This window comes from Proteus genomosp. 4 str. ATCC 51469 (assembly GCF_003144375.1).
Classification (GTDB): Bacteria; Pseudomonadota; Gammaproteobacteria; order Enterobacterales; family Enterobacteriaceae; genus Proteus.
Genome location: NZ_PENV01000021.1, coordinates 1 through 57671, shown reverse-complemented (window position 1 = coordinate 57671; position 57671 = coordinate 1). Strand labels below are relative to the sequence as shown.

Sequence of the window (57671 nt, the reverse complement as noted above, 5' to 3'; positions counted from 1 at the left end):
AATTTATCCGTCATTGGCTTCCGGAGCTAGCCAATGTGCCTAGTCGGTATATTCACACACCTCATGAGTGGGCAGCAAAAACCAATAATCCTCTTGATTACCCATTACCCATAGTTGATCACGCCAAAGCACGAATAAGAGCGATTGAGTCTTATGAAGAGGCAAAAAAAGGGTAAGATAGTAAAACTTTATTTATTGATAATTGGCTCAATCTTGTGAAAACACCCCAAATTTCTGTCATCGTTCCTATGTTTAATGAAGCGTCTCGTATTACGAGATTATTGGATAGTGTGATCACTCAAACTTTCACCGATATTGAAGTCATTATTATTAATGATGGTTCGACAGATAATAGTGCTGAAATCGCAACGTCTTATTGTCAAAAAGATGCACGTGTAAAGATTCATCATCAAACTAATCAGGGATTATCTAGCGCAAGAAACACAGGTTTAAAATATGCCCAAGGCGAATGGATAGTTTTTTTTGATAGTGATGATTTTATCAAGCCTGAATTACTTGCACATTGGTATCAACTAGCCGTTACGCAACACGTTGATGTGTTAATTGGCAATGGCGAACGATTCAATCCAAGTGATCTTAAAAAGCACCAAAGACCAATCCATCAACGACAACCTTATCAAAAAGTCATCAAAGGCAGTGAGTGGATCATTTATGCCGTCACTCAACATCAATGGCCACATTTCGTTTGGTTGCAATTAATCCGGCATGACTTAATAAAAAAATACCAACTTCGATTTATTGAGGGGCTTTATCATGAAGATATTCTGTGGACAACACAATTAGCACTTGCTGCAGAGAGAATAGGTTTTGATAACCAACCTCTCTATTATTACTGTGCTAATCCTGACTCTATTACACGTAAACCCGATCCACAAAAAGAAGCCAAACGAACACAAAGTTATTTGCAGATAATCTTACAACTATTAAAAGAAGCCGATAAACAATCTGATCAGTTATTAGCAAAAGCACTCCGCCAACAGGCCATTCGTGAGTTAGGCAGTTTTTTTATTCTTTTTCGTAAATGTTGTGATGCAAAAAATCAAAAAATAATCGCAAAACAATTTTCTAGTTGCGCTTTATTTTCCTCTCTCAATAAAGGAGTAACTGATTGGCATCAACGCTGGTTTATTTTTCGTGTTAACTGCATTTTATTTATCACATCTTTAAAATAAATAAGCATAAAAAAAACAGCGCCTAATTAAGCGCTGTTTTTAATTTTTAACTCGTGAAGTACTAACCAGTATTACGCATACCTGCCGCAATACCAGCGATTGTAACCATTAGCGCTTGTTCAATTCGAGGATCAGACTCGCTATGAGTACGAGAGCGCTGCAATAATTCAGCCTGAAGTACGTTTAATGGATCGGTATACACATTACGTAGTGCAATAGATTCTGCAACCCATGGTAAATCAGCCATTAAGTGCTCATCTTTTGAAATTGCCAAGACACTCTTTATATCATCGGAAAGTTGTTGGCGTAATTTCGCTCCTAATGGCCATAAACGCTCCTCAACTAAACGTTGATCATAATATTCTGCTAACCATAAATCCGCTTTGGCATACACCATTTCCAACATAGCAATACGTGTATTGAAGAACGGCCAGTTTTCACACATATCGTCTAATACCGCTTGTTTTCCGCTATCAATTTCATGCTGTAATGCAGCACCAGCACCTAGCCAAGCAGGTAACATTAAGCGATTTTGTGTCCATGCGAAGATCCACGGGATAGCACGCAAAGTTTCAACACCACCCGTTGGGCGACGTTTGGCAGGACGTGAACCAAGAGGTAATTTTCCTAATTCCCCTTCAGGGGTTGCCGCCCTAAAGTAAGGCACAAAATCTTCTTGTCCTCGAACATAGTCACGATACATTGCACAAGAAACGTCAGACAATGAATCCATCACTTCAATCCAAGGAGCTTTAGGCTCTGGAGGTGGCAATAAATTTGCTTCTAAAATCGCACCAGCATAGTGAGCAAGGCTACTGATTGTCACTTGTGGCAAACCAAACTTAAAGCGGATCATTTCACCTTGCTCAGTTACACGTAGGCCACCTTTCAGGCTTCCCGGTGGTTGAGAAAGTAATGCCGCATGAGCTGGCGCACCGCCACGACCAATAGTACCGCCCCGTCCATGGAATAACGTTAATGTCACGCCTGATTTTTCACAGAGTTTGATCAACGAATCTTGAGCTCGATATTGTGCCCATGACGCAGCCATCACACCGGCATCTTTTGCAGAGTCTGAATAGCCAATCATCACCATTTGCTTGTCATCAATTAAATCGCGATACCATGGAATATCAAACAAACGCGTCATCACGCTTTCAGCGTTATTTAAGTCTTCAAGTGTTTCAAATAACGGCGCAACAGGTAAGCGAATATCCGCACCCGCTTCTTTTAATAAAAGTTTTACTGCTAATACATCAGAAGGCACTTTTGCCATTGAGATGACATAAGAAGCGATAGAATCTTTTGGTGATTGTGCAATAACACGGCAAGTCTCAAAGACTTCTTGTGTTGGGGCGCTAGGTTGCCAATTTGTAGGAATAAGAGGACGCTTAGAGTTTAATTCTTCCAGTAAGAATGTTTGTTTTTGCTCTTCCGACCAAGCTGCATAATCCCCCAACTCTAAATATTGTGTTAATTCAGAGAGCGCTTCTGTGTGATTGGTACTTTCTTGACGAATATCCAGTTTAACCAGTTGTAAGCCAAAACAACGGATACGACGTAATGTATCTAATAGTTGCCCATTAGCAATAATACGCATACCGCACTGAGTCAGCGATTGATAACACGCATATAGCGGTTCCCAAAGCTCTGCATTATCAATTAATAACCCTTCAGGTGGCAGAGATTGTTGGCCTTTAATGCGTTGTTCTAAATAATCGCGGGTTACTTGTAAGCGAGTACGTAACTGTTTAGCAATTTCACGATAAGGCTCTGCAACTTCAGCACCACCCGCCAATTCACGTAGTTCAGGTGTACTTTCTGTCATCGAAAGTTCTGAAACAAGGACTTGGATATCATTTAAGAATAAATCAGCGGCTTTCCAACGGCTTAATAGTAAAGCGTGGCGTGTGATCTCAGCTGTCACATTTGGGTTACCATCACGATCTCCCCCCATCCATGATGTAAAACGAATAGGTGAGGCTTCTACAGGTAAGTTGTAGTCTATCGATTCTTTAAGTTGTTCATTAAATTCACGTAGGAAAGCGGGAACCCCTTCCCATAAGCTATTTTCAACAACAGCAAAACCCCATTTTGCTTCATCAATTGGCGTTGGACGAATTTTTCTAATTTCATCTGTGTGCCATGATTGAGCAACTAACTGGCGTAAGCGACGCATAATATTCGTGCGTTCATAATCGGCTAAATCATCATGATCGAGTTGAGATAAACAAGTATTAACTTCAACCAGCTTATGGATCAGTGTACGACGTGCAATTTCGGTTGGATGCGCCGTTAATACCAGCTCAATAGAGATTTGTTCTACGGCTTCTTTTAATTGTGCATCCGTAAAATTCTTATCTTTCAGTCGAGAGATTAATTTTGCCAATGCCACCGGATTACTCGCAGCTTCACCATGAGGTGAAATGCTATGGTATTGTTCGGCTACATTCGTCAGGTTCAAGAATTGATTGAATGCTCTAGCAACAGGTAATAATTCATCATTAGAGAGATTCTGTAACGTGAGTAGCAGCTTTTGTCGCTGCACTTCATTACCTGCTCGTGATGATTTAGATAGTTTTCGAATAGATTCAACCTTATCTAAAATTTCTTCACCAAGTGCTTCTTTTATCGTATCTCCAAGTAGCTTGCCAAGCATACTGACATTGCTACGCATAGCAGAATATTGTTGATTCATGAGACTCCTGACCTTGTCTTTGTGGCGGTAACAACATGCATCTTCCTATCAGAAAAGTCATGTCCTCCCAGTTGTGTAATTAACTTTCATTTCTAATGTGACTTTATTTTGATTTTTGTGATAAGCCACACTGCTTTTTTTACTTAGCCTACTATTCATATCAGAAAATAATCGTTTTGGGGGATTTTTCTGAAATTTAATTACGACTTTAGTCTTATAAGAATGGCTAATATTCGTGTTGTTTTAGCTCAATTTTGCCAAGAATAAGGACATTTTTTCGTTTCTTATCTACTAAGAAGAGTTTTTTACTAGAAAGGAGGGAATATGTGAAAATTTATCTGGCGAAAAATTTAGATGATTTTTTTTAATATTGATAATTTGTCTGGTCTATTTTTACTTTTTAGCCTACTTCTCTGATGTGTTATAACCAATAGCGCTATCTCATACCTTATTTTTCTTATCTTTTTTTACTCACTCTGTCAGATTAAGATTTTTATTATCAAATAGGTTTAACGCTTTATTTTATTTTTTCTTTACATTTATTATCACTCAAACAAACCCAATTTTGTTTAAAAAAATCAAATTCAACATCCATAACATTAAAAATGCTCAAATCGCACTATTACTATTTTGGTTATCAGACAGGGGAAGCCAATGAAAAATGAATTAATTAATGCACTTTCTATTATTAAATCTAAAAAATGGGTCGATTTAACACACAGTTTTGATAAAGATTCGCCTCATTTTTTTATGTTTGATCCCGCGCAGTTTAAAACCCTTTTTGATTATCAAGATGGCTTTTTTGCGCAGCAATTTACATTTCCAGGTCAATACGGTACGCATATTGATGCACCTTGCCATTTTGTTCCTAATACTCGCTATCTGCATGAATTAGAACTGAAAGAATTGGTACTCCCATTGATTGTTATTGACCAATCAGAGCGTGCAAAATTGGACGCTAATTTCTCATTTTCAAAAAATGATATTCTTGAATTTGAAAAACAGCACGGTGAAATTGAAGCGGGTACTTTTGTCGCATTACGTACTGATTGGAGCAAGCGCTGGCCTTCACAAGAGGCGATGGATAACAAAGATGCTGAAGGAAAAAATCAAATTCCGGGTTGGGGGATTGATGCTCTCAAATTCTTATTTGAAGAACGAAAAATAAAAGCCATTGGTCATGAAACATTTGATACAGATCCAGCAAAAGAATTCCATAAAAACAATGCGTTATTAGGTGAGTATTACGTATTGGAACAGGATACTTATCAAATTGAATTAATGACTAATTTAGATCAACTTCCCACTCGTGGGGCTGTTATTTTTAACATTGTAGCCAAACCCAATAATGCTAGTGGTTTCCCTGTACGTTCTTTTGCTATTTTGCCTTAAAAACGAATAAAGCGCTGAAAATTCAGCGCTTTAAATTAAGAATAACGAATTGTTCTTTCAGTAAATTAAATTGTCTGTTGTAAAACACGTGGTAAATCGAATTGTACTCTTAATAACGTTCAAATACGTTGTAACTGTACTTCAACTTCCACTCAAGACGCTTAAATTTCACATCATGAGCTACTGACAATAGTTCTCTTTAGCTTGATGGTTCACCTCCGTCATTTCATTTCTTAGTGGGACAATCTGTCTTACTACTTTTGACATCAATCGCTCCTTTGTGACTAGAGATACTTCAAGTATAGCCAAAGAATTTAAAAAAATTGAGTGATATGACACAAAAATGACAAAAGGTTATCAGCATAAACTAACCTGCTGATAACCTTTATAAAAAAGAAATAATTAAATTATAGTAATTGAGAGAGGCGGTTTAAATCTGATTGAATTGCGCCAGCGGTCACATCTCTTCCTGCTCCCGGCCCTCTTATGATCAGTGGATTATCACGATACCAACGACTTTCAATCGCAAACAAATTATCTCCGGGTAACAATGAGGCCAGTGGATGATCTTTTCTCACTGCTTCCACACCCACTTTAGCTTTTCCATTGGCATCAAAACGCGCGATATACCGCAATACCATATCCATTTCATTTGCTGCTGCTAATCGCTGTGCCATCTGCTCATTGATCAACGCACTGTTATCAAAGAATTCTTCTAAAGAACCTGTCTCAGCTTGTACTGGCACTAAAGATTCAACTCGTACTTGCTCTGGCTCGATGTCATAACCTGCTTCACGAGCAAGAATAACCAACTTACGCATGACATCTTGTCCTGATAAATCAATTCGCGGATCTGGCTCTGTTAACCCTTGTTGCCATGCTTGTTCTACCAATTCACTAAACGGCACAGAGCCATCAAATTGTAAGAATAACCACGATAATGTACCTGAGAAAATACCACTAATTGATAAAATGGAATCGCCACTTTCACGTAAATCGCGCACTGTATGATTAATCGGTAAACCGGCACCTACAGTGGCATTATATAACCAGTGACGGCCAGTTTTAGAGAAAGCATCTCGTGTGGTGCGATAGCGCAAACTTGATGCAGAGCCTGCAATTTTATTAGCGCTAATAACATGAAAACCATAGCTAGCAAAATCTTCATAAGATGCAGCAAGGGACTCATTCGCCGTAATATCAACAACCACTAAATCATCATAAGGGTGTGCTCTCATCCAAAGATAAAGTGAGTCTTCAGTATGTTCTGTGGCTTCTTCATCAAAAAAAGCCAAGGCACGACTAGGATCAATGCCTTGATAATCAAGTAAACTACGACGACTATCAACGACACCCGCAAGAATAAATTCAAAATCACTGCGTGCGGATAACGGCTCTTGTTCACGAGCAAAAAGCTCTAACCAACGAGAACCAATATTTCCTTTACCAAACAGCACTAAGCCAATTTGTTTTTCAGCTCTAAATAATGTTTGGTGTAAACCTTGTAATAGATGCTCAGTATAATTGCGCAATACAGCGACTAAACTGATGTTATCTTCAGCATGCCAAATAAATTCAACTGGTTGATCTTTAAGTTGCTGATAAAAACGATGGCAATGCAGTGGATTTTTACACACACCTGCACCAACTAACGCCACTAAAGAGAACCCTTCACGTAAATGTAATTTACCCGGCAAAACTGCGTCTTGTAATACATCTAAAGCACTGTTAGCCACTTCACTGGTATAACAAAGTTGTAAAAGTTGGCTGTCTTTATCCACGCCAGTTGCTAAAGGACGAATTTGCGCACGCTTAAGTAATTCATCAACTTCTTTTGCTACTTGCTCAAAGTTTTGATGGGATGAGAGTTGTAGCTCAATTAAACAAACATCGTCGTGGCTTGTGACTATCTTTGCACCAGTTCCTGATGCTAAGACACGTTCTATGCGTGTAGAACCCTGCTCTGGTTGATAACTACAACGAAGTTGCAAATCAATGTTACTACCTGATACGGGTTGCAATGTACGTGTATGTAAAACTGGGGCGGCTAAACGCGCCAATTCACTGGCTTCATCTAAACGTAATAGAGGTAATAAGCAGGCATCTTTAACTTTACGTGGGTCAGCGCTATATACCCCCGCAACATCACTCCAAATTGTCACTTTTCCGACATCAGCTAACGCACCGACTTGCGTCGCTGAATAGTCACTGCCATTACGCCCCAATAAAACCGTTTCACCTTGTTGGTTACGACTAATAAAACCAGTGACTACAAAACGGCTTTCAGGATGCTTGGCTAATAGTGATTGCAATAATGGCCGAGATAACGTTTCGTTCACTTGAGGCTGTGCGGCTCTTTCAGCACACAAAAATTCACGGGCGTCTAACCAAACACTCGGTAAACCTTGTTCAGTCAGTAATTTTGCCATTAATTTCGCAGACCAAATTTCACCATGACCGACAACTTCGGCATAAGTCGCATCTGTAATAGGTTTATCAAGCAAATAACTCAAACGTTCGAGATCAGCAATAAAGGCTTGAGAGAGAAGTTCCGCATTCTCTTTTGAAAGAAGTCCTTCAATTAATGATAATTGGTAACGTCGTAATGTTTGCTGAACCTGATGCGCTGAAATGCGATCACTTTGACTCAGCTTGAGCCAGCTAATTAGCTGATTAGTTGTTGATCCTGCTGCTGAAACCACCATAAGATCATTAGGTTGGCTATAGTTTGTCATGATATTCACGACACGTTGATAACATTTTATGTCTGCAAGACTGCTACCACCGAATTTATGTAACTGGCGGCAAATCGGTTCCGCCTGTTGTTTAATTGCCACTACGCTCATGATCCATGGTTACCTTTTAGTTGCTGCATCAAACGCACTTTGCAAATCGTTAATTAAATCCTGACTATCTTCAATACCTACAGAGATCCGAAGCAATGAGGGAGTGATCCCCGCTATTTTTTTCGCCTCATCTGACATACCTGCATGTGTCATCGTGGCAGGGTGACAAATTAAGGTTTCTACCCCACCTAAAGATTCTGCCAGTGTAAAGAGTGTTAATTGAGATAAAAAGAGTTTAATCACCGCCAATCCCCCTTTTAACTCAAAACTTAACATCGCACCGAAACCTTGCTGCTGTTTTTTTGCTATTTGATGGCCTGCATGATTTTCCAGTGCGGGGTAATATATTTTCTCGACTAAAGATTGTGTCTGTAAAAATGCCACTAATGCCTGTGCATTTTCTTGTTGAAGTCGAATTCGTGGCACGAGGGTTCTTATACCTCGTAATAATAAATAGCTATCAAACGCACCAGATGTCACACCGATATTATTTGCCCACCAGCTTAACTCCTCAAGCAATTTCTGACTCTGACAGATAACAACACCTGCCACAATATCAGAATGCCCATTAAGATATTTTGTACAGGAATGCACAACGATATCTGCGCCTAATGTTAGCGGCTTTTGCAAAACAGGGCTCATAAAGGTGTTATCCGCCACCACTAAAGCCCCTTGTTGATGAGCCAATTCACTGATCTTTCGAATATCCGTTATTCTCAGTAATGGGTTGCTAGGTGTCTCAATAAAAACAATTTTAGGCTTGTGAGCCAAAGCTTGCTGTAATGCAACATCATCATTTTGATCAACAAAAATGACACGATAAGCTCCACGTTCTTGTTGACTATTAAACAGACGATAACTCCCCCCATAACAGTCATGAGGTGCAACAATGACATCACCTGGTTTAAGAAAAACTGTGCAAATTAAATGAATAGCTGACATTCCACTACTTGTGACAACTGCGCCTACGCCACCTTCTAGTTCTGCTAATGCTTTTTGCACCATATCGCGTGTTGGATTACCTCGGCGAGAATAATCATGGTCACGAGGTTGATTAAATTCTAAAAAATTATAGGTACTAGAAAGATAGATAGGCGGTACTACACAACCAAATTGTGAGTCTTCATTTAGCCCATTATGGATAGCAATTGTTGCTGTTTTCTTCGTCATACAGGCACCTTGTCACAGCGATAAGAGGGAAAGTCGACAACAGCATATCTAATTAGACACCAAGACGTCAATACATCTAGACATCTAAACTCCTTTACGGATAGATTAAGTAATGAAATAATAGCCAAATTAAGGATATCACCAGTGACTATTACTTTTTCTCTCACCTTCAGTCAGAACAGTCGGTGGTTTTAGAAAAGTCATGATAAACTGGTATCGCCCATCAGAATGTGGGTTAACCCTATTCTGACTTCAACTAAATGATATTAATAAAGGTAATCCATGGCTGAATGGAACGGTGAATATATCAGCCCTTACGCTGAGCATGGCAAAAAGAGTGAGCAAGTTAAGAAAATCACAGTTTCAATTCCGTTGAAAGTGTTGAAAATTTTAACCGATGAACGCACTCGCCGTCAGGTTAATAACCTAAAACATGCAACCAATAGTGAATTATTGTGTGAAGCATTTTTGCACGCATTTACCGGACAGCCTCTCCCAAATGATGAAGACTTACGTAAAGAACGTAACGATGAAATCCCTGAAGAGGCAAAAGAAATAATGCGCCAGCGCGGGGTTGATCCCGATACTTGGGAGTATTAATCAGCGTCGATTTATTGACTAATTGCTTGATTAACACGAACAAAAAAGCCCAAAGCAAAAACTTTGGGCTTTTTTTCAATTCCAAACTGTCCGCAAGATATTAGGCTTTGCTGATATCTTGTGACAACAAATATCTTATTTGCTGCCTGGGATTTTGAAACGTTTGTTGAACAGATCAACACGACCACCGGTTGCAACATCACGTTGTTTACCAGTATAGAATGGGTGGCATTTATCACAAACGTCCAGATTCAGGTTGTGACCTGCTGTGGAGTTGATTTTCATAACGTTACCGCAAGAACAAGATGCAGTAATTTCTTCGTATTTAGGATGGATATCTTTTTGCATGGAAAACCTCTACTAAGGCCGTGTCGCCATTCAGCCCACAGCCGAACACCACACGTCGTGTTGATTGAAATTAAGTGTCTGGTAATTTATCTACCAAAGGGGGCGGATCATACAGAATATCCACTAAACGCGCAATGAAATCTGCACACTTTTTGTGATATTCTTAGCGTTACCTTTTCGCTAAAACACTCGGAAACCCTGATATGACTATAGTTCAGGTAATTTTACCTGTACCACTGTTCTCCTCCTTTGATTATCTGTTACCAGAAGAGATCAATGCGCCTGTTATTGGCAGTCGGGTGATTGTTCCTTTTGGGAATAAACGCCGTTCTCTTGGTATTGTCAAAGGACTCAGCGCACACAGTGAGTTTCCTATCGAAAAGCTAAAACCTATTGAGGAAATTCTCGACACTGAAACACTGTTCCCAGGTGTTCTGTGGGATATGTTAAATTGGGCTTCCGCATATTATCACTACCCTTTAGGGGAAGTATTATTTCATGCCATGCCTATTTTATTACGACAAGGCAAACCCGCTGAATTTACTCCGTTATGGCAATGGTATGCCACAGAAGAGGGAGCTAATCTCGACCTTAACAGTTTAAAAGGGGCGAAAAAACAGCAACAAGCCTTAGCCGCACTTCGTCGTACACCTTTATATCGCCATCAGCTTGATGAATTCGATATCACCACTGCAACACTCAATAACCTAAAAAAGAAAGAGTTTGCAGACTTACGCCCAATACAACCCGCCCCCATACATTGGCACAATGACTTTTCAGTGCAAGGTGAACGCTTTAAATTAAATACGGAACAAGCTATAGCGGTTGGTGCCATTACAGCTCAAGCTGATCAATTCTCACCTTGGTTGTTATTAGGGATCACCGGTTCAGGCAAAACAGAAGTTTACTTAAGTGTATTAGAAAAAATTCTCGCACAAGGTAAACAAGCTTTAGTTCTAGTACCTGAAATTGGCTTAACGCCTCAAACTATTCGTCGTTTTAAAGCACGTTTTAATGCCCCTGTAGATGTTTTGCATTCTGGATTAAATGATACAGAACGCTTAGCCGTTTGGTTACGAGCCAAACGTGGTGATAATGCGATTATTATTGGCACGCGTTCAGCACTTCTTACCCCTTTTCAACATCTTGGTATTATTATTATCGATGAGGAGCACGACAGCTCTTATAAACAACAAGATGGCTGGCGTTACCATGCACGGGATTTAGCGGTATTCCGTGCGAAACAAGAAAATATTCCTATCGTGATGGGAACAGCAACGCCATCAATTGAAACCAGTTTTAATGTTGAACAGAAAAAATATCAGCAATTAACACTCACCCAACGAGCAGGCAATGCGAAGCCCGCAACCGAACACTTAATTGATTTAAAAGGGCAACCACTCACAACAGGGCTGTCTCCTATTCTTATTAAAGCGATAAAAGAGCATCTAAATGCAGGAAACCAAGCCATGCTCTTTTTAAATCGTCGTGGATTTTCACCCGCATTGTTATGCCATGAGTGTGGATGGATAGCAGAATGCCCTCGCTGTGATCACTATTACACGCTACATCAAAAGCATGGCATGTTGCGTTGCCATCAATGTGATAGTCAACGACGAATTCCAGCGCAATGCCCACAATGCGGTTCAACGAATTTAATGCCTGTAGGGTTGGGAACAGAGCAACTTGAACAAGGGATTGGTGAGTTATTTCCTGATACGCCTGTAACACGAATTGATAAAGATACCACCAGCCGTAAAGGGGCTTTAGAGCAACAACTTGATGATATTTACCAAGGTGGCTCTCGCATTCTTATTGGTACACAAATGCTAGCCAAAGGGCATCATTTTCCCGATGTGACTTTAGTGGCTTTACTGGATGTTGATGGCGCTCTGTTCTCCAGTGATTTCCGTGCGGCCGAACGTTTTGCCCAGCTTTATACACAAGTATCAGGCCGTGCAGGCCGAGCAGGTAAGCAAGGCGCGGTATATTTACAAACTCACCAACCTGACCACCCTCTTTTATTAACGCTATTAGAGAAAGGCTATGATGCTTTTACCAAAGAAGCCTTACAAGAGCGACAAGCCACCTTCTTACCGCCTTATTCCAGCCATATAATGATCCGTTCAGAAGATCATAATAACCAACGTGCACCTCAATTTTTACGGCAACTCAAACAGTTTTTTGAACAACATCCAATGCGAGATCCCCATTTATGGGTTATGGGGCCGGTTCCTGCTATTCAAGCTAAACGTGGAGGGAACTATCGTTGGCAATTATTGCTACAACATCCTTCGCGGGGTTATTTACAAAAACTAATGTCCGTCACTTATCCTCAAATTGTGGCTTTACCTGAGAGTAAGAAAGTGAAATGGAATATTGATGTTGACCCAACAGATTGTTAATCGTCTTTTTATGTCTATTTGAATATATTTCAGTCAAATTTATGTTGAGAATAAAATTCTGATTAAATACTAGTTACAGTCCAAGACTATTTATCAATTTTGCGAACTAACTCATAAAAACGATTGGTATCACACTTTTTATGCAAACTAGGTAACAGTATCTATTTAAAAAGCGGGTAGAATAACAATTTAGAATATTTCTCGAATTAAAACCGTCGATAAAATCTTTTTTTGAGCACCGGCGGTTTTTTTGCAAATAAAAAAGCAATCGTTTAACTAAACCATCCAAAAGGGAGGTATGGGGTTTGCAACAGAATAATAAAGATAATACGCAAGCAACAATGAAAGATGTTGCCCTTGCAGCCGGCGTGTCCACAGCAACCGTGTCACGTACTTTAATGAATCCGGAAAAAGTATCCTCACAAACCCGTCAGAAAGTTGAACAGGCTGTTCTTGACGTGGGCTATTACCCACATAACCTGTCAAAAAATCTTAAGCGCAATGAGTCAAAAACGATCCTTGTGATCGTCCCTAACATCAGTGATCCTTTTTTTACTGATGTTGTGTGTGGCATTGAAGAAACTGCGGCACAACATGGTTATCTCGTTCTTATTGGTGATTGTAAACATCAGCAAAAACACGAAAATGCATTTATTAACCTCATTATCACCAAACAAATTGATGGTATGTTACTGCTTGGTTCACACATTCCTTTTGATGTTTCCAAAGAAGAGCAGAAAAACCTACCTCCAATGATCATGGCAAATGAGTTTGCACCTGAACTTGAGCTACCTACTGTTCATATTGATAATCTCACTGCCTCTTTTAGAGCAACACACTATTTACAGCAAATGGGTCATAAGCGTATTGCTTGTATTACAGGCCCAGAAGATATGCCTTTATGTCGTTATCGCTTACAAGGTTATATTCAAGCTATGCGTAGAACAGGTGTTCCTTTACGTGAAGACTATATTATTCGTGGTGATTTTACCCATGAAAGCGGTGCAGAAAGTCTGAAAAAACTGATTTCTTTACCTGAACCACCGACTGCCGTGTTCTGTCATAGTGATATTATGGCGATTGGCGTTATGTGGCAGGCGAAAAAATTAGGGTTAGAACTCCCAAAAGATCTCTCTGTTATTGGTTTTGATAATCTTGATATCACACGTTACAGCGAACCCGCACTAACAACGATGGAACAACCCCGTTATGAAATTGGACGTCAATCTATGTTGTTATTGCTTGATCAATTACAAGGTAGACCTGTCGCACCGGGTTCTCGTTTATTAGATTGTGAGTTAATTATAAGAGATAGTGTCTGTCAGCTTAAAAGCTAGGCAAAACACACTATGTTAAGTAACATATCGTTCGTGATACCTATTCCTTTAATTATCAGCGAATCGAACTGTGGCACAACGAGACTATGTGGGACGAGGGCAGACATCTGCTCGTCGTAAAAAAACAACGAAAAGTAAAAGTAAAAAGGCTGCTAAAGGGCTGCCTTTAACAACACTTATCGCGGCAATCGCAATTGTGGCGCTGTTTATCGGCGGCCTCTATTTTATTACGCATAATAAAAAAGAAGTCGTAGAAACAGCACCAGCAATCACTGGGCAACATCCAGCAAATAGTTTACCGCCTAAACCGCAAGAGCGTTGGCAGTACATTAAAGAACTGGAAAATCGCCAGGTGGGTACACCTTTATTGCCCGAATCTCCCTCTTCAGGTAGCCAGATTAATCCGAAAGCAACACTTTCACCTGAACAGCTGAGATTTTTACAACAAATTGAAGCAGATAAACGTCAACCTGCAGTTCAGTTACCCGAAGTCCCTTACAATGGGGAAGTTCCGCGCTCGCAAGTGATAGTAACACCACCAGCAACACCCCAGCCTTCTGTTGTTCAACAACCAACACAGACTCAACCAGAGCAAGCACCTGCACCGGCTGTTGTTACACCGCCTAAACCTGCTGTTACTGAAGCAAACTTTTTAGTGCAATGTGGCTCATTTAAAAATACAGAGCAAGCCGAATCAGTAAGAGCTACTCTGGCTTTTTCTGGTGTTGAAAGCCGAGTAACAAAAGGCAATGATGGCTGGATACGCGTATTATCAGGCCCTTACAGTAAAGAACAAGCCAATTCAGTAAGTAGACAAGCCGCCGGTGCTGGCGTATCCGGTTGTATTCTTCGCTCTTCTGGGGGTTGAAAAATAAATTTTCTCCCCCACCTATAATTCTAATTCACATAACGGGCAGTGCTGTATTTCAAATATAAGCACTTCCCGTCTCATTTTTATTGATTAAACCAGGGGCTGACTCATGACTACAATCGTAAGTGTTCGCCGTAAGGGCCAAGTTGTAATCGGTGGTGATGGACAGGCGACGATGGGTAATACCGTCATGAAAGGCAATGTTCGCAAAGTACGCCGTCTTTATAACGACAAAGTCATTGCGGGATTTGCTGGCGGCACTGCTGATGCTTTTACTCTTTTTGAACTGTTTGAACGCAAATTAGAACTTCACCAAGGGCATTTAACCAAAGCTGCGGTAGAGCTAGCAAAAGATTGGCGTACAGACAGAATGCTGCGCAAATTAGAAGCACTACTTGCTGTTGCAGATGAAAACACATCACTTATCATCACAGGTAATGGTGATGTTGTTCAACCAGAAAACGATTTAATTGCAATCGGTTCTGGTGGCCCTTATGCACAAGCAGCGGCAAGAGCCATGCTAGAAAATACTGAGCTTTCTGCACGCGAGATCGCTGAAAAAGCGCTGAGCATCGCTGGAGATATCTGTATTTACACTAACCATAATGTCAACTTTGAAGAACTCTCTTCAAAAGAGTAAGGATTTGAGAGCATGTCTGAAATGACTCCTCGCGAAATAGCCAGCGAACTTGATAGATTTATTATTGGTCAAGATAAAGCGAAACGTGCTGTGGCAATTGCCCTACGTAACCGCTGGCGTCGCATGCAGCTCGACGAAGCGCTGCGCCATGAAGTAACACCTAAAAATATTCTGATGATTGGCCCTACTGGTGTGGGTAAAACTGAAATTGCACGTCGTTTAGCAAAATTAGCCAATGCACCTTTCATCAAAGTAGAAGCAACTAAATTCACAGAAGTGGGTTATGTAGGTAAAGAAGTTGATTCTATTATCCGTGACTTAACCGACTCTGCAGTCAAAATGGTGCGTAGCCAAGCGATTGATAAAAATCGTTTCCGTGCTGAGGAAATGGCTGAGGAACGCATTCTTGATGCGCTTATTCCACCTGCAAAAAATAACTGGGGTGTCACAGAGCAAACCTCTGAACCTTCAGCCGCTCGTCAATCTTTCCGTAAAAAATTACGTGAAGGTCAATTAGACGATAAAGAGATTGAAATTGAATTATCTGCAACACCAATGGGTGTTGAAATCATGGCTCCTCCAGGAATGGAAGAGATGACAAATCAATTACAATCTATGTTCCAAAATTTAGCTGGGCAAAAACAAAAAGCGCGTAAGATGAAAATCAAAGATGCGTTTAAGCTGATTGTTGAAGAAGAAGCCGCTAAATTAGTTAATCCTGAAGAGCTTAAACAACAAGCTATTGATGCGGTAGAACAACACGGTATTGTTTTTATTGATGAAGTAGACAAAATCTGTAAACGTGGCGGTCAAAGTTCTGGCCCTGACGTTTCTCGTGAAGGTGTACAACGTGACCTCTTACCACTGGTTGAAGGTTGTACAGTTTCAACAAAACACGGTATGGTAAAAACAGACCATATTCTGTTTATTGCGTCAGGTGCTTTCCAAGTTTCCAGTCCTTCTGATTTAATTCCTGAGTTGCAAGGACGTCTGCCAATTCGCGTTGAACTTCAAGCGCTGACAGCAGAAGATTTTGAGCGTATTCTTACAGAGCCTAATGCATCGTTAACAAAACAGTATGAAGCTTTAATGGCAACCGAAGGGGTTTCTATTAGCTTTACTGAAGACGGTATTCGCAAAATTGCTGAATCAGCGTGGCGTGTAAATGAAACGACCGAAAATATCGGTGCTCGTCGTTTACATACTGTTTTAGAACGCTTAATGGAAGAAATTTCCTACGATGCAAGCGAACGACAAGGTCAATCTATATTGATTGATGCAGAATATGTGAAACAGCATCTGGATGAGCTTGTAGCAGATGAAGATCTGAGTCGATTTATTTTATAATCAACTTGTGCGATCCTTATCAGCAATATTTACGTGGGAGGCTTGCCTCCCATTCTTATTTTTATAATAACAACGAACATGAGTATCGAATTTCAGCATGAGCTCTCTAAATTCCACTAGCCGGACTCAAGCCTGGCTTGAAAGTTTACGACCCAAAACACTGCCTTTAGGGTTAATTGCCATTGTGACTGGCTCCGCATTAGCGTATTGGATGGGGCATTTTGAGCTGCCTATTGCACTGCTTGCTATTTTGACAGCTGGCACATTACAAATTCTATCAAACCTTGCTAATGATTACGGTGATGCTGTAAAAGGTACCGATACAGAAGAGCGTTTAGGGCCACTTCGTGGAATGCAAAAAGGCGTAATAACGCCAGCTCAAATGAAAAAAGCCTTAATATTAAATGTCATCATCTCTTGTATTTCAGGTATTGCACTGATTATTGTTGCATGTAAAAAACCTGAAGATGCCATTGGCTTTTTAGTGATGGGATTACTCGCTATTGTCGCAGCCATTACCTATACCGTAGGCCGACGCCCTTATGGCTATATGGGATTAGGTGATATTTCTGTATTAATATTCTTTGGTTGGTTAAGTGTAATCGGAACTTATTACTTACAATCTAACACCTTCGATATTGTCACCCTACTTCCAGCCACGGCCTGTGGTTTACTGTCTGTCGCCGTTCTAAACATTAATAATATGCGCGATTTAGAAAGTGACATTCAAGCGGGCAAGAATACATTAGCCGTTCGCTTAGGCCCTGCTGGCTCACGAACTTACCATACGTGTGTCATTTTTCTCTCTATTGCTTGCTTAATTATCTTCACGCTTCTGTATATGCACCGCTGGACAGCATGGCTATTCTTACTCGCAACACCGATGCTTTTATTGCATATTAAACGTGTTAATGCCGATCATTCTGGTGAAGCAATGCGCCCTTTACTTGAACATATGGTAAAAGCAGCACTACTCACTAACGTACTCTTCTCTTTAGGTTTAGTTTTAGAATAATTTAGCTCGATTGTTGATTTGACTCACTGAATTTTCAGTGAGTCTTTTGCCAACTACCCCCGTTAAGGGATATACTGGCTTTTCCTGTGGCAACCTGACGTAATCTCCTATGAAATATGATACTTCTGAACTCTGTGATATCTATCAAGAAGATATCAATGTCGTAGAACCGCTTTTCTCAAACTTTGGTGGTCAAAGTGCCTTTAGTGGGCAAATCATCACCGTGAAATGTTTTGAAGATAATGGACTGCTTTATGACTTACTAGAAGAAAATGGCAAAGGCCGTATTCTTTTAGTTGATGGCGGTGGCTCTGTACGCAAAGCCTTAATTGATGCTGAATTGGCACAACTTGCCGTATCGAATGAATGGGAAGGCATTGTCGTTTATGGCGCAGTACGTCAAGTTGATATATTGTCAGAACTTGATTTAGGTATTCAAGCCATGGCTGCGATACCAGCAGGTTGCCCGAGTGAAGGTATTGGTGAAAGTGATATCCGCGTCAACTTTGGCGGTGTTACGTTCTTCTCTGGTGATTATCTTTATGCCGATAATACCGGGATCATCTTATCAGAAGAGCCTTTGGGCTTAGATGAAGATTTAATAGAAGAATAATTTTACTTTTATCAGCTTTCTTATGATTTAAGACACAAAAGCCACCGTCTGGTGGCTTTTGTTTTTAGGCTTTAGAGACAAAATAAAGACAATTACTGTACGTCTTCCATTTTGCCTAACAGCGCGCGTAAACGCTCTTGCCAGCTTGATTGCTCTTGTTTTAGCTCTTCGTTTTCACGAACAAGGGCTTCGCGTGATCCTTTCGCTTCTTGAACTTCTTGGTTCAGCGCATCATTTTTTTCTTTTAGCTCTTCAATTTCCATCTGTAATAACGTGATGGTATCAATAGCTTGTTGTACTTTTGATTCTAACTTTTCGAAAACTTCAAATGACATACTGTAATCCCCCATATAATCGATACTTCCGATTGTAAGTAGCCTATCAACAACTGTCTAGCATCTTCCGTGGAATTACATTCTTTTTTCAATTTATCAAAAACACTGGTCAGATCACATTACAAATGTCGATCAAGTCACTAATTAAGAGCGTTTTCACTCATTTTCTTGATGAGACACACAAATTTCAATTTCGCTTATTCTCGTTTACGCTCATTAACGATAAATTCACAGTTATCTTTTCAATTCGAAAAGAATACTAACAATAAATAACCTCTTTCAGGATAGAATATATGAGCCAGACGAAAACCTCTCTTATGGGTCAATGCATTTCTGAATTTATCGGAACTGCGTTGCTAGTCTTCTTCGGCCTTGGTTGTGTTGCTGCAGTACGTATTGCAGGAGCAGAGCTAGGACTATGGGAGATAAGTATTATCTGGGGGCTGGGTGTTGCCTTAGCCGTTTATCTTACCGCGGGCACATCTGGTGCTCACTTGAACCCGGCAGTTACCGTTGCGTTTTGGTTATTCGCTTGCTTTGAACGCAGAAAAGTTATCCCTTATATTATTGCACAAATGTTAGGTGGCTTCTTTGCCGCAGCCATTGTGTACTTTATGTACTACAGTGTTTTTCTCGACTACGAACAAGTTAATGGCATTGTCAGAGGCTCACAAGAAAGTCTCTTCACTGCCGGTGTATTCTCTACTTATCCCGCAGCTCAAATTTCCGTTGCACATGCCTTTGTTGTCGAAGTTATTATTGCCGTTATCCTTGTTGGCTTAATTTTAGCCTTAACTGATGATGGTAACGGTGTACCTAAAGGCCCATTAGCGCCTTTACTGATTGGTATCTTAATTGCCGTTATCGGTGGTGCATTTGGTCCACTAACAGGATTCGCCTTAAACCCTGCTCGTGACTTTGGTCCAAAACTGGTTGCGTACTTTGCTGGCTGGGGTGATATTGCACTGACTGGTGGACGTGATATTCCTTATTTCTTAGTTCCAATGATTGCTCCATTTATCGGTGGTATCTTGGGTGCATTGGCTTACCGTAAATTAATTGGCCGTCACTTACCTTGCGATACCTGCAAAATTGAAGACGATAAATAATACTTAGAGCAAGATTGTTGATTATCAGAACAGGTTACTAACATGACAACAGAAACAAATACATCGAATACCGAAAAAAAATACATTGTTGCACTTGATCAGGGTACAACCAGCTCACGTGCCGTAGTTATTGATCATGATGCAAATATCGTCAGTATTTCACAACGCGAATTCACTCAAATTTATCCTAAGCCAGGCTGGGTTGAACACGATCCAATGGAAATTTGGGCAACACAAAGTGCAACCCTAGTTGAAGTATTAGCAAAAGCAGATATTCCATCTGATCATGTAGCTGGTATTGGTATCACAAACCAACGTGAAACCACCATTGTATGGGATAAAGAAACGGGTAAACCTGTTTATAACGCCATTGTATGGCAATGCCGTCGTACTGCCGATTTCTGTACCCGCTTAAAAGATAAAGAAGGTGTTGAAGAATATATTCGTCAAAACACTGGTTTAATGGTTGACCCATATTTCTCTGGTACAAAATTAAAATGGATCCTCGACAACGTCGAAGGTGCTCGTGAAAAAGCAGAAAATGGCGAATTGTTATTCGGTACTGTCGATACTTGGTTAGTTTGGAAAATGACACAAGGTCGCGTTCACGTTACCGATTTCACTAACGCTTCACGTACCATGTTATTTAACATCCACTCTTTAGATTGGGATCAGAAAATCCTCGATCTGCTGGATATTCCTCGCAATATGTTACCAAAAGTTGTGCCATCTTCAGAAGTTTATGGCCAAACAAACATTGGTGGTAAAGGTGGTACACGTATTCCTATCGCGGGTATGGCGGGTGACCAACAAGCTGCGCTTTATGGTCAACTTTGCGTACAAAGTGGTATGGCGAAAAATACCTATGGTACAGGCTGTTTCTTACTGATGAATACAGGTACAGAAGCCGTTCGCTCTAATCATGGTTTGTTAACAACTATCTGCTGTGGCCCTCGTGGTGAAGTGAACTATGCCTTAGAAGGTGCTGTATTCGTTGGTGGTGCGTCCATTCAATGGTTACGTGATGAATTAAAACTCATTGATGAAGCAACCGATTCTGAATACTTCGCAACTAAGGTAAACGATACGAATGGTGTCTATGTTGTTCCTGCCTTTACCGGCTTAGGCGCACCATATTGGGATCCGTATGCCCGCGGTGCTATCTTTGGTTTAACCCGTGGTGCTAACCGTAATCATATTATTCGTGCAACCTTAGAATCTATCGCTTACCAAACACGTGATGTTTTAGATGCGATGCAAGCCGATTCAGGTGCGCGTTTACAATCATTGCGTGTTGATGGTGGTGCTGTTGCCAATAACTTCTTAATGCAATTCCAGTCCGATATTTTAGGCACTCGTGTTGAACGCCCTGTTGTCCGTGAAAGTACCGCGCTAGGTGCAGCATTCCTTGCGGGTCTTGCTATTGGCTTCTGGAGCGATTTAGAAGAAGTTAAAAATAAAGCGGCGATTGATAAAGAATTCCGCCCTGGTATTGAAACCACTGAGCGTAACTACCGTTATAACGGTTGGAAAAAAGCGGTTGCTCGTGCACAAGAGTGGGAAGATCGCGCTTAATTAATACAACGAGTTGAGAGAGAAGTAGCCTAGGCTACAAAACCAAAATGCCGAGAAATTCTATTCTCGGCATTTTTTATTTAATTGACTACACCAATAGTCTAAATAGTATGTTCTTCATGGCTAAAACGGTGAGCTAAAGGAAGCCAACAAAGCATAATAGCCACTGACATAGCAAACATAATCATACCTAAACTAAATTGATTATGTTGTGGTAATAAGGCTGAAAACCATGTTGCAACACCTGATCCCACATTTTGTAATCCACCCACCAGTGCCCCCGCAGAGCCAGCTAAATATGGAAATGGCTCCATTGCACCCGTTGTTGCTAATGGGAATAGCATACCTGCACCAAAGAAAAATAGTGCGGCAGGTACCAGAAGAGTCCAAATATTAATGATATTTAGCCAACCGGGGACCCACATTAAAATACCGGCTGATAAACAACAAAAAACAGAGTGCCACATCAGTTGTACAAAGGTTTTACCTTCACGACCAGCATACCAAGCCCCAAAGAACGCAGCAGGGATCGGTAAAATAAATAATATACTGATAGTAATACTATTTAAGCCTAATACTCCGCCCATTAAGACACCACTTGATGCCTCAAAAACTGCAATACCTGATAATGCACAAATTAGCATAATCAAAAATGCACTGAAGGTACTATTGGAAAGCAGTAAGTAAAATGATGACAGCATTTTACGTTTCTCAACTTGTACTGGCCGAGTTTCTGGCATCCAACGATACATACAGAAAAGAACACTACTTCCCAATAATAATAAGAAGATATAACACGCATGCCAGCCAAAGAAGTGAGCCACAACACCACCAATCATCGGCGCTAATAATGGGCTAACTAAAACCCCCATATTTAACAAGCTATTAGCGTAACGTAATGCCGTACCTGTATATAAATCACGAGGTTGAGTACGCGTCATGACACCTGCCACACCTGTTCCCATCCCTTGTAAGGTACTTGCAATAACCAGAGTGGTTAAATTTTGTGAAAAAATCGCTACCAGTGTTGATAAACAAAAAATCGTCATTCCGACTAAAATAACGGGACGACGCCCTATTTTGTCGGAGATAGGCCCATAAATGAGCTGTGAAAAACCATAAGAAAAAAGATAAGCGCCCATTACTTGCTGTACAGCACCTGTCGGCTCACCAAAGTAAACTGCCATATCCGCAATAACTGGAACATAGATGGTTTGCGTCATTTGCCCCACAGCAACCAGTGCAATTATCAATAATAATAGATTTGCATGCTCTAACTTTCTCATTTCTTTTCTTTGCTCAGGAATTTCAAATAAATAAATTAACGGACAGGCGTACACGCCAGAGAATTTATAAAAATAAACTCTGCAAAATATACACCTTTTAAGAATGAGACTAAGTTAACAAATTTGTAGAAATTTGCGAGATAGTCAGCAATTTTTGTACATCGCCTAATGTCAGAGAAAAACACCATAGTTGTCAATATAAATGTACATATTGTGTCATTCATTGACAAAAATTCAGATAAATAACATCACCACATCATCTTGATAAATAAAAAATCGCTTCCTATTTAGAATGAATAAGCGACATAAACGCATTTATCGTAAGGAGATAACCTCTATGGCAAATTGGGTGAATGGAAAAGTTATCCAAGTTAATCGCTGGACTGACACGTTAATAAGTCTTGTTGTAAATGCCCCTGTTGATAAATTTACAGCGGGGCAATTTGCAAAATTAGCATTAGATATTGATGGCGAACGAGTGCAACGTGCCTATTCTTATGTGAATGCGCCGAATGATCCTAACTTAGAATTTTATCTGGTGACTGTACCCGAAGGAAAATTGAGCCCTAAACTAAGTGCTCTAGAAATAGGGGATGAATTACTTGTCACCGAGCAAGCCAGTGGCTTTTTTGTATTAGAAGAAATTCCTAGTGCCAATACACTTTGGATGCTTTCTACAGGGACAGCCATAGGGCCTTTTTTATCGATTTTACAATTAGGCCAAGATCTGGATAGATTTGAAAATATCGTTCTTGTTCACGCGGTTCGATATGCTAATGACTTAAGTTATCTCCCATTAATGGAAAAACTTGTTGAGCGTTACCAAGGAAAATTACGTATTCAAACTATTGTTAGCCGTGAAAATCATATTAGCTCATTAACAGGTCGTATCCCTGCGTTAATTGAAAGTGGTGCCTTAGAAAAAACGGTGGGCTTAACCATTTCTCCAGAAGAGAGCCATATTATGTTATGTGGCAATCCACAAATGGTAAGAGATACCCAACAACTATTAAAAGAACAACGAGAAATGCGTAAACACTTACGCCGCAAACCAGGACATATTACCAGCGAACAATATTGGTAATATGAAAAGAAAAATAAGGGCAATTTTCTCTTTTTGCCCTTATCTGATTTATTTTAATAAAAAGGATTAACGCCAGCGACGATAATCTACTTGCTCAGTGTGTTTACCAAAGTAATTTTCACTTTGATTGCCAATAAAAACACCACAATCAAGCAACATAATCATCCCGATAAAGGAAGGTAAAAAACGCCCTATCGCCCACTGCCAAAAAGGTTCTAAACTACTTGTATCAGCCAGCCCCAACATCACAGCGAGTAAAAGTAATAAAAGCCATATTCCTCTTTTATTTCTATCATGGAGTCTTTTAGTGAAAATCGCACACAAGGGATACAGAATAAAGAAGATCAATATCCACGTTACAATGGCAGGTAATGGATAAATCATGTCATTGATAATAAAAAGGCCTAAAAAAAGAGCGAAACAAGCACCTAAACCTGCCCAGAAATCACGACGTCCAATTCGCCCTTTGAATGAAAATGCCCAATGTTGTAAGGTCATAAATTCTCAATAATTTACTTAATGTGTGAATTACACTGTCCATTTAGTATCAAATAATACAGACTAGCCAATAACAGCACTGACAAACGGAGGACAGATGATAAAAGAAAGTACACTTTCTACGTTATACCTGATAATCATAAGCATTGCTCTTTGTTTGCCAACTACTGTTTTTGCAACAGGGATATCTGTCGCACAAAAACAGCCCACTAAAGATGACATTGCCTATCTTAAACAGGATGCACCCGTTTTTGAGATAACTATTCCGGAGCTACGAGCAAAATTCAACCAACAAAATCCGTTGCTATCGCTTAATGAATATAAAATTATCACTAATCACGATATTGCTATTCCGCTTGTCAGAGCCGCAACTCGTATTACACCTTATATTTACTCTTCAGCGATATTAGAACGTGGCAGTGAAAAAATTAAAAGTCTGCAACTGACGCTTATCCATACATCAGACTCACCTGAATTAGAAAAAATGAACCGTGAGATCACCACACAATACATTGTGACTTTGATCGCTCAATTTGACCCTTCAATAACGCCTACACAAATTCAAGAAGTTCTCGATTTGTTTGTATTTAAAAACCAAACTCCGGCTTATGTAAGCCATAATGTTGGTGCGATTCGCTATATTATTGCGCATGAAGGTGAACAATTAACGACCTTTGCAATTGAACCGATTAAGCTTTCTTTAAACAGCAAGATCGTTTCAGCCATTCCGTGATAAAAAACAAAGCTATTCTATTCATTGTTCTCTATACTGTTGTGTATCAACAGAATTCATGTTTATTAGCAAACTAAATTTAAACCACTCGGTTGGAGGAAAAGTTATGCGCCATCCATTAGTCATGGGTAACTGGAAACTCAACGGCAGCATTCATATGGTTCATGAATTAATTGCTGCACTACGTAAAGAAGTTAGCGGTGTTGCAGGTTGTGATGTTGCTATCGCACCACCCGCAGTTTACCTATGCCAAGCACGCCATGAAATTGGTGGAAGCCGTATTGCATTAGGTGCTCAAGATACAGGTGTTAACCTATCTGGTGCTTTTACTGGTGAAACTTCAGCAGAAATGCTGAAAAACGTTGATGTTAAATACGTTATCATTGGTCACTCTGAGCGTCGTACTTATCATAAAGAATCTGACGAGTTTATCGCTCAAAAATTCGGCGTGTTAAAAGAGTTAGGTTTAACGCCTGTATTATGTATTGGCGAAACCGAAGCAGAAAACGAAGCGGGTAAAACACAAGAAGTCTGTGCTCGCCAAATCGATGCTGTTTTAAATGCACACGGTGCAGCTGCATTTAAAGATGCGGTTATTGCTTATGAACCAATCTGGGCTATCGGTACTGGCAAATCTGCAACTCCAGCACAAGCACAAGCTGTCCATAAATTTATTCGTGATCATATCGCGAAAAAAGATGCCGCTATCGCTGAACAAGTTATCATCCAATACGGTGGCTCTGTGAACGACAAAAATGCAGCTGAACTGTTTGGTCAACCAGACATTGATGGCGCATTAGTCGGTGGCGCTTCACTGAAAGCAGATGCATTTGCCGTCATCGTGAAAGCAGCAGCACAAGCTAAAGCGAAAAAATAATTTTTATCTTTCTGGCTTACGCCTTTAATGGATAAAAAATAAAGAAAATCACCTTGCTGAATATAAAACCAGAAGGTGATTTTTTTGTTTTTGCTTTATGACACATCAACGACGACTTATTTCATCAAATACACCACCTGTCGCAAAATGTATTTTCTGTGCTGATTGCCAATCACCAAAAACCTCATCAATCGTAAATAGTTCGAGTTTTGGGAAACTGTTTTGGTATTTTTCAGCGATCACTTTATCTCTAGGACGGTAATAGTTTTTTGCTGCAATCTCTTGTCCCTGTGGTGAGTAAAGATAATCTAAGTACGCGGTGGCAATTTCTCGTGTTCCTCGTTTATCGACAATTTTATCCACTACAGATACCGTAGGCTCTGCAAGAATAGAAACCGAAGGTGTAACAATTTCAAACTTATCAGCCCCTAATTCATTAATTGCTAATAATGCCTCGTTTTCCCATGCAATCAATACATCACCAATACCTCGCTCAACAAATGTATTGGTTGCGCCTCGCGCTCCTGAGTCTAACACTTCAACTTGCTGATAAAGTGCTTTCACAAATGCTTTTGCTTTTTCGTTATCTTGATGATTAGCTTTTAACCCATATCCCCAAGCAGCAAGATAGTTCCATCTTGCACCACCTGAAGTTTTAGGATTAGGTGTAATAATGGAAACACCTGGTTTTATCAGTGAATCCCAATCTGTTATCTGCTTAGGATTTCCTTTTCTCACCAGAAAAACAATCGTTGAAGTGTAAGGAGCAGAGTTATCGGGTAGTCGTGTTATCCATTGCTTATCAATACTTCCTCTTTGTGCGATCGCATCAATATCATAGGCAAGAGCTAATGTCACAACATCTGCCTCAATACCATTGATAACTGATGTCGCCTGCTTTCCTGATCCACCATGTGATTGGCGGATAGTGATCCTATCTCCCGTTTTCTGCTGCCAATACTGACTAAATGCTTGGTTATACTGTTGATAAAGTTCCCTTGTCGGATCATAAGAGACATTTAATAACTGAATATCTTTAGCCCATAAACTATTAGAAAAAAGTAATGCGACTAAAGTCGTTGATAATAAACCCCATTGTTTAAACATATCTCTCCATCCCCTATCGTTAAATATTTAACTAGGCTGACAGAAAGTTTTATAACGATGAAATAACAAAAAGCCGATTGATATACACAACAGGAATATAACTATCTATACAAGGGATGTTAGGCAGTATTGATGGAGAATAAGATTATTAAATGAAATGTTTTCACTCGAGAAGCTACTCTGACACGCAGACAACATGTATCAGAGTAGTTCACGAATAAGGATAGTACTCAGAAAGACTAGGGTATTATGATAACACTATTGATTAATAGAGTTTTTTCGCTGTTTCATACCAGTCAGCTTTAAAGACACGTTTCATATTCATGACCGCATCAATAATATCATGGTGAACCAGTTTTTCATTTTGAATACCAACACAACGACCGCCATAACCTTCTAATAGCAGTTGTACAGAATAAGCACCCATACGTGAGGCTAAAATACGATCGTAAGCAACAGGAGAGCCACCACGTTGAATATGACCTAACACTGTTGCACGTGTTTCATGTTTAGTTTCAGCTTCAATAAAACGAGCTAATTCATGTACATCACAAACGTGTTCTGTGATTGCGACGATTGCGTGGCGTTTACCACGTTCAATACCGGCTTTGATTTCCGCCAGCAGTTCATCGCGATCAAACGGTAATTCTGCCTCAGGCAGAACAACAAATTCACATCCACCTGCGATTGCCGCAGATAGAGTTAAGTCGCCACAATAACGGCCCATTACTTCTACGATAGAGATACGTTTGTGAGACGTTGAGGTATCACGTAAACGGTCAATTGCTTCAACCGCTGTTTCTAACGCTGTGAAATAACCAATGGTGTAGTCAGTACCTGCTACGTCATTATCGATTGTGCCTGGTAAACCGATGCAAGGAAAACCCGCTTCCGTTAATTTTTTCGCACCTAAATAAGAACCGTCACCACCAATAACAACTAAAGCATCAAGCTCATTTTGTTTCATGTTTTCAATGGCAACAGCACGCACATTGTCTTCACGGAATTCAGGGAAACGAGCAGAACCAAGGAATGTACCACCACGGTTGATCATATCTGACACGCTAAAACGGTCGAGTTTTTTCATGCGATTTTCATATAGCCCCATATAGCCATCAAAAATCCCATAGACCTCTAAACCTTCACTTAGTGCGGCACGAACAACACCACGGATCGCGGCATTCATTCCGGGTGCATCACCACCACTTGTTAAAACCCCAATTCTTTTGATCCCATTGACCATGATTACCTCTGATTCTTATTCGATGTAATTATTGCAAAATTGTTGGAATAACTTTTTATTTCAATATCGGCTTATCTGGTGTTATTTTCCGATATCGCAAATGCTGAATTGATTCAACAATACCATTGTACGCATATTTTTTACCAGTTCATCATTATCGTACATTTTTTTTCATAAACTTGATGCGCATTAAACTAATCAGACAGCCTGTTTAAAGTTTAGACTAGCTTATCTCAAATGTGTTTCACTAATAAGTTAACACTTTTTATACAGACACTTTACTGCCTTTTTGCATTCACCTCAAAAAAACGCTATTTATGCTAAAAAACAGCATCGGCATATTTTGATAAATATTCAGTTTTTCTCTGGTACAGCATTCTATCTAACGTTTATCTTTCGATTTCGTGATGACATCCATTCAAAGAAAAAAATTATCTAAGGTACATTTGTGACCTACAACAAAGTTCTCTGGGTGATTTACCGCTTTTCAACCTAGACTGATACAGTAGAACTCACACTTAATAGGAGGTTTTATGTTTGATTTAACGGGTAAAATCGCTTTGGTTTCAGGTGGCGCAAAAGGCATTGGCAAAGGTATCGTTATCGCATTAAAAAACAGTGGTGCGAAAGTGATTATTGCGGATATTGATGATGTAGCTGGTAATAAAACAAAAGATGAATTAGATGTAGGTTTTATGCATCTTGATGTCACTCAGCAATCTGCCTGTGAAAAAGTGGTTGATGATGTCGTAAAAGAGTATGGCAAACTTGATATTCTTTGTTCCAATACTGGCATTTTCCCTCAAGCAACTATTAAAGAGATGACCGAAGCTGATTGGGATAAAATGCATACAGTTAACCTTAAAGGTATGTTCTTTTTAGTGAAAGCAGCACTTCGTGTCATGGAAAAACAAAAACAAGGTCGTGTGATTATCACGTCATCCATTACGGGAGCAATCACAGGCTATCCTGGTTGGAGCCACTACGGCGCAAGTAAAGCAGGGCAACTTGGCTTTATGCGTAGTGCAGCATTAGAATATGCGCGTCATGGTATTACCATTAATGCTGTGATGCCGGGAAATATTCTTACTGAAGGCTTGCAAGCCCAAGGCGAAGCGTATTTAAATCAGATGAAGGCTTCTATCCCAACACATACTTTAGGTGAGCCAGAAGATATCGGCTACGCCGCCGCCTTCTTTGCCTCAAATGAAGCAAAATATATTACAGGCCAGACAATTATCGTCGATGGCGGGCAGATTTTACCTGAATCTCCAGAGGCGTTGTTGTAAAAATCTCATTAACCAAGGAAATAATTTGATTTCCTTGGTTTTCCTCACCCTAAAAAAAAACTATAATACCGAAAATAATATAGCCATAATTAATCAATAATTATTGATCCATAATTGATATCATGAAAAAACTCTTAAAAAACAACATTATTCAATGTTTAATTTTACTTATTTTTGTTTTATTACTACACATCTCTCTAGGCTATAAACTCCGTTTTTTTTATGTTCTTACTTTTACTGCATTTCTTTTATGCTTATCAGGGCATTTTAAAAAAATCTATTCTATTAGTATAATGTTGCTATCAATAATAGGTGCTATTTATACACCTATTGGCTTAAAGTATGGCTCTCCTAACATTAATTCTGTTATTTCATTTTTTTATACAAATACAAATGAAACTCTAGAATTTATTCATACCCTTTCACCAATAAATCTAATATTTAGTTTTTTAATTATTTTACTTGGCCTTCTCAGTCTAAAAGTGAGTATTGTTTTTAAAAATAAAACCTCTCTTTTCATTACTTTTATTTTTATAATAACGAGTATTAGTTGGCCCATAAAAGACCTGATAAATAATGGTACTTATAACTTTGAAACCAAATTACCAATACTCCGTTTTTTTAGTGATATAAAAAAACATTATGAAAGTGTAAATATAGAAAATAAGTGGATCAATACAGAGCTTAATAAGAAAGATAATTGGCAACCTATTAATAATACGCAATATAATAATTATATCTTAGTTATTGGAGAGAGTGTTAGACGAGACTTTATGCAAAGTTATGGTTTTTCTATAAAAAACACACCATTTCTAGAAAAAAGCCCTGTTATTCAATTTAATAATTATATTTCAGCAGCACCATCAACATTGTTTTCATTACCACCTTCATTAACATTAAAAAATAAGAATACTAATAATATTGAATTACAGAACAATATTATCACACTCGCAAAAAAAGCAGGATTAGATACATATTGGTTTTCAAATCAAGGCTCTATGATTGGTTCTGATTCAATTATTTCTACAATAGGAAAGAGAGCTGATACCTATCACTTCTTGAGTAAAGGTGATTATCATAATAATGGTTTAACTACTGATAATGATTTACTTCCCGATATTAAAAAAGCACTCATTAATAAAGGTGAGAAAAATAGGCTTATTGTTGTTCATCTAATAGGCTCTCACTCACAAGCTTGTGCTAGAACACAAGGTGAATATGATGAGTTTTTCCAATCAGTTGAATTATCTTGTTATGTTCAAAGCATCAAAAATACAGATAAATTATTAGAGAACATTGTAGACATATCAAATAGCACAGGAAAATCATGGTCCTTACTTTATTTTTCTGACCATGGATTATCTTATGAAAATAAAGGAGAAAGTTATGCCAAGCTTACCCATGATGATAAGTTTAAGCAAAACTTTGAGATCCCTTTATTTATCCTATCGAGCGATAGTAAAGAAAAAAATTATATTACAGAAAAAAGAAATGGGCGGTATTTTATGTCACTTTTTTCGGAGTGGACGGGGATCACTGACTCAAAAATCCCTAACCATTGCCATATGATTTCTAATGATATTTGTGATGATCAAGATACTGTTATTAATTTTCAAAAAGAGCATATTGACTATAATTTATTACCCGATGATAAGATAAACTATGCTCTTAGAGAGAAATAACAAACAAATGGACAAAAAAAAAGCCCCTCTCCAGAGGGGCTGCAAAAGACAGGGATGGTGTCTATGGCAAGGAAAAAACTTCGTTGTTGCTACTTACTCTCTAACTAGGTACTGCTGCACTACACTCTTACTTACTTCGTTACTGATTTTGTTGACCTTGTTGGTCAAAATCTGACATTTGCTGTTGGTAATTCTTTTCCAACTGCGCTTTCTGTTCTGGGGTTAATAACTGATACATCTGATTATGGACTTTCGCCATTTCAACATGGCGCTCAATTGCTTGTTTATCCATATCTTGCATTTGTGCTCTTACTGCTGCTTCATCAAATTGAGGTGCAGTAACTAATTTATGCATATTCTCATGACGTTGACGGTAGTTTCCGTTATATCTGTCTTGATGATGCTGGCGCATTAAATCGCGCATTTGGGTACGTTGTTGCTCAGTTAATGTGATTCCGTTAAACATATGAGATCCGCCATAATTGCGATCCATCATATGTCCACCGTTATTCATCATATGGCCACGTTGTCCGCGGTGACCTCTATAATCACGGTCGCCATGCATACCATAGCCATAACCGCAGTGATAATTACCATTATATTGTTGCTCAGTAGGCGGATTGGTATTTGCTGTTTCAGCTAATACCACTGTCGGAGCTGCTAAAAACATTGATGCTAATGCAACTACTGCTACTTTACGCATTGCTCTTACTCCTAAACTCGGTGATTAATACCGACCTAATTAATGCTACCTAAATATGTGTAATTCTTTGCTATGTGGATTACTATACCGTTGCGGCTGCAAACTAGCGTCAGAGCGTGTAAAAGAACGTAAAGTCATAGATTCGCGCTATTTATTATCGTATTTTTCTCTTGGAGGAATTGACGAATGCATAAAATCTTATTAGTGGATGACGATCGCGAATTAACATCGCTATTGAAAGAACTGCTTGAAATGGAAGGCTTTAATGTTGTAATCGCCTCTGATGGCGAACAAGCACTTAAACTTTTGGATGCTTCTATCGACTTGTTATTACTGGATATTATGATGCCACGTAAAAACGGGATTGAGACACTCAAAGAATTACGCCAAAATTTCCAGACCCCTGTCATCATGTTAACGGCAAGAGGCAGTGATCTTGACCGAGTACTTGGCTTAGAGCTTGGTGCTGATGACTATTTACCAAAACCTTTTAATGATAGAGAGCTAGTTGCTCGTATCAGAGCTATTTTACGTCGTTCTAACTGGAGCGAACAAAAACAGACTGATAGCAATACATCTCCAACACTACAGGTTGATAAACTACAACTTAACCCAGGCCGACAAGAAGCGAGTTTTGATGACGAACCGCTAGAGTTAACAGGAACTGAGTTTACTTTGCTTTATCTACTTGCTCAGCATTTGGGGCAAGTTGTATCACGCGAACATCTAAGTCAAGAAGTGCTTGGTAAGCGCTTAACACCTTTTGATAGAGCGATTGATATGCATATTTCCAATTTACGCCGTAAATTACCAGAAAGAACAGATGGACAACCGTGGTTCAAAACGTTACGTGGCCGTGGTTATCTGATGGTTTCAATAACTTGATAAATATTCTTTATGATAAATAGTCTGTCAGCGCGTATTTTTGCAATATTCTGGCTGACGCTAGCATTAGTTCTGATGCTAGTTATGATGGTTCCAAAGCTGGACTCGCGCCAGCTTACCCCTCTTTTAGAGAGTGAGTACCGTCAAGGTGTTATGCTAGAACAACATATCGAAGCGGAATTAGCTCAAGATCCCGCTAACGATCTCCTTTGGTGGCGTCGATTAATTCGCGCTATTGATAAATGGGCTCCACCTGGTCAGCGTTTAATTATCGTGACCAGTGAAGGACGCATTATCGGTGCTCAACGTAATGAGATGCAGGTTGTCAGAAACTTTATTGGTCAATCTGATAACGCTGATCACCCTAAAAAGAAAAAATATGGCCGTTCTGAGATGTTAGGGCCATTTTCAGTAAGAGATGGTGAAGATCATTACCAGCTTTATCTTGTTCGTCCATCAAGTAGCCCTCAGTCTGACTTTATCAACTTATTATTTGATAAACCGTTATTGCTACTCATATTTACCATGCTTATCAGCACACCGTTATTAGTGTGGCTTTCTTGGAGCCTGGCAAAACCGGCAAGACAACTTAAAAATGCGGCTGACGATGTTGCAAAAGGTAATTTACGCCCTCACCCTGAACTAGAAACAGGCCCTCAAGAATTTTTGGCAGCAGGTACCAGCTTTAATCAGATGATAAGTGCTCTTGAACGCATGGTTGAGGCACAACAACGGTTAATTTCTGATATTTCTCACGAACTACGAACACCATTAACACGCTTACAATTAGCGAGTGCATTATTACGTCGTCGTAGTGGAGAAAGTAAAGAGCTAGAGCGTATTGAAACTGAAACTCAGCGTCTTGATGGCATGATTAATGATTTACTCGTTCTTTCACGCAACCAGCATAAAAACGAGTTATTACGTGAAACAGTAAAAGCCAACGAATTGTGGGATGACATTTTAGATAATGCCAAATTTGAGGCTGAACAGAGTAATAAGACGCTACAAGTGACAACGCCTCCGGGAGCATGGCCTATTTACTGCAATCCATATTCTCTGGCTAGTGCATTTGAAAACATTGTTCGTAATGCCCTACGTTATTCAAATTCTCGCATTGAGGTTGCCTTTACTGAACAAAACCAAGGTATCACGATTATTGTTGATGATGATGGCCCGGGTGTTAGCTCAGAAGATAGAGAGCATATCTTCCGACCATTCTATCGCACTGATGAAGCAAGAGATCGTGAATCAGGTGGTACAGGCTTAGGGTTAGCTATTGTAGAAACAGCCGTAAGCCAACATCGAGGTCATGTTAAAGCCGATGACAGCCCATTAGGTGGGTTGAGGGTTGAGATTTGGTTGCCGAGAGGAACTACTATATCAAACAATAAATAATAATTACCATTTTAAACTATTGATAATTATTGTATATTTTACCCTATTAATTTATAGCAAATTCAATAAATTCTTAGGGTAAAACATGAAATTTTTAGTCGTTGGTTGTGGATTAACAGGTGCTGTGATAAGCCGTAGCCTAGCAGATGCGGGTCACTGCATCACAATTATAGACCAAAGATCACATATTGCGGGTAATTGCCATACAGAACGAGATAATAATACAGGTGTTATGGAACATGTTTATGGCCCACATATTTTTCATACTAGCGATGAGACTGTATGGGATTATATCAATAAACATGGCGAAATAATGCCTTATACAAACAGAGTAAAAACAACATATAAAAATCAAGTATATTCATTACCAATTAACCTACACACAATAAATCAATTTTACCAAAAATCTTTAAACCCAACTGAAGCAAAAGAGTTTTTAAATACAATAACAGACAAATCCATTAGTTTTCCTAATAATTTTGAAGAGCAAGCTCTAAAATTTATTGGAAAAGATTTATATGAAGCTTTCTTTAAAGGTTACACATTAAAACAATGGGGATGCGATCCAAAGAGCCTTCCTGCAAGTATTTTGAAACGACTTCCTGTTAGGTTTAATTATGATGACAATTATTATTCTCATAAATACCAAGGAATGCCTAAAGATGGATATACTAAAATAATTCAATCCATCACTAATCATGAGAAAATACAAATAAATATAAATAAAAAATACTCGCATGATGAAAAAAATGAATACGATCATATTATATGGACAGGAAAAATTGATGAGTGGTTTAATTATGCTGAAGGCCGACTTAGTTACCGCACTTTAGACTTTATAAAACATGAAGCTACTGGTGACTTTCAAGGCACTGCCGTTATGAATTACGGTGATATAACAGTTCCATATACACGTATACATGAACATAAACATTTTTCACCATGGGAAACCCATGATAAAACTATTTATATTGAAGAACATAGTCGTTTATGTGGAGAAAATGATATTCCTTATTACCCAATACATTTAGAAGAAGAAAATACCTTGCTTGACAAATATTTAGAACTAGCAAAAAAAGAAAAGGATATCACATTTGCGGGTAGATTAGGCACATATAGATATATGGATATGGATGTATCAATTAAAGAAGCTCTGGCACTTGCAGAAAGCTTAATATCCGATTTAGCAAATCAAGTAGAAATTAAGCCTTTTTATAATAAACTTTCATAATAAGAAAAATTAACTATGTCAAAATATTTGGTTGTAATTAGATGTGGAGATAATTCTCTTCATAAGAATTGGGTTAATGATGATTCTAGATTTGATGTAATTCTGAGTTATTTTGGTGATAGCATTCCTTATCCCCTAGATAACATAAAATATGTACATCATTTTAAAGGATCGAAATGGGAAGGACTATATGATTTATTCCACAATCACCAAGACTTGTGGAAAGATTACGATTATGTCTGGTTACCTGATGATGACTTAGATAGTACAACTGAAAATATAAATTCGTTTTTTGAATTAGCACAAAAATATCAATTTGATCTATGCCAACCTGCATTGACTACTAACAGTTATTTTTCCCATAAAAACTTATTACAAAATGATGACTTGATATATAGAGAAACTAACTTTGTTGAAGTCATGGCTCCTTGCTTTTCAAAAAGAATATTTTTAAAGGCATATCAAACATTTAACGAAAACAAATCAGGATGGGGATTAGATTTTTATTGGCCAGTTTTGTTTAAAAAAGAAAATATCAAATTAGGGGTCATAGATTCTACACCAATACATCATACACGGCCGGTAGGAATAGCGGGTCATGGTAGTAATGATAAAAATTTATCCCCTTTAAAGGAGCTTCACCAATTATTAGAAAAATATTCCTTAAAAATGCCTGAATTTATAACCAGTTCAATTTTAACGAAAAAAGGGAAAGTTATAAATAAAGGTAGCCTAAAATATTTCCTAAGAACATTAACAAAAAAAGACAAAATATGTTAACAACATAATTTATAGTTTAATATAGTGCTTAATAATAATTATAGTTATTAATCAGTCGGTTATTAAGTTATAGCTATAACTACAATGATCTGCATTAGTGATCTACAGTGTGAGTTCTATAAAAAAATCACAAGATAGCTATAAATCAAGCTAATAATGAATGGCGTAATTATATTCATTAGATATCCTATATCTTCATATAGAAACAAAACTACTGCATTAAGATATTCTGCCACTTATTAGAGAATAGGTGGCATATTCTTTTTGTTAACATTTGTTGATGTAATTCAGAATGATCTGGCTGAATCGACGGCTATTCCAGTATTTATATATCCTCAATCAATGCTAAAATACCCAGCTATCACTTGACCGTCTGGTTTGAAGAGTCTACTCTCAGTGCGGTTTTTAGCATACTGTTAAAGTATGCTTATATAATAAAGCTCTTACATTACAATAAGATAAGAGTTTTTTGAGATGAATTTTGGCGCTCTGGGGGCCGTAAACCCAGTGCGGTAGCTATGTAGAAAAAACTATATCAAATTATAGTTTCTTTAATACAAAATATTTAATTAACACAAAATTAGTAAGTATTTTATGTACATTTATTTTCTATAGAAAATAAATGTACATACCTTCTTAGGGTTTAAAAATGAAAGGTATTATTTTAGCAGGTGGTTCAGGGACAAGACTTTATCCAATAACAATGGGTGTATCTAAACAATTATTACCTATTTATGATAAACCTATGATTTATTATCCTTTATCAGTATTAATGCTCGCAGGCATTAGGGAAATACTAATTATTACAACGCCAGAAGATCAAGATGGCTTTCAACGTCTTTTAAATGACGGCTCTCAATTTGGTATTTCTATTCAATATGCAATACAACCAAAGCCTGAAGGATTGGCTCAAGCCTTTATTATAGGGGAAGAATTTATTGGTAGTGATAGTGTCTGCTTAGTTTTAGGAGATAATATATTTTGGGGGCAAGGATTCTCACCAAAGCTAATAAATGCAGCTAATAAAAAAAATGGTGCTACCGTTTTTGGATATGAAGTACAAGATCCTGAAAGATTTGGAGTTGTTGAGTTTGATAATCAATTTAATGCACTCTCTATTGAAGAGAAACCTAAAAAACCAAAATCTAATTTTGCGGTAACCGGTTTATATTTTTATGATAATAACGTCATTGATATTGCTAAAAATATCAAACCATCCGAACGTGGTGAATTAGAAATAACAACTATTAACCAAATTTACTTACAACAGAATAAATTAAAAGTTGAGCTATTGGGACGCGGTTTTGCTTGGTTAGATACAGGAACTCACGATAGTTTACTCGATGCAGGTACTTTTGTTGAAACAATAGAAAAAAGGCAAGGATTTAAAATAGCCTGTTTAGAAGAAATTGCATATAAGCAAAAGTGGTTAACAAAAGATCAAATAAAAAAAGCTGCTAATGAATATAAAAAAAATGGCTATGGTAAATATTTATTTGATTTAATAGAGAAAAAAAATGACATTAATTAATACTATAGAATTTAAAAAATTAGGTGATAATAGAGGCTCTTTAACTTCAATTGAGCAAAATAAAAACATTCCTTTTGATATTAAGCGAATATATTATATTTATGATACTAAGGAAGGAATCTCTCGTGGATTTCATGCACATAAAAACCTAGAACAAGTAGCTATCTGTATAAAAGGAAGTTGTCGTTTTCTTCTAGATGATGGTGTACATAAAGAAGAAATAGTCTTGGATAAGCCTAATGTTGGTTTATATATAAAAGGAATTATATGGAGAGAAATGCATGATTTCTCAGAAGATTGTGTTTTAGTAGTTATAGCAAGTGATTACTATAATGAATCTGATTATATTAGAGATTATGATACCTTTCAAAAGAGCATAATAATATGATACATCCATTAAGTGACGTAAAAAGTAACAATATCGGTTCAGGTACAAGAGTATGGCAATATAGTATTATTTTTCAAAATGCCGTTATTGGTAATGATTGTAATATCTGTGCTCATACTCTCATCGAAAATGATGTCATTATTGGCAATAATGTGACTGTAAAATCCGGCGTTTATATATGGGATGGGATAAGAATTGATGATAACGTTTTTATCGGACCATCGGTTACATTTACTAATGATATTTTCCCAAGATCTAAACAATACCCCGAAAAATTTTTAATAACACAAATAAATAAGGGTGCTTCAATCGGAGCTAACTCCACTATCCTTGCAGGAATTACTTTAGGTGAAAACTGTATGATTGGTGCAGGAAGTGTTGTTGTAAAAGATGTTCCAGCTAATGCCGTCGTAATAGGTAATCCCGCAAAAATAATTCGTTTTATAAAATAGAGAAAAAATAATGATTAATTTTCTAGATTTAAAAAAAATAAATGAACAACATAACAAAGAATTAAAAGAAGCATGTTCAAGAGTTATTGATTCTGGTTGGTATATTACAGGTAAAGAACTAGAAAATTTTGAAAAAAATTTTGCTAGTTATTGTGGAACAAAGCATTCAATTGGTGTGGCAAATGGGTTAGATGCACTAACCCTTGTTTTACGTGCATGGAAAGAACAAGGCAAATTACAATCTGGCGATGAAATTATCATTCAAGCTAATACTTATATTGCTTCCATTCTTGCTATAACAGAAAATGATCTAGTGCCAGTTTTAATTGAACCAGATAATGAATCATATAATTTATCAATAGAAAATATCAAATCAGCCATTACAGATAAAACTAAGGTTATATTACCAGTACATCTCTATGGGCAAATTAACCCAATGGAAGAGATTATGGCGATAGCTAAAGAAAATAATCTCTTAGTCCTAGAAGATTGTGCCCAATCTCATGGAGCAAGTATTGATGGAATAAAAGCGGGAAACTGGGGAGATGCAGCTGGCTTCAGCTTTTACCCGGGGAAAAATCTTGGGGCATTAGGTGATGCTGGTGCTATTACAACTAATGATGATGAATTAGCTAGTGTTGTGACAGCGCTACGCAACTATGGTTCTCATCAAAAGTATTTAAACTTATATCAGGGTGTTAATAGCCGTTTAGATGAAATTCAGGCGGCTATGCTAAACGTCAAATTAAATTACTTAGAAAAAGAAACTAAAATCCGACAAGATATTGCTTTAATATATCTGGAAAATATCCAAAATTCACTAATTCAATTACCTATTACCGTTGAAGAATATATAAAAAATACAGAAAATCATGTGTGGCATTTGTTTGTTATTGCAACAAAACATAGAGAGCTACTACAAAAACACTTGCTCGAATGTGGTGTGCAAACATTAATTCACTATCCAACACCACCTCATAAACAACAAGCATATAAACAATATAGTTATATCAATTTACCTATAACTGAAAAAATTCATAAAGAAGTTCTAAGTATTCCAATAAGTCCAGTTATGAATAATGAAGAGATACATCAAGTCATTAACGCATGTAATTCATTCGTGATCAGCAGATGACATTAATTAAAACATCTATACTAAGCCTGATAGCTACCTTTTTTAAAATGTTATCAGGCCTAGTTATTAATAAAGCAATTTCTATATATATTGGCCCGTCAGGTTTAGCATTGATGGGCCAATTTCAAAATTTTATTCAAATTGCACTTTCTATGGCTCAAGGTGGTATAAATAATGGTATCGTAAAGTATACGGCTGAGCATGCACATAAGGATGATGAACTAAGTAATTTATTTAGTACAGGTATAAAAATTAGTTTTTTGACCTCAATAATTATAGCTTTATTTTTAATTTTATTTTCATATCAACTCTCCAATTTTATATTAGATAGTAACAATTATTTTTACTTATTTATTACATTAGGGTTTACTATTACTCTATTTGTTATTAATAATTTCTTTTTATCTATTTTAAATGGTTTAAAAGAAATTAAGACATTCATAAAAATAAATATAATTCAAAGTATATATTCATTAATTTTCACTTCGGCTTTTATTATATTTTTCGGAATGACTGGCGCTTTATTAGCACTTGCAACTAATCAATCAGTTATATTTTTTATATCATTATATCTCATAAAAAAAAATAATTTATTGAAATTTAATCTTTTTCAAAAAAAGTTTGATAAAAAAACAGCATTAAATTTATTGAAATTTTCGGAAATGGCAATTGTGGCATTAATTGCAACCCCTTTATCACAATTTATAATTAGAAAATACATTACAATAAATGTCAGTCTGACAGAAGCTGGCATATGGCAAGGTATGTCATATATATCAACAACTTATTTATTTATAATAACGACAGCCTTAGGAACATATTATTTACCAAAATTATCAGAACTAATGGATATATCTTCTTTAAAAAAAGAAATAATAAAAGGATATATAGTAATCATACCTATGGTTATATTTATAGGTGTTTTAATATTTAGCTCAAAAGATATTATAATACAACTGCTTTTTTCGGAAGAATTTCTTTCAATGCGTAATTTTTTCATATACCAAATATTGGGTGATGTTATAAAAATAATGGGGTGGTTACTTTCATATATAATGTTAGCTAAAGCAATGACAAAATGTTTTATTTTTTCAGAAATTATTTTTTTTGTCTCTTATACATGTTTATCAATACTATCTATTAATAAATTTGGAACTATTGGGGCAATATATGCTTATATAGCAAGCTACATTCTATATTTTTTCTTTGTTTTTTTTATCATTAATAAAAAATTGAAATTCATTAAATTATGATTATTTTATATATTATTACATTAATGTTATTCATTCCTTTCTTCTTTCTTTATAAAAATTGCATCAAAGAATCTAGTATAGAATTGAAAACATTATTAGTATATTCATTAGGTATTACTATTTTACCAGGAATACTTATTTCCCCTCTAATTTATGATATTACACCAAGATTAAAAAACATTACCTTAGAAACTAGCATATTAGTTTCTATTATTTCTTTATATTTTTTATCCATATTTTTAATCCCTATATATATAATAAATAAAAAATATAAAAATATAAAAATAGAATTAACACATTCAGATATCTCTTTATCAAAGCTGCTATTGTTATTATCTATTTTTTATTTATTTATAAGATTAATCTTATATTATAAGAATACACCTTTATATTTCATAATAAACAATGATGTTGCTGGAGCTGCACAATCTAGACAGTTAATTCAGAGCAAGAAACTAGGGATTGATATTCCATATATAGGTGCAACATTTAAGATATTTATATCTTTAACTACATATTCCTTCTATATAAGCTATTTGAAGCACAACAAATACTTTTATTATTTCCTGATAAGTTTTATTTTTTCTATATTATACTTTATATTGGACATGCAAAAGGCGCCAATATTTATTATCATAACCAATTTAATACTTATTTATTACAACCTAAAAAAACTCAATATTAAGCTTATTCTTTTAATTGTATTATCTTTATTATCTTTAATTACCTTAGTAATATCAACATCAGGAAACAATAATATATTACATATAATTTATAGTATCATTGATAGAATCATATTAGGACAAATTCAATCAATGTATTATATGTTTCAATATTTAGATCCTTCATTATCTGGATTTGGATATGATTTTTATTTTTCTTCTTTATTTAATGAAAGAACAAATGACTTACCACCAAATATAAAAATTATACCTTATATACCTTTATATGAAAACAATCATACATTAGTTAACGTAAATACATTTTACTTTGGTGACACATGGTCATATCTAGGGTGGTTAGGCATTTTCATTATACCTCCAATTATAGCTTTTATCTTTTATTTAACTTTAGTGTTTTTCGATAAAATTAAAAAAGACACTATTTACTTGTGCTTAAGCATTACATTTTTTTCATTTTATCCTATAACCAGATCACTAACAGAAATTTTATCCTTTAAATATTTATTACATTATATCATATTTGGATATATACCATTATTTATATTAAAAAACATTCACAAACATTTAAGAAAAAAAAATGAATACGGGAAAATTTAAAGCGAGTATAGTGCTGTTATGTTACAATCAAGAAAGAACAATTAAAGATTCTTTAATTTCTGCTATTAATCAAAATTATTCTTATAGATATAAAATAATTGTTTGTGATGATGGTAGTAAAGATAATACAGTTACTATAATTAATAATATTGCTAAAAACAATAAAAGCATCGTTGTGTTATCTAGTGATAAGAATGAAGGTATTGCTAAAAATTTTAATAAAGCTATTCCATATATAGAAGGTAGTTACTTTATCACTCAAGCTGGTGATGATATTTCTCTTCCCAATAGATTAGCGATTACAGAAAAATACCTTTTGAAAGATAATAACCAGGCATTTTTTAGTTCTACAATAGATATAGACTCCAAATCTAAGATTTTAAATACTAATCATGGAAGTAATATAAATGAAAGAAACAAAAAATTAGGTGGTTTAAATTTAATAACCTGTATTTTAAATGAAGGTGGAATTTTAGGTGCTTCAGCAGGATATAAAACATCAATAATTAAATATGGCCCACTTAGTTTAAGTAATTTTAGTGAAGATAAAATACTAACTGCCCGTGCAGCATCTTTAGGCAGTATTTATTTTTTTAATAATGCATTAGTTAAATATCGAAGAGGAAGTGGCGTATCTATTATTACATCACATACTTACTATAAGTCAATGGCAAAACTAATGTATCGAAGAAATCGATTTTATAAATCAATTATTTCAGATTGTTTATTGTCAAAAAAATTATATCTTATAAAAAATATAGATAAAAAAATATACAAATCTCGCCTTTCATCTTGGCATGCATATCAGCTTTTAAAAAACAAATTACCTTTTTATAAGTTTTTATTCTATACACTTATATATAGAAACTATAATAATATTACTGTAAGAGCTATATATCAATTTTTAAAAGGTAAAATTCATGCTTTATAAAGATCTCAGCCTGTTGATATCCACTATGGCGGGCAGAATAAACGGTGTTGACCAAGTAATAAAAAGTATTAAAAATAAAGAAATTAAATTTATTATCGTAATACAAAAATATTGCGATTTAAATGCTAGTGAGAGCGAATTAATAGATACACTCAATTTAAATGATAATATTACCATTATTTTCACCAATACAATCGGTGTTACAAAAAGTAGAAATATTGCTTTAAAGAACTTAAAAACAAAGTTTGCACTATTTTGTGATGATGATGTCATCTATACTAAAAATCTATTAGAAATACTAAAAGAATCATTTGATAAATATAATAACGCAGGCTTTTTAACTTTTAATATTCAGGATGAGTTTGGTAATCCTTTAAAAAATTATCCTTCTAAAATAATAAAACATTCTAAACTATCCATATTAAAAGTTGGTACTATTGAAATTGCTATTAATAGAGATGTTTGCCCTAGCTTTCTATTCCCTGAAGATATGGGGGCAGGTCAATATCTTTTTTGCTGTGATGAGCCTGTATTTCTTGGAGAGATTTTAAATTCAAAAGCTATAGGTTTTCACATACCTAAAACAATATGTACTCACCCCAAAGTATCTTCAGGTAAAAATTTAAAATCTAAACAAGCTCTACTTTCCCGTTATCACTGTTTTAATAGAATATTTGGAACAATAATTGGAAATTTTATTTTTATACTTTTTTTAATAAAGAATTTAAAGAAAGTAATATAGGATAATATGATGAAAATCACAATCTCTGGTACCGGCTATGTCGGTCTATCTAACGGAATACTTCTTTCCCAAAACAACAAAGTTGTTGCGTTAGATATCAATAAAGAAAAAGTTGAATTACTGAACAAAAAAATCTCTCCAATAACAGATAAAGAAATTGAAGAGTTTTTAGCAAGCAAAAAGCTCGACTTTACAGCTACATTAGATAAAGAATTCGCTTATAAAGATGCTGATTTCGTTATCATTGCAACGCCTACCGATTACGATCCTAAAACAAATTACTTTAACACATCTTCTGTAGAATCTGTTATCCGTGATGTTTTAGAATATAATCCAAGCACAACGATGATTATAAAATCAACAATCCCTGTTGGTTTTACCAAAGAAATGAGAGAGAAATATAATACAGATAATATTATTTTCTCTCCTGAATTCTTACGTGAAGGTCGTGCACTTTACGATAATCTTTATCCATCTCGTATTGTTATCGGTGAGCAATCAGAAAGAGCGCAAAAGTTTGCAGACCTTTTACAACAAGGTGCACTGAAAAAAGATATTGATGTTCTGTTCACTGACTCTACAGAAGCAGAAGCGATTAAACTATTTGCTAATACTTATTTAGCACTGCGTGTTGCTTACTTTAATGAGTTAGATAGCTATGCTCAAGCTTATGGCTTAAATGCAAAACAAATCATTGAAGGTGTCTGTTTAGATCCTCGTATCGGCAATCATTATAATAATCCATCGTTTGGTTATGGTGGTTACTGTTTACCAAAAGATACCAAACAACTGTTAGCAAACTACGACTCTGTTCCTAATAATATTATTAGTGCCATCGTTGAAGCTAACCGCACTCGTAAAGATTTTATTGCCGACTCAATTATCGCTAAATCACCAAAAATCGTAGGTGTTTATCGTTTAATTATGAAGTCTGGTTCTGATAATTTCCGTTCTTCCTCTATCCAAGGCATTATGAAACGCATTAAAGCCAAAGGGATTGAAGTGGTAATCTATGAACCAGAGATGAAAGAAGAAACCTTCTTTAATTCAAAATTAGTTCGTGATTTAAATGAATTTAAATCGATCTCTGATGTTATTATTACCAATAGAATGGCATCGTTACTAAGTGATGTTGAAGAAAAAGTTTATACCCGTGACCTATTTGGTAACGATTAATTATATAGATTTAGGTATCTCCTATGTTATTGACCCCGTCTAATGATAATACTCTCGTTTCTATTATAATGCCTTGCTTTAATTCAGCTAGTTTTATACAGGAATCTATTAGATCTGTCTTATCTCAAACTTATCATAATTTTGAATTAATAGTTATAGATGACGCATCTAAAGATAATAGCCTAGATATTATTAAGTCATTTAGTGATGAGAGAATAAAAATTATAGAATTAAAAACGAATCAAGGTGCAGGTCTTTCTAGAAATAAAGGAATTGAGGCTGCTCAAGGAAGATTTATTGCTTTTTTAGATAGCGATGATTTATGGCATAAAGATAAGTTATCATTACAAATAAGTTTCATGAAAGATAATGGACATCATCTTACATATACCGACTATCAATGCTTTGATAAAGCAGGCATGAAAAACATAAAAAAACCACCAAAATCAACAAATTATAATGATTTATTGTATTGTAATGTTATTGGATGTTTGACTGCTATTTATGATGCTCAATTAGTTGGTAAGCAATATATGCCGTTAATTAGAAAAAGACAAGATATGGGACTATGGCTAAAAATTATGAAAAATTATGGTCCTGCTTACTGTTTACCAAATGTTTTGGCATATTATCGACTTGATTCAGGTATGACACAAAATAAGGCTAATGCAGCTTTATATCAATGGGTATTTTATAGAAAAGAATTAAAATTCAATATATTAAAGTCAACTAAATATTTTATAGGCTATGCTTATAATGGTTTAATAAAAAATAAGGTATTTTGATATGATTACAATCATCGGTGGTTCAGGTTTTATTGGTACTCGTCTTTCAGATCAATTAACTAAAGAAAATATTGATTTTAAAATCGTAGATATCGCCAAAAGTGAGAAATACCCAGAGAAATGGGAATTTGGAGATGTTACAAAACCTGAATCATTACTTGAACCACTAAATGGCTCTAATGTTATTATTAATTTAGCCGCACAACATAAAGATAATGTTCACCCTATTAGTCTATATTATGATGTCAATGTGGATGGAGCTAAAAATGTTTGTGATGTTGCTGAACGACTAGATATTAAACATATCGTATTTACTTCATCCGTGGCTGTATATGGATTTGTTGAAAAAGAAACGGGTGAAGATGGAGAGTTCCATCCATTTAACGATTATGGAAAATCAAAGCTTGAAGCTGAACATAAATATGAAGCTTGGTATAAAAAAAATATTACGAATACTTTAGTTGTTATCAGACCAACTGTTGTATTTGGTGAAGGAAATCGAGGTAATGTCTATAACTTATTCCGTCAAATAGCATCAGGTAAGTTTTTAATGGTTGGCTCTGGTAATAATCAAAAATCAATGGCTTACGTGGAAAATATTGCTTCATTTTTAAAATTTGCTACCCAACTAAAGGCAGGACATCACATATTTAATTATATTGATAAGCCTGACTTTACAATGAATGAACTCACCGACATTATTTATACAGCTTTAGATAAACGTCATAGCCATATTAAAGTACCTTATGCTATTGGATTACTTGGCGGGTATTGCTTTGATATTCTTTCAAAAGTAACTGGTAAAGAATTCCCTGTTAGTAGTATTCGAATCAAAAAATTCTGTGCTCGTACTCAATTTAAATCAAATAGTATTGCTAATACTGATTTTAAAGCTCCAGTGACTCTTGAGCAAGGTATTGCTAACACAGTGAAAAATGAATTTTTATAAAAAATTAGTTTTAAACGATCTTTGTATTAACAAATAATTAAAATATACCCTACACTTCTCAAGTTACTTTCTAATAAAAAATTAATTTCATGTTAATTTAATAAGTATATGATCCTTATAATTACTAAATACACTATACGTTTACTAGCGAGTGAAAATTAACACTAAAATATATATTTTTATTCTAGTATAGTGAAATTATATAAATATACTTTAGATAAGAGAAACCATGAAAATCACAATCTCCGGAACCGGCTATGTCGGTCTATCTAACGGGATACTTCTTTCCCAAAACAACAATGTTGTTGCATTAGATATCAATAAAGAAAAAGTTGAATTACTTAACAAAAAAATCTCTCCAATTACAGATAAAGAAATTGAAGAGTTTTTAGCAACCAAAGAGCTCGACTTTACGGCTACATTAGATAAAGAATTCGCTTATAAAGATGCTGATTTCGTTATCATTGCAACGCCTACCGATTATGATCCTAAAACAAATTACTTTAACACATCTTCTGTAGAATCTGTTATCCGTGATGTTTTAGAATATAATCCAAATACGACAATGATTATTAAATCAACCATTCCTGTTGGTTTTACAAAAGAAATGAGAGAGAAATATAATACGGATAATATTATTTTCTCACCAGAATTCTTACGTGAAGGTCGTGCACTTTACGATAACTTATACCCTTCTCGTATTGTGATTGGCGAGCAATCAGAAAGAGCACAAAAGTTTGCAGACCTTTTACAACAAGGTGCATTAAAGAAAGATATTGATGTTCTGTTCACTGACTCAACAGAAGCAGAAGCTATAAAATTATTTGCTAATACTTATTTAGCACTGCGTGTTGCTTACTTTAATGAACTTGATAGCTATGCTGAATCTTACGGTTTGAACTCAAAACAAATCATTGAAGGTGTCTGTTTAGATCCTCGTATCGGCAATCATTATAATAATCCATCATTCGGTTATGGTGGTTATTGCTTACCAAAAGATACTAAACAGCTATTAGCAAACTACGACTCGGTACCTAATAATATTATTAGTGCCATCGTTGAAGCTAATCGCACACGTAAAGACTTTATTGCAGACTCAATTATCGCTAAATCGCCAAAAATCGTGGGCGTTTATCGTTTAATTATGAAATCTGGTTCTGATAATTTCCGCTCTTCCTCTATCCAAGGCATTATGAAGCGTATTAAGGCCAAAGGTATCGAAGTGGTGATTTATGAGCCAGAAATGAAAGAAGAAACCTTCTTTAACTCAAAATTAATTCGTGATTTAAATGAGTTTAAAACTATGTCTGATGTCATTATTACCAATAGAATGTCATCTGTACTAAACGACGTTGAAGAAAAAGTTTATACTCGAGATCTCTTTGGTAACGACTAAACCGATTTTATATGCTCAATATCGTCTTATTTGAACCCGAAATTCCACCGAATACGGGTAATATTATCCGCCTGTGTGCTAACACAGGCTTTCATCTTCATTTGATCCAACCATTGGGTTTTACTTGGGATGATAAACGTCTGCGTCGTGCAGGGCTTGATTATCGTGAGTTTGCTGATATTAAACAGCACCACGATTACTATGCTTTTTTAGAAAGTGAAGGTTTAAACCCTGATAATGCACAATCGCCAACTGGCGCACGTGTATTTGCGTTAACGACAAAAGGCACACCAACACATAGTAATGTGAGTTATCAAGATGGAGATTATCTCCTTTTTGGGCCTGAAACTCGTGGTTTACCGCCTTATGTGTTAGACAATATGCCAACACAGCAGAAAATCAGAGTTCCAATGCTTGCTGATAGCCGTAGTATGAACCTGTCAAATACCGTTGCCGTTGTGGTTTTTGAAGCATGGCGTCAACTTGGTTATCCTGGTGCGTTATTAAGAGATTGATCTTTCGATACAAAAATGACCTTATAGGATTTATATTTCCAATAAGGTCATTTTTATTTATGCTTCCAAGAACATCACTATTCCAATCTATTTTTTCTTATTATATTTTTTCATCAAAAAATACCATCTCGCTCTCAATTTCATTAAAAATGATGAGAAATCATTTACTAGTACCTTCCTTTCTAAGATTTTTTTCTTAAAGCTATTTTTTAATTTTAGTTCTTCACTATATTCTTTAGCATTAAATTGCTGTTCAATCTTTTCAAGTAGGGCTTTACACCTTACTACCTGTTCTTTAGTTTTTTTATTATTATCTAATAATAACGCATAATCCTCTTCATTAATGAGAATACCAAAATACTTTAATAGTTTTCGTCCTAATTTTTCAGCTGTATTTTTTTGAATTTCTTTATATTTAGAGCGTTCTACTGTTGGGTGAGTACGGTAATAAAGTAATGGTATAGGAAGATTATGAAGCTTAATTTTTCCTGTTATGATTAGATTTACCCATAAACCATAATCTTCTGCGTAAAGATCCTCTTTGTTATATCCACCAACAGATAAAATATCCAATTTCCGATAAATAACGGTTGGATGAGCTAATGAACAATCGTAAAGGCTAGAGATAACAATATCTGTATGTGTTTCAGGGTAAATATTAATTCTATCAGGATCTTCTTGATAAATAAAACCACCACCACACACACTGATATTGGGATTATCTACCATAAATTGATACTGTTCTTCTAATCTTGAAGCAATCGCTATATCATCAGAATCCATTCGAGCAATAAGATCACATGAGGCTAGCTTTAATCCCTTATTTAAAGATGCAATTAACCCAATATTCTCTTCATTGATAATAACTTTTATTCTTGGATCTTTTTCAGCATTTTCTTTTAAAATATTAAATGAATTATCTGTTGAGCCATCACTAATAATGAGAAACTCAAATTCAGTGAATGTTTGGTTCAATATAGAATCTATAGACTCTTGTAGGTACTTCTCATCATTATATACCGACATTAATACGGTAATTTTAGGCATAATATTTTTCATTAATATATTTTCAGCAATATTTATTAATCTCAAAACTCATCTTATTAATATACCTACACCCTTCTCCCACATCCTTTAATACCAATGCGTGAGCACCAATCACCGCATTATCACCTATCTCTATCTCTCCGCCAATAATCGAAGAATTACAACCAATATAAACATGGTTGCCAACTCGAATATCTGCTTTGCCATCCTTATCTTTTACGCCGATGGTCACACCTTGCATTAATGTCACATTCTCACCTAATTGGCAGTAATTAGTCAGTACGATCCCTATGGGATGAGGTAACGAAAGGCCTTTGCCTATGCGAGCTCTTAGTGAGATATCGTTGCAATATTTACGATTATTTTTAGTACCAATACGAATGCCTAATTTTTTAAGAAAACGATTTTTAGAAAAATAAAAGAATTGGGCGACACGCCACCAAAATAGATAACGTGAACGTTGACAGAAAAAGACGCGATGAAATAGTCTTATCCAACTAAAAGGCTTGTTATCACCAATATACTCAGCATGTAAACAAGCCTTAAGTTCAGAGAGCATAACTTCAGTTAATGCCATTAAATGCCATCACCACATTCAAAACCAGACACCACACCATTAAAGTGTTGATCCATATCGAGTGAAGGCTTGTCACTCGTTGGCTTACCGACAATACGGGCAGGAACACCAGCAACTGTAGTGTGTGCAGGAACTTCATGTAAAACGACTGATCCCGCACCAATTTTGGCACCGCGACCAATCTCAATATTACCGAGTATTTTAGCACCCGCACCAATCATCACACCTTCACGTACTTTAGGATGACGATCACCACAAGTTTTACCTGTTCCACCTAAAGTCACGGATTGTAAAATAGAAACATCGTTCTCTACAATAGCCGTTTCACCAATGACAATGCCCGTTGCGTGATCAAGCATAATACCGTGACCAATACGTGCAGCAGGGTGAATATCGACACCAAAAGTCACAGAGATTTGGTTTTGCAGATAAACGGCAAGCGCTTTACGATCTTGGTTCCATAACCAATGAGCTATACGATAAGCCTGTAGCGCATGAAACCCTTTTAAATAAAGTAGTGGCGTAGAGTATTTATCAACTGCAGGGTCACGTAAACGAACGGCTGAAATATCATAAGCCGCTGATTCAATCATAGAATTATCGCTACGATATGCTTCTTCAACAATCTCACGAACAGCGATCGCAGGCATCGTCTGAGTTGCCAGCTTATTCGCCAACATATAACTTAAGGCGCTCCCTAAGTTTTCATGTTTGAGTAATGTCGCATGGAAGAAACTCGCCAAAATTGGCTCACAATCTGCCAAACATCTTGCTTCATTTTTAATATGATCCCAGACTCTTTTTAGCTCTTCTAGCGACATACTCACTCTCATTCTTTTTACATTGAAGCCTAAGTAAAAACTTAGGCTTTTTATGTTTAAAACAGAAATAAATAACTATCTAAAATAGACTTAGAAAAGATTGCTGTCTATCTCATCTTTAGTGGCTCGGCCTAATAAAGATAATGCGGCTTCTTTCGCGTCTTTATGCTGATATAAAATTTGGTAGATCTGCTCTGTGATAGGCATTTCAACACCGACTTGTTCTGCTAATGCTCGAACTTCTTTGGTATTGCGATAACCTTCAACGACTTGCCCAATTTTTTCTTGGGCAGTATCAACATCAAAACCTTGGCCTAGCATCATACCAAATCGACGATTACGAGATTGGTTATCGGTACAGGTTAAAACTAAATCTCCCAATCCTGCCATTCCCATAAACGTTGCCGCATCTGCACCTAATGCTTTACCTAAACGGCTCATTTCAGCAAGGCCACGAGTGATTAGTGCTGTACGTGCATTCGCACCAAACCCCATACCATCAGACATACCTGCGCCAATCGCAATCACGTTTTTTACCGCGCCACCTAATTGCACACCGATAAAGTCAGGATTTTTATACACACGGAAACTTTTGCCACAATGGAACAACTGCTGTAACTCTTCAGAGAAGGTATTGTTCGTTGATGCAACTGAAATCGCAGTAGGCAGACCTGCTGCAAGCTCTTTGGCAAAAGTAGGGCCTGATAAAACTGCTAGCGGGATTTCATTACCTAATACTTCACGCGCTACATCTTGCAACAAGCGACCAGTATGAGCCTCAAGTCCTTTTGTCGCCCAAACAACACGTGCATCCTGACGTAAAAAGGGTTTGATCTGTTGTAATACATCACCAAAAACATGGCTTGGGATCACAACAAGAATATTACGGCTGGCTTCAATGGCTTTTTGCAAAGAAGCTTCCATGTATAAACTATCAGGAAAGGAAACATCGGGCAGAAATGCCTGATTACAGCGTGCTTGCTCTAATGCAGCAACATGCTCAGGATCATGACCCCAAAGTACAACATCATGGCCATTGCGCGCTAAGGTAATCGCTAAAGCGGTGCCGTATGAACCGGCACCGATAACTGTCATAGAAGCGTTCATTAAGCTTCTTCAGCCCCTTCATTAGCAGCATCAGTTTGTTGCTGTTGTAAATAGTTCATAAACAACGCATCAAAGTTAACTGGTGCTAAGTTCAGTTGTGGGAAAGTACCACGGCTGACTAAGTTAGTGATACATTCACGAGCATAAGGGAACAGAACGTTAGGGCAATATGCACCTAAGCAATGTGCTAATTGAGTGCCTTCAATACCTTCAACAGTGAAGATACCTGCTTGTTGCACTTCGCACAGGAATGCAGTTTCGTTATCCATAGTTGCAGTTACAGTGACACGCAAAATAACTTCATACACATTTTCAGCTAAAGTATTAGAAGATGTATCTAGATCTAATTTAACTTCTGGTTGCCACTCTTTTTGGAAAACTTGTGGAGCATTAGGCGCTTCAAAAGAGATATCTTTTGTATAGATACGCTGAATTTGAAAAGTCATCTCTTGGTTTTGCTGTTCTGACATAATAATCTTACCTTTTTATATCCTTATTAATTGAATAGCAGTAAGTATAGAACTCAATCTGCTCGCTCGTTATTTTTTACCCTTAGCCAGTGGTAAATTTTCACCACTCCAGCCTGAAAGACCATCTTTTAAGATAAAGACTTTTTCAAAACCGAGTTTAATTAGGCTTTCAGCAGGTTTTGCACCTTCAATGCCTGACGGTGATACAACAATAACTGGCTGTGATTTATATTTCTCCAGCTCAGCAATATTATTATTTTTGATTTCAGAAGGCGTTAAATTGATAGAATCAATGATGTGTCCTTTACGGAATTCATCACGGCTACGGATATCAACACATACCGCATTCTCTTTATTTATCAAAGAAATCGCTTCTGTACGGGAAATATTTTTCGTCTTAGAAAAAAGCCCTTTAAAGGTCAATACAATGACCGCCACCAGCAGCGCAACCCAAACAAAACTTAACAGGGTGTGCCGGTTGAAAAATTGCATTACTTCTTGCAGCATAGGATGCAATCACTCTCGTTAGTTAAAAATAGTATCAAAGAGCCAAAGTATACCTTTGTCATGGCGCAATTACAGCCTATTCCTGCGTTTCTCTTTCAGTTTTTGCGGAAAGTTTCTCAACAATCATTTTTTTTATTGACGGATTTATGTACCATTAGCATCGGATTTATGAAAAATGATGAATTAAAAAGGTCACCCCTTTTTACTCTACAAGATCCCTCTTCAGGCAAGCTATTAATAAATCAGCATCCCTTATAATGGCTATTTACGTAGAAATCACCCTTTGCGTAAAATTCACACCTGTCTGAGAAACAACAATCTGTTATTTATTTAAAAGTATTGAGAACACGAGCATGTCGCAAACAAATCAAGTGCCTAAAATTGGATTCGTTTCATTAGGTTGTCCTAAAAATTTAGTGGACTCTGAACGTATCCTAACCGAACTGCGTACAGAAGGTTATCAAGTTGTTCCTACCTATAATGATGCTGATTTAGTCATCGTCAACACCTGTGGGTTTATTGACAGCGCAGTACAAGAATCACTAGAAGCAATTGGTGAAGCACTCGATGAAAACGGTAAAGTCATTGTTACTGGTTGTTTAGGTGCAAAAGAGAATCAAATTCGTGAAGTGCACCCAAAGGTACTCGAAATCACAGGACCTCATAGTTACGAACAAGTTTTATCACATATTCATCACTATGTACCAAAACCTGATCACAACCCTTTTATCAGCCTTGTACCCGAACAAGGTGTCAAGTTAACACCTCGTCATTACGCCTATTTGAAAATTTCTGAAGGTTGTAATCATCGTTGTACATTCTGCATCATCCCATCAATGCGTGGTGATTTAGACAGTCGTCCAATTGGTGAAGTATTAAATGAAGCCAAAAGATTAGTCAACGCAGGGGTAAAAGAATTACTGGTTATCTCACAAGATACGTCTGCTTATGGTGTTGATACTAAGCATCAAACAGGATTTTGGGATGGAATGCCAGTTAAAACCAGTATGGTGAGTCTATGTGAACAGCTTGCAAAATTAGGGATTTGGGTTCGTTTGCATTATGTTTATCCGTATCCACATGTTGATGATGTTATTCCTTTAATGGCTGAAGGCAAAATTTTGCCTTATTTAGATATTCCATTACAACACGCAAGCCCGAAAGTTTTAAAACTGATGAAACGCCCAGGCTCTGTTGAGCGCACCTTAGAGCGTGTAAAACGCTGGCGTGAAATTTGCCCCGAATTAACCTTACGTTCTACTTTTATTGTTGGTTTTCCGGGTGAAACAGAAGAAGATTTCCAAATGTTATTGGATTTCCTCACCGAAGCACGCTTAGATCGTGTTGGTTGCTTTAAATACAGCCCTGTTGATGGCGCGAAAGCGAATGAATTAGCCGATCAAGTACCTGAAGAAGTGAAAGAAGAACGCTATCACCGTTTTATGAAACTACAACAACAAATTTCGACTGAACGCTTACAAGAGAAAATTGGTAAAGTGCTACTTGTTATGATTGATGAAGTCGATGAAGAAGGCGCTATTGGTCGAAGTATGGCTGATGCACCTGAAATTGATGGTGCGGTTTACCTTAATGAGCAGTTTGATGTTGAACCAGGACAAATCGTTCGTGTTCTTATTGAACATGCAGATGAATATGACCTTTGGGGTACTATCGTCGAATAATATCTCTTGTGGACAGCGTGATATTTTATTGCGCTGTCACACGGATTGCCTCTTTTTTCCTCTCTCCTTCTATTATTGCTTTATAATCTCTTATTAATTGAATAGATTACCTGTTAGGTATTATCTGAAATTTCGGCTTTATTTCATGTTAGCTGGTCAGTTGTTTTGTGGCATGAAATAATCTTACAAACTGTTATGAAAGGTACGTTGGTCAGATGGCAGAGAAAATGGATCTTCAAAAAAAAACACATCAGTCTTATCGTGTATTTTCTTTACCGTTAATCACGTTGCTTATTAGTACAACTCTCTTTTCAGCCGCACCTGTTTTTGCCAATTCATTAACAGATAACCGCAATCAATTAAAAGATCTACAAACCACGATTGCGGAAAAAGAGAAACAAGTTCAAGAGCAACAAAAACAACGTACTGCGCTTCTTAATCAATTAAAAACGCAAGAAACACAAATCTCTAATGCAGGTCGTTCAGTGCATGAAACTCAAAGTCGCTTACAAACTTTAGGTAAAGAGATCAAAACCATCACCGCGAATATTGCACGTCTACAAAAACAATATCATTCACAACAAGAGTTATTAGCCCGCCAAATGGACGCCGCTTATCGTCAGGGTAAACACCAAGGTATTGAACTTCTATTTCGTGGGGAAGAAGGCCAGCGTGAAGAGCGTATTCTAGCGTATTACAGCTATATCAACGACGCACGAAAAGAGACAATGGCCGAACTGGCTCAAACCTCAAAAGAGCTTGAGGCTGAAAAAACCGCACAGCAAGCAAAACAGAACGAACAAAAACAAGTCTTAACTAAACAACAGCAAGAAAAACAAAAGCTTGATAACGCATTAGCAGCTCGACAAAAAACACTAACCCAACTTGAATCCACCTTAAAAGCGGATCAGAAAAACTTAGCCACTATGCGAGCTAACGAAGCCCAATTAAGAAATAAAATCGCTCAAGCAGAGCGAGAAGCTAAGGCCCGTGCAGAGCGAGAAGCTCGAGAAGCTGCCCGCATCGCCGCCAAACAACGTGAAGCCCAACAGCGAGGTTCAACCTATAAACCAACGGCTGAAGAACAATCATTGATGTCACGTACAGGCGGTTTAGGTAAACCTGCAGGACAAGCTATTTGGCCAATTAGGGGCTCTTTATTACACCGTTTTGGTGAATCTATTTCTGGCTCTGGTGAATTACGTTGGAAAGGAATTGTGATACCTGCAGCTCAAGGCACAGAGGTAAAAGCCATTGCTGATGGTCGTGTATTACTTGCAGATTGGCTTCAAGGTTATGGTTTAGTTGTCGTGGTTGAACATGGGAAAGGAGATATGAGCCTTTACGGTTATAACCAAAGTGCTTTAGTGAATGTCGGTCAGCAAGTAAAAGCGGGCCAATCTATTGCTTTAGTCGGTAATAGTGGTGGACAAGAGCGTTCAGCACTCTATTTTGAAATTAGACGTCAAGGAAAAGCAGTAAACCCCGTTCCTTGGCTTGGGAGGTAGGTTTGAAATTACTTGGCACATTACAACGCAAGAGTGCTTTTTTACTTAGTTTAATGTTGCTAAGTCTGGTTGTGAGTACACCTACATTTGCAGCCAAATTAGCCATTGTGATTGATGATTTTGGGTATCGTAAAAAAGAAGATAACCAAATTTTGCAACTTCCAACTGCGGTTTCTATCGCCATTTTGCCTGATTCACCTCATGGAAAAGAAGTGGCGAATAAAGCACATGCACAAGGGCGGGAAATTCTTATCCATATGCCCATGGCGCCCATTAGTAAACAACCTCTAGAGCGCGACACACTAAAACCGTCAATGGATCAGGCTGAAATTAACCGTATTATTCAACATGCTATTAATAATGTCCCTTACGCTGTCGGTATGAATAACCATATGGGCAGTGCGATGACATCAGATAGACAAGCGATGGATAGAGTTATTAAAGCGCTTAATCACTCAAACCTCTATTTTTTAGATAGCGTAACCATTGGTAATACACAAGCTGCCATTGCTGCTAAAGCCGCAGGAGTTCCTTCTTTGCGTCGCCATGTCTTTCTCGATAACGTACAAACAGAAGCTGAGACTCGCCAACAACTTGCTCGTGCAATTGCTTTAGCGCGAAAAAATGGCTCAGCCATCGCTATTGGACACCCTCACCCTTCTACCGTCAGAGCATTGCAACAACAACTGCCTTTACTACCTGCTGATATTCAACTTGTAGCGCCGAGTGCGCTATTAAAACCACAAACAGAAAAACCGGCACAGCCTGAACCACCAAAAGTTGTACCACCAACAAAACAACCGCAAGAGCCAAAACCCGCTTCATGGTTAAAACCCGCACAAGAAGCGATTGTTTCGATGAAAAAAAGTACGCTGATTAATACGTTATCCAATGGATTTGGCTCATCAGAAAAAAAGATATTACCCTCTCCACCTAGTCCTAATTCAATGGATGAAATTAAAAAGTAACGCAATAAAAAAGAGCCTTAAAAGGCTCTTTTTTTGCTTAATTGACCCGTCCTAAATAAGGTTAACACTTTTCCAATCTGAAATTGGAGAATGTAATGAAACCAATCACTAAACGAACTCAACGCGATTATTCTCTCGCTTTTAAATTACAGCTTGTTGAC

The 57671-nt window shown here is 36.9% G+C and carries 54 protein-coding genes (1 of these 54 running past the window's edge); 38 read left to right on the top strand and 16 right to left on the bottom strand.

Features of this window, described 5'->3' with window-relative positions; genetic code table 11:
• Both phrB and DK866_RS17360 read left to right on the top strand, forming a co-directional pair.
• On the top strand, positions 1-176 hold the 3' end of the coding sequence (gene phrB / locus DK866_RS17365; protein WP_109409919.1) for a deoxyribodipyrimidine photo-lyase. Its footprint begins 1255 nt before the window's first position; only the last 176 of its 1431 coding nucleotides appear in the window; the start codon falls outside the window, past its left edge; it ends in the stop codon at positions 174-176.
• A 39-nt stretch (positions 177-215) separates the two neighbouring features.
• Entirely contained in the window at positions 216-1193 is a 978-nt protein-coding gene (locus DK866_RS17360) for a glycosyltransferase (protein ID WP_109409918.1), read from the top strand.
• A 61-nt stretch (positions 1194-1254) separates the two neighbouring features.
• Here DK866_RS17360 and ppc read toward each other — a convergent pair whose 3' ends face one another.
• Positions 1255-3891: a phosphoenolpyruvate carboxylase gene (ppc, locus tag DK866_RS17355; RefSeq protein WP_109409917.1), complete on the bottom strand. Its 2637-nt coding sequence runs from the start codon at positions 3889-3891 to the stop codon at positions 1255-1257.
• 654 nt (positions 3892-4545) lie between these two features.
• Between ppc and DK866_RS17350 the strand changes: the two genes are divergently transcribed.
• On the top strand, positions 4546-5283 hold the full coding sequence (locus DK866_RS17350) for a cyclase family protein (protein ID WP_109409916.1): 738 nt from the start codon (positions 4546-4548) through the stop codon (positions 5281-5283).
• Positions 5284-5690: 407 nt separating this feature from the next.
• On the opposite strand, the gene DK866_RS17345 is transcribed toward DK866_RS17350, so the two are convergent.
• The gene (locus DK866_RS17345) at positions 5691-8129 is read right to left on the bottom strand and encodes a bifunctional aspartate kinase/homoserine dehydrogenase II (RefSeq protein ID WP_109409915.1); all 2439 of its coding nucleotides are present in this window, start codon (positions 8127-8129) and stop codon (positions 5691-5693) included.
• 9 nt (positions 8130-8138) lie between these two features.
• Positions 8139-9299, bottom strand: coding sequence for a cystathionine gamma-synthase (gene metB / locus DK866_RS17340; protein WP_109409914.1), 1161 nt, complete (start codon positions 9297-9299; stop codon positions 8139-8141).
• Between the two features lie 282 nt (positions 9300-9581).
• Between metB and metJ the strand changes: the two genes are divergently transcribed.
• Positions 9582-9899 carry a met regulon transcriptional regulator MetJ gene (gene metJ, locus DK866_RS17335; RefSeq protein WP_006534139.1) on the top strand — a complete coding sequence of 106 codons (318 nt, stop codon included), beginning with the start codon at positions 9582-9584 and terminating at the stop codon, positions 9897-9899.
• Positions 9900-10034: 135 nt separating this feature from the next.
• On the opposite strand, the gene rpmE is transcribed toward metJ, so the two are convergent.
• A complete protein-coding gene (rpmE, locus tag DK866_RS17330) occupies positions 10035-10247 on the bottom strand; it encodes a 50S ribosomal protein L31 (protein ID WP_006534140.1) in 213 nt (70 codons plus the stop codon).
• A 203-nt stretch (positions 10248-10450) separates the two neighbouring features.
• Between rpmE and priA the strand changes: the two genes are divergently transcribed.
• The 7 genes from priA (at position 10451) to rraA (ending at position 18475) form a co-directional block, all read left to right on the top strand.
• A complete protein-coding gene (gene priA / locus DK866_RS17325; protein WP_109409913.1) occupies positions 10451-12652 on the top strand; it encodes a primosomal protein N' in 2202 nt (733 codons plus the stop codon).
• 305 nt (positions 12653-12957) lie between these two features.
• Positions 12958-13989, top strand: a complete 1032-nt coding sequence (gene cytR, locus DK866_RS17320) for a DNA-binding transcriptional regulator CytR (protein WP_036933288.1) — start codon at positions 12958-12960, stop codon at positions 13987-13989.
• 70 nt (positions 13990-14059) lie between these two features.
• Positions 14060-14857: a cell division protein FtsN gene (ftsN, locus tag DK866_RS17315; RefSeq protein ID WP_109409912.1), complete on the top strand. Its 798-nt coding sequence runs from the start codon at positions 14060-14062 to the stop codon at positions 14855-14857.
• A gap of 112 nt (positions 14858-14969) precedes the next feature.
• Complete coding sequence (gene hslV / locus DK866_RS17310) at positions 14970-15500, top strand: ATP-dependent protease subunit HslV (protein ID WP_006534149.1); 531 nt, start codon at positions 14970-14972, stop codon at positions 15498-15500.
• A 12-nt stretch (positions 15501-15512) separates the two neighbouring features.
• The gene (gene hslU / locus DK866_RS17305) at positions 15513-16847 is read left to right on the top strand and encodes an HslU--HslV peptidase ATPase subunit (protein WP_109409911.1); all 1335 of its coding nucleotides are present in this window, start codon (positions 15513-15515) and stop codon (positions 16845-16847) included.
• 97 nt (positions 16848-16944) lie between these two features.
• On the top strand, positions 16945-17862 hold the full coding sequence (locus DK866_RS17300; RefSeq protein ID WP_109409910.1) for a 1,4-dihydroxy-2-naphthoate polyprenyltransferase: 918 nt from the start codon (positions 16945-16947) through the stop codon (positions 17860-17862).
• 109 nt (positions 17863-17971) lie between these two features.
• The gene (rraA, locus tag DK866_RS17295; protein WP_109409909.1) at positions 17972-18475 is read left to right on the top strand and encodes a ribonuclease E activity regulator RraA; all 504 of its coding nucleotides are present in this window, start codon (positions 17972-17974) and stop codon (positions 18473-18475) included.
• A gap of 92 nt (positions 18476-18567) precedes the next feature.
• Here rraA and zapB read toward each other — a convergent pair whose 3' ends face one another.
• Positions 18568-18810 carry a cell division protein ZapB gene (gene zapB, locus DK866_RS17290; RefSeq protein WP_036933299.1) on the bottom strand — a complete coding sequence of 81 codons (243 nt, stop codon included), beginning with the start codon at positions 18808-18810 and terminating at the stop codon, positions 18568-18570.
• A gap of 293 nt (positions 18811-19103) precedes the next feature.
• Between zapB and DK866_RS17285 the strand changes: the two genes are divergently transcribed.
• Together DK866_RS17285 and glpK are read left to right on the top strand one after the other, a co-directional pair.
• Entirely contained in the window at positions 19104-19919 is an 816-nt protein-coding gene (locus tag DK866_RS17285; RefSeq protein ID WP_109409908.1) for an MIP/aquaporin family protein, read from the top strand.
• 42 nt (positions 19920-19961) lie between these two features.
• Complete coding sequence (gene glpK, locus DK866_RS17280) at positions 19962-21494, top strand: glycerol kinase GlpK (RefSeq protein WP_109409907.1); 1533 nt, start codon at positions 19962-19964, stop codon at positions 21492-21494.
• Positions 21495-21595: 101 nt separating this feature from the next.
• Here glpK and emrD read toward each other — a convergent pair whose 3' ends face one another.
• Positions 21596-22780: a multidrug efflux MFS transporter EmrD gene (gene emrD, locus DK866_RS17275; RefSeq protein WP_109409906.1), complete on the bottom strand. Its 1185-nt coding sequence runs from the start codon at positions 22778-22780 to the stop codon at positions 21596-21598.
• Between the two features lie 337 nt (positions 22781-23117).
• On the opposite strand from emrD, the gene fpr reads away from it, so the two are divergent.
• The gene (fpr, locus tag DK866_RS17270; protein WP_109409905.1) at positions 23118-23864 is read left to right on the top strand and encodes a ferredoxin--NADP(+) reductase; all 747 of its coding nucleotides are present in this window, start codon (positions 23118-23120) and stop codon (positions 23862-23864) included.
• Positions 23865-23930: 66 nt separating this feature from the next.
• Here fpr and DK866_RS17265 read toward each other — a convergent pair whose 3' ends face one another.
• Positions 23931-24362 carry a DUF805 domain-containing protein gene (locus DK866_RS17265; RefSeq protein WP_109409904.1) on the bottom strand — a complete coding sequence of 144 codons (432 nt, stop codon included), beginning with the start codon at positions 24360-24362 and terminating at the stop codon, positions 23931-23933.
• A 97-nt stretch (positions 24363-24459) separates the two neighbouring features.
• Between DK866_RS17265 and DK866_RS17260 the strand changes: the two genes are divergently transcribed.
• Together DK866_RS17260 and tpiA are read left to right on the top strand one after the other, a co-directional pair.
• Positions 24460-25095 carry a DUF1454 family protein gene (locus tag DK866_RS17260; RefSeq protein WP_109409903.1) on the top strand — a complete coding sequence of 212 codons (636 nt, stop codon included), beginning with the start codon at positions 24460-24462 and terminating at the stop codon, positions 25093-25095.
• Positions 25096-25201: 106 nt separating this feature from the next.
• A complete protein-coding gene (gene tpiA, locus DK866_RS17255; RefSeq protein ID WP_069366847.1) occupies positions 25202-25972 on the top strand; it encodes a triose-phosphate isomerase in 771 nt (256 codons plus the stop codon).
• A gap of 105 nt (positions 25973-26077) precedes the next feature.
• Here tpiA and DK866_RS17250 read toward each other — a convergent pair whose 3' ends face one another.
• Positions 26078-27079, bottom strand: coding sequence for a sulfate ABC transporter substrate-binding protein (locus tag DK866_RS17250; protein ID WP_109409902.1), 1002 nt, complete (start codon positions 27077-27079; stop codon positions 26078-26080).
• A 265-nt stretch (positions 27080-27344) separates the two neighbouring features.
• Positions 27345-28322, bottom strand: a complete 978-nt coding sequence (gene pfkA / locus DK866_RS17245; protein ID WP_109409901.1) for a 6-phosphofructokinase — start codon at positions 28320-28322, stop codon at positions 27345-27347.
• 533 nt (positions 28323-28855) lie between these two features.
• On the opposite strand from pfkA, the gene fabG reads away from it, so the two are divergent.
• Positions 28856-29611 (top strand): 3-oxoacyl-ACP reductase FabG, encoded by a 756-nt coding sequence (gene fabG, locus DK866_RS17240; protein WP_109409900.1) that lies wholly within the window; start codon positions 28856-28858, stop codon positions 29609-29611.
• Positions 29612-29733: 122 nt separating this feature from the next.
• Positions 29734-31293, top strand: a complete 1560-nt coding sequence (locus DK866_RS17235) for a phosphoethanolamine transferase (RefSeq protein ID WP_109409899.1) — start codon at positions 29734-29736, stop codon at positions 31291-31293.
• Positions 31294-31432: 139 nt separating this feature from the next.
• Here DK866_RS17235 and cpxP read toward each other — a convergent pair whose 3' ends face one another.
• Positions 31433-31996 (bottom strand): cell-envelope stress modulator CpxP, encoded by a 564-nt coding sequence (cpxP, locus tag DK866_RS17230; protein ID WP_109409898.1) that lies wholly within the window; start codon positions 31994-31996, stop codon positions 31433-31435.
• A 186-nt stretch (positions 31997-32182) separates the two neighbouring features.
• On the opposite strand from cpxP, the gene cpxR reads away from it, so the two are divergent.
• The 17 genes from cpxR (at position 32183) to trmL (ending at position 48823) form a co-directional block, all read left to right on the top strand.
• Positions 32183-32881, top strand: coding sequence for an envelope stress response regulator transcription factor CpxR (gene cpxR / locus DK866_RS17225; RefSeq protein WP_109409897.1), 699 nt, complete (start codon positions 32183-32185; stop codon positions 32879-32881).
• Positions 32882-32893: 12 nt separating this feature from the next.
• Complete coding sequence (cpxA, locus tag DK866_RS17220) at positions 32894-34279, top strand: envelope stress sensor histidine kinase CpxA (protein WP_109409896.1); 1386 nt, start codon at positions 32894-32896, stop codon at positions 34277-34279.
• Positions 34280-34364: 85 nt separating this feature from the next.
• Positions 34365-35510 (top strand): UDP-galactopyranose mutase, encoded by a 1146-nt coding sequence (glf, locus tag DK866_RS17215; RefSeq protein WP_109409895.1) that lies wholly within the window; start codon positions 34365-34367, stop codon positions 35508-35510.
• A 15-nt stretch (positions 35511-35525) separates the two neighbouring features.
• Positions 35526-36290, top strand: a complete 765-nt coding sequence (locus DK866_RS17210; RefSeq protein ID WP_109409894.1) for a DUF707 domain-containing protein — start codon at positions 35526-35528, stop codon at positions 36288-36290.
• A gap of 649 nt (positions 36291-36939) precedes the next feature.
• On the top strand, positions 36940-37821 hold the full coding sequence (rfbA, locus tag DK866_RS17205) for a glucose-1-phosphate thymidylyltransferase RfbA (protein ID WP_109409893.1): 882 nt from the start codon (positions 36940-36942) through the stop codon (positions 37819-37821).
• Positions 37808-38209: a sugar 3,4-ketoisomerase gene (locus DK866_RS17200; RefSeq protein WP_109409892.1), complete on the top strand. Its 402-nt coding sequence runs from the start codon at positions 37808-37810 to the stop codon at positions 38207-38209. Before rfbA ends, DK866_RS17200 begins: the two co-directional genes overlap by 14 nt.
• The gene (locus tag DK866_RS17195) at positions 38206-38661 is read left to right on the top strand and encodes an acyltransferase (RefSeq protein WP_109409891.1); all 456 of its coding nucleotides are present in this window, start codon (positions 38206-38208) and stop codon (positions 38659-38661) included. The genes DK866_RS17200 and DK866_RS17195 overlap by 4 nt, the downstream gene beginning before the upstream one ends.
• Before the next feature lie 10 nt (positions 38662-38671).
• Positions 38672-39796 (top strand): DegT/DnrJ/EryC1/StrS family aminotransferase, encoded by a 1125-nt coding sequence (locus tag DK866_RS17190; RefSeq protein ID WP_109409890.1) that lies wholly within the window; start codon positions 38672-38674, stop codon positions 39794-39796.
• Positions 39793-41049, top strand: coding sequence for an O-antigen translocase (locus DK866_RS17185; protein ID WP_109409889.1), 1257 nt, complete (start codon positions 39793-39795; stop codon positions 41047-41049). The genes DK866_RS17190 and DK866_RS17185 overlap by 4 nt, the downstream gene beginning before the upstream one ends.
• Before the next feature lie 83 nt (positions 41050-41132).
• Positions 41133-42329, top strand: a complete 1197-nt coding sequence (locus tag DK866_RS17180) for a hypothetical protein (RefSeq protein WP_162557027.1) — start codon at positions 41133-41135, stop codon at positions 42327-42329.
• Entirely contained in the window at positions 42310-43260 is a 951-nt protein-coding gene (locus DK866_RS17175) for a glycosyltransferase (RefSeq protein WP_109409887.1), read from the top strand. The genes DK866_RS17180 and DK866_RS17175 overlap by 20 nt, the downstream gene beginning before the upstream one ends.
• On the top strand, positions 43250-44002 hold the full coding sequence (locus DK866_RS17170; protein WP_109409886.1) for a glycosyltransferase family A protein: 753 nt from the start codon (positions 43250-43252) through the stop codon (positions 44000-44002). Before DK866_RS17175 ends, DK866_RS17170 begins: the two co-directional genes overlap by 11 nt.
• A gap of 9 nt (positions 44003-44011) precedes the next feature.
• The gene (locus DK866_RS17165; RefSeq protein ID WP_109409885.1) at positions 44012-45178 is read left to right on the top strand and encodes a nucleotide sugar dehydrogenase; all 1167 of its coding nucleotides are present in this window, start codon (positions 44012-44014) and stop codon (positions 45176-45178) included.
• Between the two features lie 23 nt (positions 45179-45201).
• Positions 45202-45963, top strand: a complete 762-nt coding sequence (locus tag DK866_RS17160) for a glycosyltransferase family 2 protein (RefSeq protein WP_109409884.1) — start codon at positions 45202-45204, stop codon at positions 45961-45963.
• Position 45964: 1 nt separating this feature from the next.
• The gene (locus DK866_RS17155) at positions 45965-46912 is read left to right on the top strand and encodes an NAD-dependent epimerase/dehydratase family protein (RefSeq protein WP_109409883.1); all 948 of its coding nucleotides are present in this window, start codon (positions 45965-45967) and stop codon (positions 46910-46912) included.
• Between the two features lie 229 nt (positions 46913-47141).
• Positions 47142-48308 carry a nucleotide sugar dehydrogenase gene (locus tag DK866_RS17150; protein WP_109409882.1) on the top strand — a complete coding sequence of 389 codons (1167 nt, stop codon included), beginning with the start codon at positions 47142-47144 and terminating at the stop codon, positions 48306-48308.
• 11 nt (positions 48309-48319) lie between these two features.
• The gene (trmL, locus tag DK866_RS17145; RefSeq protein ID WP_109409881.1) at positions 48320-48823 is read left to right on the top strand and encodes a tRNA (uridine(34)/cytosine(34)/5-carboxymethylaminomethyluridine(34)-2'-O)-methyltransferase TrmL; all 504 of its coding nucleotides are present in this window, start codon (positions 48320-48322) and stop codon (positions 48821-48823) included.
• Positions 48824-48910: 87 nt separating this feature from the next.
• Here trmL and DK866_RS17140 read toward each other — a convergent pair whose 3' ends face one another.
• The 6 genes from DK866_RS17140 to DK866_RS17115 all read right to left on the bottom strand — a co-directional run bounded on the left by DK866_RS17140 (position 48911) and on the right by DK866_RS17115 (position 53352).
• The gene (locus tag DK866_RS17140) at positions 48911-49870 is read right to left on the bottom strand and encodes a glycosyltransferase (protein ID WP_109409934.1); all 960 of its coding nucleotides are present in this window, start codon (positions 49868-49870) and stop codon (positions 48911-48913) included.
• Between the two features lie 22 nt (positions 49871-49892).
• The gene (locus tag DK866_RS17135; RefSeq protein WP_109409880.1) at positions 49893-50447 is read right to left on the bottom strand and encodes a serine acetyltransferase; all 555 of its coding nucleotides are present in this window, start codon (positions 50445-50447) and stop codon (positions 49893-49895) included.
• Positions 50447-51268, bottom strand: a complete 822-nt coding sequence (gene cysE, locus DK866_RS17130; RefSeq protein ID WP_109409879.1) for a serine O-acetyltransferase — start codon at positions 51266-51268, stop codon at positions 50447-50449. The genes DK866_RS17135 and cysE overlap by 1 nt, the downstream gene beginning before the upstream one ends.
• 90 nt (positions 51269-51358) lie before the next feature.
• Positions 51359-52375 (bottom strand): NAD(P)H-dependent glycerol-3-phosphate dehydrogenase, encoded by a 1017-nt coding sequence (gene gpsA, locus DK866_RS17125; RefSeq protein WP_109409878.1) that lies wholly within the window; start codon positions 52373-52375, stop codon positions 51359-51361.
• Positions 52375-52845 (bottom strand): protein-export chaperone SecB, encoded by a 471-nt coding sequence (gene secB / locus DK866_RS17120; RefSeq protein ID WP_006534205.1) that lies wholly within the window; start codon positions 52843-52845, stop codon positions 52375-52377. The genes gpsA and secB overlap by 1 nt, the downstream gene beginning before the upstream one ends.
• Before the next feature lie 69 nt (positions 52846-52914).
• Positions 52915-53352 (bottom strand): rhodanese-like domain-containing protein, encoded by a 438-nt coding sequence (locus DK866_RS17115; protein WP_023583406.1) that lies wholly within the window; start codon positions 53350-53352, stop codon positions 52915-52917.
• Positions 53353-53705: 353 nt separating this feature from the next.
• On the opposite strand from DK866_RS17115, the gene rimO reads away from it, so the two are divergent.
• From rimO to DK866_RS17095, 3 genes are all read left to right on the top strand, one after another.
• Positions 53706-55034 carry a 30S ribosomal protein S12 methylthiotransferase RimO gene (gene rimO / locus DK866_RS17105; RefSeq protein ID WP_072070442.1) on the top strand — a complete coding sequence of 443 codons (1329 nt, stop codon included), beginning with the start codon at positions 53706-53708 and terminating at the stop codon, positions 55032-55034.
• Positions 55035-55249: 215 nt separating this feature from the next.
• Positions 55250-56542: a murein hydrolase activator EnvC gene (gene envC / locus DK866_RS17100; RefSeq protein WP_109409876.1), complete on the top strand. Its 1293-nt coding sequence runs from the start codon at positions 55250-55252 to the stop codon at positions 56540-56542.
• 2 nt (positions 56543-56544) lie between these two features.
• On the top strand, positions 56545-57510 hold the full coding sequence (locus DK866_RS17095; RefSeq protein ID WP_109409875.1) for a divergent polysaccharide deacetylase family protein: 966 nt from the start codon (positions 56545-56547) through the stop codon (positions 57508-57510).
• The last annotated feature ends 161 nt before the right edge of the window (positions 57511-57671 follow it).

Excerpts from the sequence above, each read along its gene's own strand:
- ppc (WP_109409917.1), bottom strand. The coding sequence starts at position 3,891 with ATGAATCAACAATATTCTGCTATGCGTAGCAATGTCAGTATGCTTGGC.
- DK866_RS17350 (WP_109409916.1), top strand. The coding sequence starts at position 4,546 with ATGAAAAATGAATTAATTAATGCACTTTCTATTATTAAATCTAAAAAA.
- DK866_RS17345 (WP_109409915.1), bottom strand. The coding sequence starts at position 8,129 with ATGAGCGTAGTGGCAATTAAACAACAGGCGGAACCGATTTGCCGCCAG.
- metB (WP_109409914.1), bottom strand. The coding sequence starts at position 9,299 with ATGACGAAGAAAACAGCAACAATTGCTATCCATAATGGGCTAAATGAA.
- metJ (WP_006534139.1), top strand. The coding sequence starts at position 9,582 with ATGGCTGAATGGAACGGTGAATATATCAGCCCTTACGCTGAGCATGGC.
- rpmE (WP_006534140.1), bottom strand. The coding sequence starts at position 10,247 with ATGCAAAAAGATATCCATCCTAAATACGAAGAAATTACTGCATCTTGT.
- priA (WP_109409913.1), top strand. The coding sequence starts at position 10,451 with ATGACTATAGTTCAGGTAATTTTACCTGTACCACTGTTCTCCTCCTTT.
- hslV (WP_006534149.1), top strand. The coding sequence starts at position 14,970 with ATGACTACAATCGTAAGTGTTCGCCGTAAGGGCCAAGTTGTAATCGGT.
- hslU (WP_109409911.1), top strand. The coding sequence starts at position 15,513 with ATGTCTGAAATGACTCCTCGCGAAATAGCCAGCGAACTTGATAGATTT.
- DK866_RS17300 (WP_109409910.1), top strand. The coding sequence starts at position 16,945 with ATGAGCTCTCTAAATTCCACTAGCCGGACTCAAGCCTGGCTTGAAAGT.
- rraA (WP_109409909.1), top strand. The coding sequence starts at position 17,972 with ATGAAATATGATACTTCTGAACTCTGTGATATCTATCAAGAAGATATC.
- zapB (WP_036933299.1), bottom strand. The coding sequence starts at position 18,810 with ATGTCATTTGAAGTTTTCGAAAAGTTAGAATCAAAAGTACAACAAGCT.
- DK866_RS17285 (WP_109409908.1), top strand. The coding sequence starts at position 19,104 with ATGAGCCAGACGAAAACCTCTCTTATGGGTCAATGCATTTCTGAATTT.
- glpK (WP_109409907.1), top strand. The coding sequence starts at position 19,962 with ATGACAACAGAAACAAATACATCGAATACCGAAAAAAAATACATTGTT.
- emrD (WP_109409906.1), bottom strand. The coding sequence starts at position 22,780 with ATGAGAAAGTTAGAGCATGCAAATCTATTATTATTGATAATTGCACTG.
- fpr (WP_109409905.1), top strand. The coding sequence starts at position 23,118 with ATGGCAAATTGGGTGAATGGAAAAGTTATCCAAGTTAATCGCTGGACT.
- DK866_RS17265 (WP_109409904.1), bottom strand. The coding sequence starts at position 24,362 with ATGACCTTACAACATTGGGCATTTTCATTCAAAGGGCGAATTGGACGT.
- DK866_RS17260 (WP_109409903.1), top strand. The coding sequence starts at position 24,460 with ATGATAAAAGAAAGTACACTTTCTACGTTATACCTGATAATCATAAGC.
- tpiA (WP_069366847.1), top strand. The coding sequence starts at position 25,202 with ATGCGCCATCCATTAGTCATGGGTAACTGGAAACTCAACGGCAGCATT.
- DK866_RS17250 (WP_109409902.1), bottom strand. The coding sequence starts at position 27,079 with ATGTTTAAACAATGGGGTTTATTATCAACGACTTTAGTCGCATTACTT.
- pfkA (WP_109409901.1), bottom strand. The coding sequence starts at position 28,322 with ATGGTCAATGGGATCAAAAGAATTGGGGTTTTAACAAGTGGTGGTGAT.
- fabG (WP_109409900.1), top strand. The coding sequence starts at position 28,856 with ATGTTTGATTTAACGGGTAAAATCGCTTTGGTTTCAGGTGGCGCAAAA.
- DK866_RS17235 (WP_109409899.1), top strand. The coding sequence starts at position 29,734 with ATGAAAAAACTCTTAAAAAACAACATTATTCAATGTTTAATTTTACTT.
- cpxP (WP_109409898.1), bottom strand. The coding sequence starts at position 31,996 with ATGCGTAAAGTAGCAGTAGTTGCATTAGCATCAATGTTTTTAGCAGCT.
- cpxR (WP_109409897.1), top strand. The coding sequence starts at position 32,183 with ATGCATAAAATCTTATTAGTGGATGACGATCGCGAATTAACATCGCTA.
- cpxA (WP_109409896.1), top strand. The coding sequence starts at position 32,894 with ATGATAAATAGTCTGTCAGCGCGTATTTTTGCAATATTCTGGCTGACG.
- glf (WP_109409895.1), top strand. The coding sequence starts at position 34,365 with ATGAAATTTTTAGTCGTTGGTTGTGGATTAACAGGTGCTGTGATAAGC.
- DK866_RS17210 (WP_109409894.1), top strand. The coding sequence starts at position 35,526 with ATGTCAAAATATTTGGTTGTAATTAGATGTGGAGATAATTCTCTTCAT.
- rfbA (WP_109409893.1), top strand. The coding sequence starts at position 36,940 with ATGAAAGGTATTATTTTAGCAGGTGGTTCAGGGACAAGACTTTATCCA.
- DK866_RS17200 (WP_109409892.1), top strand. The coding sequence starts at position 37,808 with ATGACATTAATTAATACTATAGAATTTAAAAAATTAGGTGATAATAGA.
- DK866_RS17195 (WP_109409891.1), top strand. The coding sequence starts at position 38,206 with ATGATACATCCATTAAGTGACGTAAAAAGTAACAATATCGGTTCAGGT.
- DK866_RS17190 (WP_109409890.1), top strand. The coding sequence starts at position 38,672 with ATGATTAATTTTCTAGATTTAAAAAAAATAAATGAACAACATAACAAA.
- DK866_RS17185 (WP_109409889.1), top strand. The coding sequence starts at position 39,793 with ATGACATTAATTAAAACATCTATACTAAGCCTGATAGCTACCTTTTTT.
- DK866_RS17175 (WP_109409887.1), top strand. The coding sequence starts at position 42,310 with ATGAATACGGGAAAATTTAAAGCGAGTATAGTGCTGTTATGTTACAAT.
- DK866_RS17170 (WP_109409886.1), top strand. The coding sequence starts at position 43,250 with ATGCTTTATAAAGATCTCAGCCTGTTGATATCCACTATGGCGGGCAGA.
- DK866_RS17165 (WP_109409885.1), top strand. The coding sequence starts at position 44,012 with ATGAAAATCACAATCTCTGGTACCGGCTATGTCGGTCTATCTAACGGA.
- DK866_RS17160 (WP_109409884.1), top strand. The coding sequence starts at position 45,202 with ATGTTATTGACCCCGTCTAATGATAATACTCTCGTTTCTATTATAATG.
- DK866_RS17155 (WP_109409883.1), top strand. The coding sequence starts at position 45,965 with ATGATTACAATCATCGGTGGTTCAGGTTTTATTGGTACTCGTCTTTCA.
- DK866_RS17150 (WP_109409882.1), top strand. The coding sequence starts at position 47,142 with ATGAAAATCACAATCTCCGGAACCGGCTATGTCGGTCTATCTAACGGG.
- trmL (WP_109409881.1), top strand. The coding sequence starts at position 48,320 with ATGCTCAATATCGTCTTATTTGAACCCGAAATTCCACCGAATACGGGT.
- DK866_RS17140 (WP_109409934.1), bottom strand. The coding sequence starts at position 49,870 with ATGCCTAAAATTACCGTATTAATGTCGGTATATAATGATGAGAAGTAC.
- DK866_RS17135 (WP_109409880.1), bottom strand. The coding sequence starts at position 50,447 with ATGGCATTAACTGAAGTTATGCTCTCTGAACTTAAGGCTTGTTTACAT.
- cysE (WP_109409879.1), bottom strand. The coding sequence starts at position 51,268 with ATGTCGCTAGAAGAGCTAAAAAGAGTCTGGGATCATATTAAAAATGAA.
- gpsA (WP_109409878.1), bottom strand. The coding sequence starts at position 52,375 with ATGAACGCTTCTATGACAGTTATCGGTGCCGGTTCATACGGCACCGCT.
- secB (WP_006534205.1), bottom strand. The coding sequence starts at position 52,845 with ATGTCAGAACAGCAAAACCAAGAGATGACTTTTCAAATTCAGCGTATC.
- DK866_RS17115 (WP_023583406.1), bottom strand. The coding sequence starts at position 53,352 with ATGCTGCAAGAAGTAATGCAATTTTTCAACCGGCACACCCTGTTAAGT.
- rimO (WP_072070442.1), top strand. The coding sequence starts at position 53,706 with ATGTCGCAAACAAATCAAGTGCCTAAAATTGGATTCGTTTCATTAGGT.
- envC (WP_109409876.1), top strand. The coding sequence starts at position 55,250 with ATGGCAGAGAAAATGGATCTTCAAAAAAAAACACATCAGTCTTATCGT.